This window comes from Allobosea minatitlanensis, from assembly GCF_964020775.1.
Genome location: NZ_OZ224509.1, coordinates 3,952,084 through 3,997,500, shown reverse-complemented (window position 1 = coordinate 3,997,500; position 45,417 = coordinate 3,952,084). Strand labels below are relative to the sequence as shown.

The following is a 45,417-nucleotide window of genomic DNA, read 5'->3' as shown; positions in this document are numbered from 1 at the left end:
TTCCTGCTCCCGGTTCGGCAAGGACGACAACGACTTTATGGCGGGCCAGCAGATCTTCCTCGGAGATCAAACCTTCGCCATGATCAAGCAAACGGGGGATGTAGTCAGACTGCATGGAAAGAATATATGCCTAGTGAACAGGCCGATCCAATGCGATTTGCGGCATACTTGCTTCTCCACGCGGAAGATTTAGGCCGTGCGGTCTTTAGTCCATCTTCGGTCAAGGCGATGCGTCGGTGCCGTCTCGCTCCTTCCGCTTGGTACGTAAGGCGCTGGTCAATACGCGATGCCTTGGATGGCCGGAAAAGCTCATTACAGCTTTTGACGGTATGGCCATCAAACCGGCCATCTGGCTATAATTTTTAGGATATGATTTTCTCTATCACTATGATATCATATAGGAATTGAAGATATTAAAGCGGCCAGTAAAGCGGCCACAGAAGCGGTATATATGCCTGTTAGGGATGATGGTGAAGGGACTGGGCTTTTCGAGCCGTTGATGGTGGGCGACGGTAGTCCCCTGCGCGGACAGCTGGGCGACCTTGCTCTTACCCTTGCGGAGCGCTCGGCGGCCTTCCGCAGCAGCCTGCCAGCCTCGATCGCCAGCGCGCTTGCTGACCTCGTCCGCTCCATGAATTGCTACTATAGCAATCTCATCGAGGGGCATAATACCCATCCCGTCGATATCGAGCGCGCGCTTGCCGGCGACTATAGCGACAATCCGCAAAAGCGCGATCTACAGCTCGAAGCCAGGGCGCATATCGCTGTCCAGAAATGGATCGATGAGGGCGGCATTGCGGGCAGCGCGACCGAGCCCGCAGTGATCTGCGAAATCCACAAGCGCTTTTGCGAGCTGCTACCGGCCGAGCTCCTATTTGCCGAAGATCCGGTAACGCACGAGAAAATCGAAATCGTTCCGGGCGAGCTGCGCGAACGCGATGTGCAAGTCGGGCGGCTCGTCGCGGTCAGCCCCGGCGCCGTGCCGCGCTTTCTGGATCGCATGCATCAGGCCTATGGACGGCTTGGGCGAACCGAGGCGATCCTTTCGGCTGCCTGCGCGCATCATCGCCTCCTGTGGGTCCATCCGTTCATCGACGGAAATGGCCGTGTCGCGAGATTGATGTCTTATGCCATCCTTTTGAAGGCGCTCGACACGCGGGGGCTTTGGTCAATCGCACGGGGACTGGCGCGCAAGGAGGCTGCCTACAAGGGGCATCTGGCCGCCTGCGATCTGAAGCGCCGCAACGACCTCGACGGGCGTGGTACTCTCAGCGAGGAAGAGCTCGCGAAGTTCACGCGTTTCTTCCTCGAATGCTGCATCGACCAGGTGGAGTTCATGGAAGGGCTGATGAAGCCCGAGCGCCTGCGCGATCGCATCATGATCTGGACCGAAGAGCAGATGCGCGCAGACCTCCTGCCGCCAAAATCCGACGTTGTTCTGAAAGCACTGCTTTATCAGGGCTCGCTTGAGCGCGGCGAGGTTGCAGAGCTCTTGAATGCGAGCGATCGAACGGCGCGGCGCATTACCTCCGCGCTGCTTGAAGCCGGCGTAATCAGTTCCGAGACGACGCGCAGCCCATTGTTTCTTGCGTTTCCGGCGAAATATGCGGACCGCTGGATGCCGGGGCTGTTCCCGCCTGAAGACTGACCGCGGCTAGAACGGAAGCGCTCCGGTCGCGAAACCAAACGCCAGTGACAAGTCAGGTACGAGCACGACATCGACACCGGCGATTGGCGGAAGCCCCGGCGAAGCTCTCAGCACGATTTTGTCGATGCCCATGCCGACAAGCGCGCCGAGATCGAAATGCCATTCCATCCCGCTCCTGCGCTCCCAGGTATCGAATGCCTGTTCGGCATGTTCGTCGGTCTGCTCGAACGACCAACCATTCACATAGCAAAGCTGCTCCAAGGCTTGTTTGTAGCGGCCGTCGATCTGCGCTTTCCCGAGGTGCTTGATGGTGTGGCAGGTTGGGCAAAGGGCTGCCAAGCGTAGCAGCTTTTGAACACCGATGCCGGGCGTGGCCGGATCTTCGAGATATTGCCATTGCTCGTTGCATTCGACCGGCCAGTCGGGTCCTCTCCCGCCGCATACCTGACAGCGATGACCAGCTTGCTGCGAGCACTCTCTACGCAGCGCCTCCCAAACCTCGGCAGGCAACAACGATCGCAGATTGACGCCCCAGCACGGCGCCGGGACCATTTCGGAAACGATATAGGGCGGTCTGGCGTCCGGCTGAAACATTCGCGGCAGCCACCGCTCGAATTTCGCGCGCGGCGTCTCCGTGGAAATACGCCAGCCGCGTCCTTCCATATCCCAAAAGGCCCCAGCTCGCTTTGCCGCATCTTTGTCCGCGAACGGCACATTCAGAAAAATATAGGACTGTTCTCGCTCCATCCCTGATAAATACATCAAATCATTGTGCTTTTGCAAAAAGGCTGGAGTCCAGCTCAAGGGGATAGCTCGCGACGGCGCCGGGGGCGCCGCTGTCTCGTCGCGGCCTGTATCTCTAATTCCGGCGCAGGCTGGGACGTTACATAGCCCGGTCGAGTTCGAAAAGAAGATCGGATTAGCTTAACCGACTGTCCACGAAACCGGGAGCAGGCCAAATAGCCGAAATTTGCCCCGCAATCGACGAAACCGAAAACCTGGCCGCGAATCGTCTGAAAGAGCGCGAGCATTTCCGGTTCGTAGATCACCTCCGGTGCCAACAGGCGTCACCGAATGGAAACCTGAATAAACTGTCGGCACCGAGCTTCAGGACGATGTTGCGCTGCGGTGCCACCTTGCGAAGCTGGGATGCGATCCTCCCATAGCCTTTGAAGTGGCTTTGGCTGCAGGATCTGCGACGACCGGCGCAAGCCGGACAGTGTCAGCCGCTCGGTCAACGAAATGCCCCCTGACACGATATCCGACATCGGTCACCTTCAGAGCGCCAGGATGCGTCACGTATTGATTGGAATATAGAGACCGGCGAGCCAGGAAAGTCTCGTGGCGGAACGGTTGTTGTCGGATCAGACCATTTGAAGGCGATCGTAGAAATCGAGATGGGCAAGGGCGGCCTCGGCCCAGAGCCCGGCGAGGTCGACGCCGATCGCCTCCGCCTTGCGGGCCTGGGCGGCGAGCACGGCCTCGGCGAAGCGCTCGGGAGTGGCATCGACCGGGCACAGGATCGTCGACGGATTGTCGATCTTCGCCTTCAGTGTTGGGGCGAGCGCGAATTCGTCCTGCCTCTCGGCTTCAGTCGAAACCAGCGGGATCGCGAGCTGGCTGACCGCCTGGAAGCTGCCGCGCCGCGTACTGATCCCGTCGGTGAACGGCAGCAGGAAGACGTCAGCGGCCGAAAGTGTCGCCATCAGATCGCCTTCATCATCGATCCGGCCGCGGAAATCTAGCCACGCGGCGACGCCGAGCTCATGCGCCAATGCCATGAAAGCCTCGCGATCCTTGGGCTTATCCCAGAGGAAGTCGCCGCAGATCAGCAGGCGCGCCTTGACGCCACGCTTATGTAGTGCCTGCACCGTCTGCAGCAGGACATCGGGCCGCTTGCTCGCATAAAGCACGCCGAAATAGCCGATCACGACATCGGCTTCGCTTGCGCCGCGGCCGCGCAGCTTTACCCGTTCCGCCGCGACCCGTTCGGGATCGATCTGCGCCGGCATGATGTTGGGGCCGATCGGGATGACCGGCGCTGCCTGCTTCTTAGCCGCGCCGACCAACGGCGTCGCCAGGAAACTCTCCCGCTGCTGCGGCGAGACAAAAACGAAGCCGTCGCAGGCCAGGATATCCGGCACCATGGAGAGATAGCGCAAGCGATTGAGCGAGGCCCATTCGTGCAAGGTGATAGCGATGCGGCCCTTGCGGGTCATCAATCGGGCTGCCAAAAGCGCCGAGCCCGGCACGACGCTGTTGCCCCAGCCCTCGATCGGCATCTGGAAGTGCACGATGCGGTTGCGCTCCAGTTCCTCGGCGATGGCGCCGATGAAAGCGGTCGGGCGTTCCGGCTCGATCGTCCGGACCGCGACGAAGCCTGGGCGCAACGCATTGACGGCGTCGGCGAGGCGATGGGCATAGTCCATCACTGCGCAGGTAACGGGCCTTGCCGAGCCGAAGATGACGACCGATGTGGCGGGGGAGGAGGGGTGCATGCGCCTGCGGTTGTGCGGTGGGCGAGCGCCTCCTGTGGCACAACTTTCCTAAGCTTGCGTTGAGGCGGCATCATGATCGTTTCTTCACCGCATCGTAGGCGTTCTTCCGAGAACTTAATCGAGCGACAGGATGCGCCGCGGATCGATGCGCCCGCGTGCCAGGTCCCAGAGCGCGAGCAGATTGCCCTTGAGCCGCCCGCGTCGATCAATCAGGCCTCGGGGCAGCAGGCTGCATACTATGTTGGCTACGAAGGGTGCAGCGGACAGGCGTAAGGCACGTGCCCGGCGCATCGTGCCCTTGCGCGCCAGATACACCGTATTGGCGATTTGCGAATAGCCGAAACGCACCCCGGAGGTGCGGCCGGACTTGACGGCGCGATGAACGCCGCGCAGCACTGTGGCGTGTACGATCCGACCCTCGGCTGCGAGCAGGCTGCAGAAATCGACGTCTTCCTGCCAGCCATAGAGTGGTAGATTCTCGTCGAAGCGCGCTCCTGTGCGGCGAATCGCTGCCATGCGGAATATCATGTTGCAGCCATACGTGTTCTCTACCGGCCAGATATCGCCATCTTGCGGCGGCTGGTCGCCGGCCAGAACCGCCAGCGCCTCATGCAATCCGATTCCCGGACCGTGAACGCTGTCGGCAAGAACATGACCGGTTGCTGCGACGACATCCGGATTTTGCCCGAACAACCGCTCGGCCTCGAGGATGAAGCGATCCGCCGGCAGGTAATCGTCATCGAGGAATACGATCAGATCCGCATCGCCGGCCGCCTCGAGGATGGCATTGCGCTGAGCGGTCAACCCCCGAGGGCCTTTGATGCGTTCTGCCGCGATCGTCAGGCTTGCCGCATGATCCCAATCGACGTCATCGTCGGCGGAGGGGCAGATCAGGATACGCTGCGGGCGCAATGCCTGCCGATCGAGCTGGATGAGCGTGTCCCGCAAAACCTCGCGGCGGCCGGATGTGGCGATGCCGACGACGATGGCGGTCGGTCGGCTTGGCAACGTGTCAACCATGGTACCTCAACGTGCGATCCAGCGTAGGAAGGTTAAAGAGGGTGCCGCGCCGAAGAGGAGCGCGGCTGCAAGTGCCACGCTCGTCGCCAGCAGCAGGTCGCTGGCGAACAAATCCGTGCTCAGCCAGGCCAGTATCAGGGCCGCCACAGATGCCAGCACCGGCCACCAAGTCATGATGAAGGGTTGTCGGCGCAGCATGACCACCCCAAGGGCCGCTGCCGTTGCCGCTCCGCCGGCGGAGCCGGCGGCTATGGCTGTGCCGGCGCCGGGATGGAACGCCGCAGTCACCCAGGCTCCGGCGCAGGTCAGAATGCAGTCGAGCCCCGCCAGTCCGAGGATGGCGGGCAAACGGCGTTGCAGGTGCGCGGGTGTGGACAGCAAAGTGTGGGTGAGGGCTCGCAGCAAAGCCACGAGCATGATGAGCGGCGCTGTTCGCGTAAAGGAAGCCTGCAGGGCAAGCGGGACGAGGGCCAAGGTCGCGGCGCCGAGCAGCGCGATCAGCCCGGCGGCGCCGAGCAGGGCGGAGCCTGTCAGCAGGGCATAGTAGCGGCCGAGCTCGATCCGGAGGCCTTCGGAGCTGCCTTCGCGATCGAAGCGCGCCACCAGTTCGGGGTAACGCACCGCCTGGAGCGAGGTGATGATCATGCCGAACGGCCGCTGGAGCAAATCGAGTGCAAGCAGCGGCCCCGCCGCTGCGGCCGAACCGAGTTGGCTCGCGAAGATCGTCTTGAGCCCGAGCGGTGCGAGCACCCCGGCGACCGAAGCGCCGGCCGACACACCGCCATAGGCCAAATGGCGCCTGACGAGCTTGCCGTCCCATATGTGTGACCAGGGCAGACTGCGGCGCGACAGGATGCAGGCCGCCAAGCAGTAGACGAGATTTCCCGCCAGGACACCGGCTACAACATGGCCAAGTTCCCCGCCGAGCGCCGCGCCGGCGAGTGTCGTGGCGGCTAGGATCGTCGCGCGAGCGCCCTGGAGCCAGGAGAATAACCTAAACTCCTGCCGGAAGCGCAGCATGGTCAAATGCAATTCACCGCCGCCTTGCAGGATCGCCACAGCGGCGCCGATCAACCCGAGCCAGAGAGAAATGTCGAACAGTGCCGCAGCGACTACTCCCAAAAAGCATAGGGCAGAGCTGGCGATGAACTCGGCGATGATCACGCCACGTTCCGCCCGCTCACTTTCTTCGTCAGGGCCGGGGTAGAATTGGCTGCATGCGGAGCGGAGCCATTGAAAGCAGGCGATGTCGGCGAACTGGACGATTGAAACGAACAGCGAATAGGCGACATAGTTCGGTGCCGTCAGCAGATTGGAAACTGCGATCAGGAGGCCTAAGGCGAGAGCTGACTGATAGAGGTAAGACCCCAGCGCGACGATCTTGGCCATGGCCGCCTCAGGCCATCCGCCTCTGCGCCGCTGCGCCGAAATCGTCGACAATAACCAAGCACATTAGAACCTCCAGGCGGGCTCTCTTACCACTCAAAAGTTGAGGAAGCGCTGACGGCGGCTCAGCCTGACGATGCTCGTGCTCCACCAGGCCAATAACCCTGATGGTCGGTTCGCTCTCGAATGTGACGATACCGTAGAGTATCAACTCTATGGTGACGGATTCTCCTTATGGCCCGCATCGTATATGCCCGTGTCAGCACAACGGACCAGGATTTCGACATCCGGCTTGCCCGGTTGAAGGCGGCAGATTGTGAAACCATCGTTCTGAAACAGGATCGGGTGCATCGCGAAAGGGGCACACGGAACTGGAGACGATCGTGCAGTCCATACAAGTCGAAGATGAACTTGTCGTCTTGCGTCTCGATCGGCTTGGCCGTTCCACATCGCGAAGGAGCCTCGCTGCGGGTATTTGAGCCAGAGGTTCCGACCGCCGGCGACATTGGGCGGATGGTGATCACTATCCTCGGCATGGTTGCCAACATGGAACTGAAGTTCGTCAAGGATCGTCAGCGCGCCGGGGCTGCGCGAGCCGAGGGGTCCATAACGGCCGGAAGAAAAACACTGGCGGCGACGAAATCCGACGCCGCATTGCCACCGGTGCCAGCAAGGCCAGTGCGGCGCGCGATCTCGACGTTTCAAGGATGACAGTTTACAGAGCAGTGGTGAACGTTGACAGCCAATCAGACGTGTAGAGCGGTCAATGTTCCATCTTCGTTCTTTGGTTGGCCAAAATCGCAGCTTCGAGCTGGCGGAGCCTTCATCGGTTCGGATACCGTTTACCATCGGTTAAGCTTAGCGTTGCGGTGCCGCGATCCCACGGGCAATTTTGCGGCAAAAACCGAAGGCAGGCTCTCGAGGCGGAGGCGATCATGTCCATGGCGAGCCTTGCGACCGGAGGCCCTGATGCCGGCCGGCGCCCGATGACGCAGGCGTCAGGCTCGCTCGCGAGCTTCTTCGACGGGCTCCGGCCCGACTGGCATTCACGATGGGCCTGGGATCAATATGAAGCGACCATCCTGGGGCTGGCGCATCAGTTCGGCCTGCGCAGTGTCTGCGAGATTGGCGGCGGCCGTGATCCGCTGTTCACGCAGGAGGAGGCCGCCCGCAACGGCATAGAGCTGATTGTCAACGACATCGATCCCGGCGAGCTCGCCCTGACCGGACGCGGGCTCAAGACCGTGCGCTTCGACATCGCCGGCGATCTGTCCGAGCCGGACGTCGTGCGCGGCGGCTACGACATGATGGTCTCGCGCATGGTCTTCGAGCATGTCGACGGCGTCGAGCGCGCCTGGGCCAACATTCATGAATTGCTGACACCCGGCGGTGTGGCGCTGGCTTTCTTCCCGACGCTGTGGGCCCCGATCTTCGCGCTGAACCACGTCCTGCCCGCAAGGCTGTCGCGCGCCATCGTCCACGCCCTGTACCCAGCGCGGCGCGACGGCGGCGACGATCCGATCTTCCCTGCCTTCTACGATTGGTGCCGCGGCGATCCCGCAGTGCTCGCGCCGATGCTCAAGCGGGTGGGCTTCGCCGAGGTCCATGTCCAGCGCTTCTGGGGGCATGAGTATTTCGAGCGCATGCCCGGGCTGAAGCAGCTTGACCACGCCTTCAACGCGGCGGCGGCGCGGCTCGGCTGGAGTCTGGTCACGACCCATGCCTATGTTGTCGTCCGCAAGGGCGGGGGATGAGCCGGCGCGCCTGCGTCTTTCTCCTCCGGGTCTAGTGCGGCCAGCCCCCAGACGAGGCCCATCATCAGATAGAGATGGCGCCAATGGTCGGTATCGATCTGGAGGCCCTGGAAGATGGTGACGAAGAGCACCGACCAGATCGCGATGGCGTGCAGCTGGGTCGCGCCGCGTCGGAAGACCAGCCGCCAGCCGACATAGATGGTCACGACCGTCAGGGCGAACCAGCACAGCCCGCCGAGCCAGCCATAGGAGGCGAAGGCGTTGATGTAGACGTTATGCGGATCGGCCTGGTTGAAGTGCCAGCGGAAGCGCAGCGGCCCGAAGCCGTTGGGAGCGTCCAGCAGCATCGGGATGGCGCGCAGCTGGTTGCCGAAGCGGCCGGTGACGCCTTGGTCGTAATCCTGGTCCAGGCTGGCGCGGATCTCGAAGACGGCGCGCACCTCCTCAAACGACAGGGCGACCAGGAGCGCTGCGATCATGGCGATGAGCGCCGCCGCCGACATTCCCACGATCCGCGCCCGCGCGGCCGTATTCGGCGCTGCCAGGAAAGTCAGCGCGATCATCAGCGCGGCCGAGCCGGCGAACACACCCCAGGCGCCGCGCGAGAAGGTGAAGAACAGCGCGACGAGCGGGATGCTGAGAGCCGCCAGGCCGCGAATCATCCCGGTCTGCCCGGTCAGGATGCGTTGCAGCATGTAGACGAGCGGCAAGGCGAGATAGGAACCAAGCACGTTGGGGTCCTTGAAGGTGCCCGCAGCGCGGTTGTAGAGCGTGAAGACCTCGCCCAGCCCGGCGATGTCGAAATAACCGAGAATCCCCGCGATTCCCGCGATCCAGGCGGCGAACAGCCAGCCCCGGCGCAGGGTCTCCAGCCGCCCGGCCGCATCCTGCGACATGATGCCCGCGACAAAGACCGAGGTGATCATCAGATAGACCGAGACTGCGGTGAAGCGTACCGAGGCGCCGTCGGCCATCCAGGGGATGAGCGAGAAGATCCCGCCGATATTGTAGCCGAGCAGCAAGAGCGCGAAGGGCAGGAGCTTCTGCGAGAAGCGGATGCCGGTGAGCGCGAAGACGAACAGCACCAGGAGGAAGACGATCTCGTAGGGCGAGGGCTCGATCAGGGCGATCCCGCTCGATACGGCGAGCAGCCATAGCGCACCGCGCTTCAGCGCGGCATAGGAGATTGCCAGCCGCCGGTTAGGCGCCTCCTGTCGCGGGGTTTCAGCAAACGCGCTCAATAGGCGTTCTCGTTCTTGGTCAGGAGGGAGAACGGCGTCTTCAGCAGGATGTAGAGGTCGAGCAGGACCGACCAGTTCTCGATATAGTAGAGGTCGTGCTCGACGCGCCGCTGGATCTTCTCCTCGGTGTCGGTCTCGCCGCGCCAGCCATGGATCTGCGCCCAGCCGGTGATGCCCGGCTTGACCTTGTGGCGGGCGAAATAGCCGTCGACCACCTGCTCATAGGCGCGGTTCGCGGTGTGCGCGTGGATGGCGTGCGGCCGCGGGCCGACCAGCGAGAGGTCGCCCTTGAACACGACGTTGATGAGCTGCGGCAACTCGTCGATCGAGGTCTTGCGGATGAAGCGGCCGACGCGGGTGACGCGCGGGTCGTCGCGGGTGACCTGCCTGGCCGCGGCCTTGTCGGCCATGTCGTGGCGCAGCGAGCGGAACTTCAGCACCTCGACGGTCTCGTTGTTGAAGCCGTAGCGCTTCTGCCGGAAGAGCACCGGCCCCCTGCTGTCGAGCTTGACCGCGATGGCGGTCGCCAGCATCACCGGCGAGAGCGCGATCAGCGCGAGCGTGCCGACGATCTTGTCGAACAGCCATTTGACGACGACGTCCCAATCGGCGATCGGCCGGTCGAAAACGTCGAGGACGGGCACGGCGCCGAGATAGGAATAGGAGCGCGGGCGGAAGCGCAGCTTCGACATATGGGCCGAGAGCCGGATGTCGATCGGCAGCACCCAGAGCTTGCGCAGCATGGTCAGCAGCCGTGCCTCGGCCGAGATCGGCAGGGTGAAGATCACCAGGTCGAGCCGGGTGCGCCGGGCGAATTCGACGAGGTCGTCGATGGTGCCGAGCTTGGGATAGCCGGCGACGAGGTCGGGCGAGCGCGCATCGTTGCGGTCGTCGAAGACGCCGCAGATGCGCAGGCCGGTATCGGGCTGCGCCTCGAGCGCCTCGATCAGCGCGGCGCCGGCCTCGCCGCCGCCGACGATGGCGGTGCGCCGCTCGAGCCGGCCGGAGCGCGTCAGGCGGCGGATGGTGACAGCCGCGGCGAAGCGCCCGGCGATCAGCGCCGCGCCGCCGCCGAGATAGAAGCCGACCAGCCAGCCGCGCGAGATCTGGCTGCCGATCTTCAGCATGAAGATGATCGCGAGCGCGATCAGGAACAGCATGGTCCAGCCGCCGAGCAGGCGCACCGCCGAGCCGGCGAAATGGCGCAGCGCTCCGATCGGATAGAGCCGCAGCATCTGGAAGGTGACGAGCGTGCCGCCGGCGAAGGCCGGGATCGCGATCTGGTAGATGATCGCGGACGCGACGCTGCCCGCCACGTAGAGCCGGTAGACCAGCGTCCCCATGACCAGGACGATCGCGATGTCGAGCAGGCGCGCCAGCCCCTCGATCAGCACCGGCGACAGCGTCGGCTTGACCGGCATGGCCGCGATCCGCTCGGCGAGCGGATGGAAGCGGCGCGTCTGCCCGTTTCCTGATTGCGCGCCCGATGTCGCAGAGGCCGCGCCGGCGGCGTCCGCCTTCATCATGTCGCGGACATCGAAAGCACCCATGTACGTCAGTACCTTTGAACTAGGGGCGCAGCACGGCGGTGGAGTACTCCCAATTCGGCTCTATCCGAAATTGCTCTCGGAACGTTTAACTGGTCAGCGCGCTGCTTAGGCGGCTCGGCGAACCCGGAACCTGCTAGCTTGATGCGTAACCACACCGGGTGCCTAGGAGGTGTGGACGGATTGCCGCATGTCACTCAGCGAGGCTTCCTCTGTGATCAATGAGTCCTGAGCCTAGGCGGTAGTGACGAATTAACTATCTGAGCCAGCTAGGGATAGCGGCGAGTTTGACGAAGCTCATGAGGTGAGGAGTTTGTCGTATCGTGTTGCGACCCTTCGGAACTGCTTGAGCCTGTCGAAGAAGCGCTCGATCCGATTTCGCTCCTTGTAGAGTTCGATGTCATCGGTCCGTTGGACCTTTCGGTTGCGCTTGGGCGGGATCACAACCTCGGCGCCGGCTTGGGCGATCCTGTTTGCGAGGTGATCGGCATCGTATCCCTTGCAGGCGAAGTCTATCCAACGCTGGCGACCGTTCGGAATGGAACTCCCGCCGGAATGGGCTGCCTCTGCGCAGCCCGACCCGCGAAGTCACCGGGGGCGTCGGCCTTGGCGTGCCGGCCAGCGGCTCGACGCACTGGAAGAGGGGAGGGAGCGTGCGGAGCGGATCGCAAGGCGCCAGAACGCACGCGAACTGACGCGCCCTTGGATGTCGGTCTCGCCGGATTTGGCAGCGCGCCGGCGCGAGGCAGGAGCGAGGGCCAACGTCCGGCGAGTGCTTGATCGGGCCGGTTCGCCCGCCGTCAATCGTTGACGATCGCCCGCAGGAAACGACGGGTGCGCTTTTGGGCCGGATTGGCGAAGAAGGCGCGGGCCGGCGCCTCCTCGACGATTTCGCCGGCGTCGAGCAGCATCGCCCGGCTGGCGACGCTCTTGGCGAAGCCGATCTCATGCGTGACCACGACCATGGTCATGCCGTGGTCGTGATGGACCTGGCGGATCACCTGCAGCACTTCCTCGCGCATCTCGGGATCAAGCGCCGAAGTTGGCTCGTCGAACAGCATCACTGTCGGTTTCATCGCCAGGGCGCGCGCAATCGCGACACGCTGACGCTGGCCACCCGAGAGTTGGAACGGATAGGAATCGGCCTTGTCGGCCATCCCCACGCGCTCCAGCAGCCGGCGCCCCTCATCCCTGGCCTCGCGCGTCGAATGGCCGAGGATCTTCATCGGTGCGATCGCGATGTTCTGCAGCGCCGTCATGTGCGGGAACAGGTTGAAGTTCTGGAAAACGAAACCGGTCGAGAGCCGGATCGACTGCAATTCCCCCGGTGTGGCGGTTCCGACATTGCGACCGCCGACCGTGATGGCGCCAGAATTGATCGTCTCCAGACCGTTGATGCAGCGCAGCAGCGTGCTCTTGCCGCAGCCGCTCGGCCCGCACAGCACCAGCACCTCGCCCTCCGCAACATCGAGCGAAATTCCGTTCAGAACCTTCACCGCACCGTAGGATTTGTGGACATCCTGGATGCGGATGAAATCCGGCGCCGCCGGCATGGCGGGGACCACCTTCAGATCGGTTGCCATTTCTGCAGCCTTTCGATCATCCGCATGAGGACGGTGTAGCCCCAGATCAGCGCCACATAGAGCAGTGCCGCGCCGGTATAGAATTCGAGCGGGCGGAAGAATTGGACCGTCAACTCCTGCGCACGGAACATCACCTCGGGCACCGCGATCAGGACCGTCACGGTCACGTTCTTGATCACGGTGATATGGACATTGGTCAGCGAGGGCAGGGTGGCGAAGAAGGCCTGCGGCAGGGTGATGTAGCGCATCACCTTCCAGCGCGAGAAACCGAGCGACTGTGCCGCCTGCGCCTGCGTCTGAGGGATCGCCTCGAGCCCGCCCCTGAAGGCCTCGCAGGCGAGGGCCGCGCCGTTCAGCGAGAGCGCGATGATCGAGCTCGCCGTCGGCGAGAACGAGGCGCCGGTCAGGATCGGCAGCACATAGTGGATCCAGATCAGCAGCACCACCACCGGCAGCGTGCGGAACAGGTCGACGAAGACGATGGAAACACCGCGCACCAGCCTGCGGCGCGACATGCTCATCGCGGCCAAGGCGACGCCGATGAGCGTCGAAAACAGGATGGCTGGAAAGCTCGTCCACCACGCATGCCAGAGTCCCCAGGCGAGATATGGCCCGTAATCCGCGAGAATGCCGAATTGAAAGGTGTAGTTCATGTCCTGACCCGACCGGAGATGCAGGCGGATAGGGCCGTGCCGGCGAGCACGACACGGCCCGGATTGGCGGGCGGTCAGCGCGGCCCGATAGCGAGCTCGGGCGGCAGCTTCCACTTGTCGGCGAGGCTGCGGTACCAGCCGCGCAGTTGCATCGCCCGGACATAGGTGTTGAGGAACACCATAAGGTCGAGATCGGCGTAGCGAACGGCATGGTTCATGGTCGTCCACTCGGTCTTGTCGGGGGCGAACCGGACATTGCGCAGCTCGGTCGGCCGTTCCTCTGCGCGCAGTGCGTTCGAGACGGAATCGCCGATATAGGCGGTCGAGCGCCCCTGCATCACCTCCAGCACTGCCGCGGCGGTGTCGGCGAGCGGCGTCACCTTGGCGTTTTTGAAGCGGCGCTGGGCGAATTGCTGGGCAGCGGTGCCGGTGACGACCGAGACGACATTGCCGGCCTTGTCGAGATCCTCGAAATTCTGCACCGGGCTGTCGGCGCGCACCATCGCGGTCGAGGACAGGTAGCCGATCGGGTCGGTGAAGGCGACGGCGGTGGCGCGCTCGGGCGTGGCGCCGAGGCCGCTCATCACGACGTCCCATTGCCCGGCCTGAAGGCCGGCGACCAGCCCGCTCCAGGTCGTGTTGACGAACTGGACCTTGATCCCGGTCATCTGCTCGAAATTGCGGATGTCGTCGGCGATGAAGCCCTCGTACTCCCCGGTCTTTGGATTGAGCAGGACGAAGCGGTTCCAGGGCGCGACGCCCACGACCATCTTCTTCTCCTTGATGATCCGGTCCAGCGTCGGCCCGGCCTTGGCGGCCGTCGCCGAGAGCGCCGCGGCTGCCGCGAGAGCGGCCGCCAAGGTCATGGCTGCGATCCGTTTCAACATGCTGTTTCCCCTCCTTGTTCGGGGCTGTCTCTCCGGCAGCCCTTCGATTCCTTACGAACGCGGCTTCAGTGGACGGCGTCGGCGGCGAGGATGCTCTCGAAGCCGATGATCGGCGCCGTCGCGTCGGGGTCGATCAGGACGTCGAGTACGTAAGGCCCCTTCGCCGCCTGGCCGCGTGCAAGGCCGGCGGCGATGCCGGCCGGGTCGGCGATGCGCTCGCCGTCGCATTTCAGCACGCGGCCGAGATCGGCGAAGTCGATGTCGAGGAAGTCGCATTCGAGATAGCGGCCCATCACCTTCTGTTCCCAGTGGCGCTGGAAACCGAGCGTGCCGTTGTTGAAGACGACGACGAGGACCTCGACGCCGTAACGCGCTGCGGTTTCGAGCTCGTTGAAGACGTAGCCGAAGGCACCGTCGCCGGTGACGCAGACGACCTTGAGCGAGGGATCGGCCGTCTTGGCGCCGATCGCGGCGGGCAGGCTCCAGCCGATGCCGCCGGTGCCGCGCGGCGAAAGGATGAAGCGGCCGGCCTTCGGCACGTCGATATGGCTCATCGCCCAGCCGGTGACGTAGCTCGCATCGGTGACGATCAGGGTCTTCTCATCCGTCCGCGCCGAGATCTCGGCGAGCAGCCGTTCCGGCCGGATCGGGGTCTGGTCGGATTCGGCGACGGGGGAGAATTCTTCGCGCCAGTCGCAGGTCAGGGCGTGGAGGCGCTCGCGGCTCGCCGCATCGGTGCGCGCGAGCCCGTGCTCGGCGCAATGGGCCAGCAGATCGCGCAGCGTGTCGCGGACATCGCCGACCATGGCGACATCGGTCGCGAAATTGCGGCCGATCTCGACCGGGTCGATGTCGAGATGGATCAGCTTGGTGCCGGGCTTCGGCAGCGACCAGTCGCTGTAGCAGATCTGTCCGGTGCGTGAGCCGAGCACGAAAACGACATCCGCCTCGGCGAACAGCGTGTTCGAGATGCGGCCGCGGCCGTAGCGCCCACCCGTCGTCGAGCCGAGGGGGCCAGCCGCCAGCGGATGCGAATCGGGGATGGCGCCGCGCCCGGTCATCGTCGTCGCGACTGGCATGTCGAACAGCTCCGCCAGGATGCGGATTTCCTCTGCGGCGCCCGAGATGATCGAGCCGCCGCCGGCGATCAATAGCGGTCGCTGCGCCGCCGCCAGCAATTGCGCGGCAGCGGCGATCGACTCCCGGTTCGCCCGGACCCGGTTGGCCGGGAAATGGGTATAGGCCGGATCCGCCCAGGTCTCGGCCTCGGCTTCCACCGCCATCACATCGCCCGGGCAGAGCAGCACGATCGGCCCGGGGCGCCCCGTCGTCGCGATCCGGAACGCCTTGCGCACCGCGTCACCCACCTGCTCGGCCATGTCGATGCGGATGACTTCCTTGACATAGGGGCCAAGCGCCGCCGCGTGATCGAGCGCGCTGCTGGCATGCTTGTTCTTCAGCCGCAGCGCATGGTCCTGCACCAGCGCGATCACCGGCACGGATGAGCGCTGCGCCTCCAGGAGGCCGGTGATCAGATTGGTCGCGCCGGGGCCGAAGGTCGCCGCGCAGACGCCGGGGCGCCCCGTCACCTGGGCATAGCCATGCGCCATGATCGCCGCATGCTTCTCGTCGCGAACCGTGACGATGCGGGTGAAGGATCGGTCGACCGCGTGGAAGACGTGAATCGGGTCCTCCATCCCGAACAGGCATGTCACCCCATGGCTCTTCAGGGTCGCATAGAGCAGCGCGCCGCCGGTTCCTCGCATCGTCTTCTCCCTTGATGTCTTGATTGTGTTGCGTATTATGCAACATGTTGTTAATTTATCGTGGCGCTGCTTGCGCACAACGTCAAGCCGTAATGCGAGGCGGGATGAAATCGATCGAGAAGGCCGTCAGCGCATTGCAGCTCATGGTTGAATCCGGCGGCGAGCTGCGGGTCGGCGACGTCAGCCGACACCTCAAGGTGAACCGCAGCACGGCGTCGCGCCTGCTGGCCTCTCTGGCGGGCGGCGGATTGATCGAGCAGGATCCGCTAACCCAGCGCTACGGCGCAGGAATTCTCGCCGTCCAGCTCGCCGCCGGCTTCCACCGCAAGTTCGACATCGTCGAGCAGGCGCAACGGGAAATGGAGGCGCTGGCGCGCGAGACACAGCACACGGCCTGGTTGGGGGTGCTCTCCGGCGCCGAGGTCGTTGTGCTCAAGACGGTGCGTGGCTCGCAGCCGATCCAGTTTGCCGTCGAGCCCGGGCACAGGCTGCCGGCCCATGCCGCGGCGATGGGCAAGGCGCTGCTCTCGCTCAAGCCCGATGCGGAGATTCCCGGCCTGTTCGAGGGGCCGCTGACGGCGGCAACGAAACAGACGCTGCATTCGCTCGACGACCTGCTGCGGGAGCTCTCTCTGACGCGCCTGCGCGGCTACGCCATTTCCGATCAGGAGCTCTTCGACGGGGTGAAGGCGATCTCGATCGCCCTCACCGAGCGCCACAAGGGCACATCGATCGCGATCAGCGTTTCCTATCCGCTGTTCGCTCTGGCCGATGGCAACGATCAGCCGATCGTCGACGCGCTCCTCGCCTTCGGTCGCCGTTTCGGTGCCCGCATCGGCGATGATCGCTGGACGCGCTGAGTTGTCGACTTGGAAAGAACCCTCACCGTTTCACGTGTCGGCATCTACACGTCGAGCATACTGCTCTCTTTCAGCGAGATACCGATTTCGGCATCGTGCTCCGTGACTGTTCCTCCCATGATGCTTGAGGCCGAGCGATCGGACCTCGTCATTCTGAGGGGCAGCCACCACCTTGGCTCATCGCGAAGCGCCGGTCGATTGCGGCATCCAGACTTATCGGCAATCTTTGTCGGTGCAAGCGCTTGCCGTCGAAGCCGGGGGGCTCTGGTGGTCGCAGGGCCCGCATCTCGCCGCGCAGGCGAGATGCGGGGGATCGGCAGCGAGGCTGCCGGCCATGGCGAGCCCGGCGGGCGAAAAGCAGGAGGGCATCGTCATGGCAAGGAACACGTCGCGCAGACGCCCTCATTCCGAAGCCTCCTGAAAACCGAAGCGGCGATCAGGCGCCCTTCAGCAGCTTCTCCAGCTTCGCAATATAGGCCGGCGGCAGCTTGTTGGCGCGGGCGCCCTTGAGCAGGGGCTCGACATAGTGCGCCGGCGCTCCCGCCGGCCCCGACGGGTTGGGCATGTCGTAGGTCGTCGAATTGACGACTTCGCCATTGGCCGTGTGAAGGATGATGGACTTGTGGGCCCAATGGCCCTTGTCCGTGCCAGCCGACCTGTCCATCGCCGCCATGTCGCTGTCGGAGAGCTCGTAATGGACGCCCCAGGTCTCGGCGCCCTTGGACGGGACCAGCCGTGCGCCGTCATAGGCGCCGTCCGTGGTCTTGCCGAAGGAGAGTTCGTAATCCTTCAGACAGGCGATGCTGAGCGCCTTGGCCGACGGCGCGACGCCGTGGATCAGGTCGATGTCCATCAGATTGGCATAGGCGAAGTAGTTCACGTCGGTCTCCTTGGCAGATTTGGATTGTAAAGGGTCAGTTCATCCCGGCCCCTCGCGCAGGGCGTCCCAGGTCTGCGGCAGGGCTGCGAGCGGGGCGAGTGCGTCGATCTCGGCGGCGCGGTGGCAGCGCGCCCGCCGCCCCGGTGCAACGGTGGCCAGTTGCGGCGGCTCGCTCCGGCAGAGCGGCAGGGCGAACGGGCAGCGCGCGGCGAAGCGGCAACCCGGGGGCGGATCGACGAGATCGGGCGGACCGCCGGGGATGGCGATCGGCTCGTCGCGGCTGCCGAGGCGCGGCAGGGCGTTCTTCAGGCCGAGTGTATAGGGGTGGGCCGGCCGGCGGATGACGTCGCGCGTCGGCCCGGTCTCGACGATCTGGCCGGCATACATCACCGCGACGCGCTCGCAGTTCTCAATGACCAGGGCGAGATCGTGCGTCACCAGCAGCAGCGAGAATCCGAGCCGCTGCTGCAGCTCGCGCAGGCTGCGGAAGATCTGGTCCTGCACGACGACGTCGAGCGCCGTCGTCGGCTCGTCGGCGAGGACGAGTGGCGGCTCCAGCGCCAGCGCCATGGCGATGATGGCGCGCTGGCGCATGCCGCCGGAGAACTGATGGGGATAGTCGCGCGCGCGTTCCGGCGCGACGCCGACCATGGCCAGTAGCTCTTGCGTGCGGCGCCAGGCCTCGGCGCGCGAGACCTGGCGATGGGCGAGGATCGCCTCGGCGATCTGGTCGCCGACGCGCAGGACGGGGTTGAGCGCGTTGAGGGCGCTCTGGGTCACCATCGAGATGCCGGCCCAGCGCACGGCGCGGCGCTGCTCGGGGCTGGCGGAGACGAGGTCGCGGCCCTGGAAGGCGATGTGGCCGGCGTCGATGCGGGCATTGCCGGGCATCACGCCCATCACGGTCTTGAGCAGCGTGCTCTTACCGCAGCCGGATTCGCCGATCAGGCCAAGATTCTCGCCCTTGCCGAGTTCGAGGTCGATCTGGGCAAGGGCGCTGGCTGGGCCGCGCGGCGTGCCGTAGCTCGCGCTGAGGCCGGCGATCGAGAGCAGAGGGCGGGTGTCGTTTGCTGGCATGGCGTCAGCCCGTTCTCAGGCGCGGATTGACGACCTGCTCATAGGCGCGACCGACGAAATAGACCGCCGAGACCAGCACCATGATCGCGATGCCGGGCGGCACCACCCACCAGGGCGCGCGATACATCATCTGCGAGGCATAGGCGTCGTAGACGATCGAGCCCCAGCTCACCACGGAGGGATCGCCGAAGCCGAGGAAGCCGATGCTGGCCTCGGTGATGATTGCCCAGGCGAGCGCGAAGGCGATGCTGACCAGCGCGATCGGCATGATGTTGGGCGCAATCTCGCGATAGATGATGGCAAGATCGCTGGCGCCGGTGATATGGGCGGCGGCGACGAACGGCATCTCGCGTAGCGACAGCACCTGGGCGCGCACGACCCGCGCCGTCGAACGCCACATCACGAGCGTCATCGCGATCACCATCGTCGTCAGGCTGCGGCCGGTGAGCGAGAGCACGATGATGATGAAGGGCAGAAAGGGCAGGCCGAGGAACATGTCGGTCAGCCGCATCAGGAAGGAGTCGATCCGGCCGCCGAAATAACCGGCGATCAGGCCGATATTGACGCCGATCACGACGGTGCCGAGCGCGGTCAATCCGCCGACGAGCAGGGCGGGGCGGGCGCCGACCAGCATCTGGCTGAGCACGTCCCGGCCGAGCAGCGTGGTTCCGAGCCAGTGCTGCCAGGAGGGCGGCGCGAGCCGCAGCAGCTTGCCGGCGGCGTCGTAGTTGCGGGCGACCGGGTCATAGGGCGCGATCGCCGGCCCGAAGATGGCGAGCGCGAGGCAAAGGCCGAGGATCACCAACCCGATGGGACCGAAGGGGCCGCGCCAGACCGCGCGGAAGAAGTCGAGGATGATGGTCGGCATGATCAGGCGTAGACGATGCGTGGATCGAGCAGACCGTAGAGCAGGTCGGCGATGAAGGTGCCGAGCACGGTCAGCACGGCGATGAGCAGGAAGGCGGCTTGCGCGACCGGGTAATCGGCACGGCTGATCGCCTCGATCATCAGCAGGCCGAGCCCCGGCCAGGAGAACACCGTCTCGATCACCACCGAGCCGGCCACGGCCCAGCCGAGGATCATCGGCAGCGTCGTCGCCAGCGGCAGCAACGCATTGCGGGCGGCATGGCCGAAGAGGACGCGGCGCTCGCTCAGCCCCTTCATGCGGGCGAGCTCGATATAGTCCTCCCCGATGGTCGAGAGCATGGTCGAACGCATCAGCAGCAGCGGGAAACAGAGCTGGTAGAGCGTGTTGACCAGGAAGGGCAGCGCCAGATGGTGCAGGAAGTCGGCGGAGAGATACATCCGCCAGTCCTGTTCCGGGAATGCTCCAGGCGTGACGATATGACCGATCGGGAAGAGGTCGAGCTTGATCGAGAACAGCAGGATCGCGAGCATGCCGAGCCAGAACAGCGGCGCCGATTGCAACGCCGTCGCCGTGAACACCAGGCCGACCTCGGTGGTACCGCCGCGCCTCCAGGCGGCGACCGCGCCGATGATGGCGCCGAGCAGATAGGCGGCGAGCATCGAGGGCAGGATCAGCAGGATCGTGTTGAGCAGGCGGCCCTGGATCATCTCGAAGACCGGCCGGTTGGTCTGGAAGGAGAAGCCGAAATCGAGGACGCAGAGATTGCGCAGATAGAGCAGATATTGCTCGAAGAGCGGCCGATCGAGCCCGAATTGCTGGCGCATCGCCTCCTGCGCCTTGGGATAGAGCGAGGGGCTGATCACGGTCGCTGTCGGGTCACCCGGCAGCAGCCGGAACAGGAAGAACATCAGCGTCGCCATGGCGAACAGCGTCAGGACCATGTGCCAGAAGCGATGCAGGAGATAGCCGACCATGGTTCAGACCGCCGCTTGCGCGAGCGCGGGCGGCGGGACGCGCACGATGTCGGGGTCGGCCGAGGGGATCGCCGCGATCAGCGTGCGCGTATAGGCATCGCTCGGCGCCGACAGCACCGCTTCGACCGGGCCGGTTTCGACGATGCGGCCGCGATACATGATGGCGAGCCGGTCGCAGACCGCGCCGACCGTGGCGAGGTCGTGGGTGATGTAGAGCATGGCGATGCCGCGATCGCGGGCGAGGCGCTTGAGCAGGCGCACGATGTCCCATTTGATCGAGACGTCGAGCATCGAGACCGGTTCGTCGGCGACGAGGAAGCGCGGCTCCAGGATGATGGCGCGGGCGATGCAGACGCGCTGGCGCTGGCCGCCGCTGAGCTGGTGCGGGTGCTTGTCGAGATGGCTCTCCGGCGGGTTGAGGCCGACCTCGGCGAGGACGGACCGGACGCTTGCCGCCACTTTGGCGCGGTCGCGGACGCCCTGGTAGAGCAGCGGTCGTCCGACGAGTTCCCCGACCGTGTGCTGCGGGTTGAGGGCGCCGTAAGGGTCCTGGAAGATCATCTGGACCTGACGGTGGAAGGCCCTCTTGTCGCGGGTGCGGGCGACGGTGCTGTCGGTGCCGTCGATCCGGATCGTGCCGGAACTCGGTGTCTCCAGCCCGACCAGCAGGCGCCCGGTGGTCGACTTGCCGCTGCCGGATTCCCCGACGAGGCCGAGCACCTCGCCGGCGCCGATGTCGAAGCTCACGCCTTCGACCGCCCGCGTGACCTGGCCGCGGCGGCCGGGCAGCAGCGAGCGCAGGCCCGCCGCCGCGGCATAGTGCTTGGTCAGGTCGCGGACGTCGATCATCGGCGGAGCGCTCGCAGGACCGGCGGCGATCACTTGGCCGGGAAGCGCAGGGCGCCGTCCGGGCCCCAGCTATAGCCGGCCGCCTTCAGGATCGCCCTGGCCTTGTCGATGTCGTAGGCCGGCAACGGGATCGAAGCATCGTGCCAGAAGGCGTTGACCGGCACGATCGGCGTCGCGCTGCGGCCGGCATCGCCGCCCAGGACCTCTTCGATGATCGCCTCGTAGGGGATCGCATGCGCCGTGGCCTGGCGCAAAGCCTTGCTGGCGAGCGCGGGGCGGGCCGTGTTGTAGCGCATCGACATATGGCCGTTGGAGCGCGCCTGGATCAGCTTGATGTTCTTCTCGGCGGCGAATTCCTTCACCACGGTCGGCACGATCGGCTGGAAGGAGACGTCGATGTCGCCCTTCTTGAGCGCGGCGCCGACGAGTTCGGCCGAACCGAAGACGACGATCAGCAGATCGGAGGCCGGCTTGGCGAAATGGTCCGCCCGGCGCTGCAGCGAGATCTCCTGACCCTCGCGCCAGTAGCGCAGCGTGTAGGGGCCGCTTCCGACGAGCGGCATGTTGCGGAAGTCCTGCGGCTTGGCGATGCCGGTCTTCTCGACGATGTCGCCCCAGACATGCTTGGGCAGGATGAGCACCTGGCCGAGCGTGTTGATGATGAAGGGTGCGTAAGGCTCGGTAAGCTTGAAGCGTACCGTCGCGGCGTCGACCACCTCGACCGAGGCGAGCTTCTCCAGGTATTTCTTGAAATAGGCGGCATCCCAGCGCTTCAGGTAGTCGAAGGAGAACTTGACGTCCTCGGCGGTGACCGGCTTGCCGTCGTTGAAGCTGTGGCCCTGGCGGAGCTTGACCACCACGGTGGTCGGGTCGACCACCTCCAGCCCTTCGGCGAGCCACATGCGCGGCGAGCCGTCGGGCCCGAGCTCGACCAGCTTGTCGTAGACCAGGCTCAGCGTGTTGAAGTCCTCGACGATCGTCGCCGCCAGCGGGTTGAAGGTGCCTTGGTCGATGGTGCGGCCGATCTTGACCGCCGTGCCGGCCTTGGAGGTCAGGCGCAGCATGTTCCAGAGCGAGCGCGGCCCGTCCGATGTATCCTCATAGCCAGGGATCTCGACCTTGGCGGTGTTCATCGCAAAGGTGTTGACGACATAGGCGAGCACGGTTTCCGGCTGCTCGTCGGCCAGGACGCGTTGCAGTTCATGGATCACCTTGCGGCGCTCCTGCGCGTCATAGAGCGTGAGTTGCCTGGCACCGAGCTCGTCGACCTTCGCGTTGGAGAAGGAGCCGACATTGGAATCGCCCGGCGCGCTGTTGCGCGAATTGAACTGGGCGTTGGTGAAGAAGTCCGGTTCCGAACGCTGCGGCGAGCCTGACAGCACCGACATCACCACGTCGAAATCGTGCTCCTTGAACCATTTCGACAGCATCGGATTGGGGAAGGGCTGCGGGTCGAGCGTGACCTTGAGACCGAGCTTGCGCCAGCCTTCGGCGACATAGTTCGAGGTCTCGAAATAGTGCTGGTACTTGGCGGCGGGCCAGGTCAGTACCTTGATCTCCGGAACCGGCTGCTGCGCCAGAGCCATGCCGGTGCCGAGCCCGATCAGCGCGCCTGCGAATGCCGTCGCCAGCCTCATCGTCCTCCCCTTTCTTGTTCTATCGGGCCGGCAAGTTGCCCCGCGCCGTCATGCGAGCGCAGGTGTCGCGCCTGCCTGCCGCGTTCCCTCGCATCGGAAGCTAGGGCCGGGCAGGCGGCTTGCCCATTGCTGATTTCCGATGCAGATCATTCCAGATTGGAATGAGGATGTTGGGAGCGAGCCCCATGCGCAGGACCTTGCCGCCGACCCGGGATCTCGCCTGTTTCGAAGCGGTCGCGCGCCATCGCAGCGTCACCCGCGCCGCGGCCGAGCTCAATCTGACCCAGAGCGCAGTCAGTCGCCGATTGGCTGCGCTGGAGGAGCTGCTTGGCCAGAATCTGTTCCTGCGCGACAAGCAGCGGCTCACCCCGACCGTTGCAGCCGAGGAATATGCCGAGGAACTGCGCAGCCTGCTGAACCGGGTCGAGGTCGCGACCACCCGGCTGCTCTCGCATGGCCGCAAGGGCGGCGTGCTGACCGTCGCCTGCCTGCCGACCTTCGGCTCGCGCTGGCTGGTGCCGCGGCTGGCGCGCTTCATCGCCGCGCATCCGACCATCGACATCAACCTGATCTCGAAAATCCGTCCGTTCAGCTTCGAGGAGGACAAGGCGCATGCCGCGATCCATTTCGGAAGCCCGACCTGGCCGGGCGCCCGCATCCACCACCTGATGGACGAGCATGTCATCCCGGTCTGCGCGCCCCAATTGGTCGGCGGCGAAGCGCTGGCCGCCCCTGACGGCTTTGCCCGTCTGCCATTGCTGCAGCATACGACGCGGCCCTATCTCTGGCGCGACTGGCTGGCCGATGCCGGCGCCAGCGGCGTCAACGGCATCGCCGGGCCAAAATTCGAGTACTACTCCCTCGTCATCCAGGCTGCGATTGCGGGCATCGGCGTCGCGATCCTTCCGGATTTTTTGGTCCGGGAGGAAATCCAGTCGGGCGCGCTGATGGTCGCCTGCTCGCACCGGATGCGCTGCGAGGACGCGTATTTCGTCGTCTACCCCAAGCGCTTCGACGAAAACGTCAACGTCCAGGCCTTCGTCGGCTGGCTGCGCGATGAAGCGCGACTTTACGTTGACGGCTCATCTTAGACACGCTGCACAGTTATCATCCAGGGTCTTAGTGTCCTCTCTTGATTGGGGTCGTTAAGGTGCTGACCCGGAGACGGCCCGCTTGGTCCGGACCTTGACGCCGAAGGTGGCGGAGAGGATGCAGACGGCACAGGCAGCAGCCTGGTTCTCGCGGAAGAGCAAGGCGAACCCGAACGGCTTTTCGCTGCATGAGCGCGCATCAGGCCGTGTTCCCACGACCATGGCCCGCGTCTTCAAGGTTTCGCCGTCCGGTTATTGCGCTTGGCGCGGCAGGCCCGCCTCGCGGGCCGCTTGAATCGCTCGCGCTGCCGAACCGGGTCTGGCCTATGAGCCGCTTTCCGCCGCCCCGTCCCTGATGGCGAACCTCGCGTCTCCGCTCACGCGGACATGGAGAATGTCGTCGAAGGCTTGAGAGGCCTGCGACCGCCATCGGCCGGCGGGCGGGGTGTCACCGTCGTCTGGGATGTCCAGCCGTTCTTCGCCACGGACTATGGCTGCCGCGAGCTGGAGAACCGCTGGCCGGTCGAGCCGAGCGCACGATGTTCCGGGCCGGCTCGGCGTCGAAGCTGTTCGCCCGGGCGGCGATGCAGCTTGTCGAGCAGGGGAACTCGATCTCGACGCCGATGTGAACAAACATCCGCTCGATTTCCGGATCCCGGCGACCTATGCGGCGCCAGTAACGCTTCGGAACCTGCCTGACGCCTCAGTTGCCGACGTCCAGCGGCGCCGTGCCGGTGGGCTTGCCGTCGGCGCCCAGCGTGATGCGCTCGATGCGGGCCTCCGCCTGCTTCAGCAGCGCGTCGCAGCGCGCCTTCAGCGCCTCGCCGCGGGTGTAGATGGCGATGGATTCCTCGAGCGGCACGTCGCCGCGCTCGAGCCGCGCCACGATGCCCTCAAGCTCCTTCAGCGCCACCTCGAAAGGCAGCTCCGCGACATCGGCATGGGGTCCAGCTTGGGTCTTGTCTTCGCTCACAGCCTGATTCCTCTTTGCCGCAAGCTTATCGACCGGAGCGCGCTCCGCCGCAACCCGCCGCGGCAGCGCCGGCCGGAAATTGCTGCAGCCGCTCCCCCTGGCGCCGGGCCGGGAAGCGCGCGCCGCCATTGGGATCGACCCGGGGAGATGGCGATGATCTAGACCGGGAGAGCGGAGGTCTTCTTGATCGTCCGCAGCGTCAGCGTCGACTGCACGCGCGTCACGCCGGGCAGTTGCGTGAGGATGTCGGTGTGGATCCGCTCGAAATCGGCGCTGTCGCGATAGATCACCCGCATCAGATAGTCGTGCGCGCCCGCCAGCAGATGGCATTCCAGGATCTCCGGCAGGTCCTGCACGGCCTGCTCGAAGCTCTCCAGCGAGGCGCGGCCCTGCTGGTCGAGGGTGACGAAGACGAAGGCCGTACCCGGAAACCCGGCCGTCTTGTCGTCGAGCATCATCGCATAGCCGCGGATCAGCCCGCTCTCCTCGAGCTGGCGCACGCGCCTGAGGCAAGCGGAGGGCGACAGATGCACCTTCTCGGCGAGGTCCGAATTGGTGATGCGCCCGTCCTGCTGGAGGATGCGCAGGATGGAGCGGTCGCGCGAGTCGAGTTCGATCGTCATGATGTCGGCTTGTCCTCCCGCGCGATCAATCGTCGCAAAATCCGGCGAAGGCAAGCGGGCGCGAAAGCCCGGCAGTATCCACGGCTGGACGCCGCAGGCCCGCAGGAAGTTGCGGCCGGGGCCGCGCCTCATTCCAGCGGCAGGAGGAAGGGCTTTCCCTCGAAGGCATCGGCGCCGCGGCCGATCCGCTCGATGGCGCGGATCATCCGTCCGCCGCGCCCGAGCGCCGCATCGGCGAGGGCGACGAGGCGGGCATTGGGCGTCGCCGAGGGGGAGGCGCGGCGCAGCGCATCGGCGGCGTCGCCCTCGTCGCGCCCCGGGGCGAGCGCGCAGGCCGTGATATAGGCCGCGGCGGTCGAGCGGCTGATGCCGGCCCAGCAATGGATCACGAGCGGCGCGGCCCGGTCCCAGGCCCTGACGAAGGCGAGCAGCCGCTCGACATGCTCCCGGCCCGCCAGAACATGGCCGTCCGTCGGCTCGCTGATGTCGGACATGCCGAGGAACAGATGCCGGCTTTCCGCGATGCCCGCCGGCCGCTCGACCCTGCCGGCGACGTTGATCAGCGAGACGAGATGGCTCGCGCCGCAGGCCGCCACGGTGGCGTCGAGCTTCGACAGGGGGGAAACATGCAGGGTCGGCAAACCGGGGCTCCGTCGCTGTGCCGTGGCGGCTTCGGACGATAGCATGATCGACAGCCATGCCGCCCGCATGACATGGAGGCGGCCGAACCGTTCCAGCGCAGCGAAAGGCCGCCATGAACCTCTGGTTCCGCCTCATCTGGCTTCTCGTCACCTCCCGGCAGCGTCCGCGGCTGGACCTGCCGGGGGAGGGCTCGCTCCTGCCGTTCCGCGTCTGGTTTCACGATCTCGACGCCAGCCTGCACATGAACAACGGCCGCTACTGGACGCTGATGGATCTCGGCCGCACCGACCTCGTGCTGCGCAGCGGGCTGTGGCGGGCGATCCTGCGGCATCGCTGGCTGCCGGTGGTCAATGCCGGCACCATCCGCTTCCGCCGCGAGATGCGGCTCTTCCGCGCCTTCAGGCTGGAGACGCGCATCCTGTGCTGGGGCGAGACCTGGCTGGTGATGCAGCACCGCATGCTGATGCGGGGGCGCGACGGCGGCGAGATCGTCGCGGCGGTCGCGCTGGTGCGGGCGGCGCTCTACGACCGCCGGGCGAAGGCCTATGTGCCGGTGGCGCGGCTGCTCGCGGAAATCGGCATCACCGCCGAGAGCCCGCCGGCAAGCCCCGAGGTCGCCGCCTTCCTGGCGTCGGAGGAGGCGATGCGCAGCGCCGCGGGCGGCGAGCGCTAGCCGTTCCGCCCGCGCTGCAACGACGCCCGACGGGGCAGGCGGGCGAGACGACGCCCAAGCCTGAGCATGCGTCAGGCGCAGGGGCGCCAGCGCCCAATCGCGCTCGCCAGAGCCTCGCGATTGCCGGATAGCCCTGTGTCGAGGCCGCCTGCGGAACCGGGCGCGGCGCGGCCCGGGGGAGGACATCCGCGGTGAAGCTTCCATTGTGGGGCAGCGCTCTGAGCGCGACGCTCCTGGTGCAGGTCGCCAGCTCCTTCGCTGCCGCGGCGATCCCGCTCCTCGGCCCGATCCTGACGCTGCGCTGGGGGCTGGCGCCCGAGAATATCGGCTACATCTCGGCGATGACCTCGGCGGGGATCTGCTGGTTCCTCGCCTGCGGCGGCCCGATGCTCGACCATTACGGCCCCGTCCGCACGCTTCAACTCGGCCTCGCCTGCGTCGCACTGGGGCTCGCCCTGCTGGCCCAGCCGGTCGCGGCGGTCGGGCTGGCCGGGGCGCTGCTGGTGGGGCTGGGGCTCGCCCCGAACACGCCCGCCGGCAGCCAGATCCTGATGCGGACCGCGCCGCCGCGCCACCGCACCCTCGTCTTTTCGATCAAGCAGGCCGGCGTGCCGCTCGGGGGCGCGATGGCGGGGCTCGCGGTCGCGCCGCTCGTCCTCGCCTGCGGCTTCTCCGGCACGGTCGCGGCGCTCATCGCCGTCGTGCTCGCCTGTGCCCTGCTGGCGCAGATCTTCCAGCGCCGTCTCGACAGGGAGAGCGGCACCGTCAGGAAGCGCTGGGCGCGCATGTTCCTCTCGCCGACCTCCTTCGGCCGCGCCGCGCGGATCGTCTCGGCGCATCCGTCCCTGCCGATGCTGACGGCGATCGGCGTGGCGTTCTCGATCACCCAGGCCTGCGTCACCGCGTTCACGGCGACCTTCATGGTGACGCAGCACGGCAGAAGCCTGACGGAGGCCGGCGCCTATATGGCGGTGCTGCTGACCGCGAGCACGATCGCCCGCATCTTCTTCGGCTGGGTCGCGGACCGGCTGGGCAGCGGCCAGTCGCTGCTCTGCGCCCTGGCGCTGGGGGCGAGCGCGGCGATCCTGCTCCTGGTCTGGCTCGCCGCGGGCCACCCGCTGCTGATCTATGGCTGCATGATCCTGGTCGGGGTCACGACCATGGGCTGGAACGGCGTCCATATGGCGGAGCTCGCCCGGCTTTCGCCACCGGAGCTGATCGGCGACGTCACCGCGGGCGCCAGCCTGTTCGGCTTCGTCGGCTCGGTCTGCGGCCCGCTGGTCTTCGCCTTTCTGGCGAGCCGGACCGAGAGCTTCGCCTGGTCGTACCTGCTCGTCGCGGGCCAGCTCGGCGCCTTCGGGCTCTTCGCGCTCTGGTCCCGGCTGAGGGCGTCCGCCGGATAGGGGCGGGCGAAGCGCTTCAGCCGGCGGCGGCCAGCGCCGCCTCGATCGCCCGCCCGACGGCGAGGATGCGCCGGTCCTGCCCGCCGGCACCGGCGACCATCAGCCCGACCGGAGCCTCGCCATCGCGATGGCAGGGCAGGCTCGCGGCGCAGCCGTCGAGGAAGTTGATCAGGCTGGAATTGCGGAGGATCAGCAGATTCGTCGCGCCATAGGCCGCCTCGTCCGCCAGGTCGGCGATGCGCGGCGCGACCACGGGCACCGTCGGCATCAGCAGCGCATCGAAGCCGGCGAGCCGTGCCTCGACCGCTCCGATCCAGCCTTTGCGCGCCGCCACGAGGTCGAGATAATCCGCCAGCGCCATCTCGGCGCCGCGCCGGATGCGGACCAGCACGCGCGGATCGTAGCGCTCGCCCGCCTCGGCGATCAGCGCGCGGTGCCAGTGCCAGGCCTCGGCGGCGGCGAAGCTGCCCTTGGCCTGGAGGCCGGCGAGCCCCGCGAATTCCGGCACGGCGATCTCGATGATGCGGGCACCCGCGCGCGCGAGCGTGTCGAGGGCGCGCCGGAAGGCGGCGGCGACGGTCGCGTCCATGCCGTCGAGTGCGAGCGTGGTCGGCACGGCAAGCCGCAGGCCGGCCATCTCGGCCGGCGCCGGAACGGCCTCGCCGGAGCCCGACAGCACCGCGTCGAGCAGGGCGCAGCAGGCCAGGCTCGGCGCCAGCGGGCCGATCGAGTCGAGGCTGGTCGAGAGCGGCAGGCAGCCCGCGCGCGGCACGCGCCGCGCCGTCGGCTTGAAGCCGGCGATGCCGCACAGCGCGGCGGGAATGCGCACCGAGCCGCCGGTATCGGTGCCGATGGCGGCCGCCGCCATGCCGTCGGTCACCGAGACGGCCGCGCCGGAGGAGGAGCCGCCGGGAATGCGCCCGCCCGCCCGGTCGAACGGGTTGAGCGGCGTGCCGTAATGCGGGTTGATGCCGAGGCCGGAGAAGGCGAATTCGGTCATGTTGGTGCGGCCGACCAGCACCGCGCCGGCGGCCAGAAGCCGGTCGACGATCGCGGCGTTCGCGGTGGCGGCCGGGGCGCCGTCAAGAGCGATGCTGCCGGCCCTGGTCGTCTCGCCGGCGACGTCGAACAGGTCCTTAATCGAGATCGGCAGGCCTTCCAGCGGGGAACGCACGAAGCCCGCCTGGCGCATCAGGTCCGAGGCGCGCGCCGCCGCGAGGGCACGCTCGCCATAGAGGCTGGTGAAGGCGCGCGGGCCTTCGCCGGTGCCGGCGCGGGCCAGCGCCGCTTCCGTCAGGGCCTGCGAGGTGGCGCGGCCCGCGGCGAGCGCATCCTGCAAGGCGGAAAGGGTCTCGATCATCGTCAGCTCGCGGTGGTCGCCGGCCCGACCGGCTCAAGGCCCCGAGGCCTAGCAGAGTCCCGCCGGGCGGGCGATTGATTTCCGCCGCGAACATGGTTTCCTGCGGCGCAGGACGAATGCGGGGGCCTCGATGAATCATCCAGAACCGGTCGCGGCGGTGCCGGGCCGGCCGATCGCCGGCATGCGGCCCGCTCTGATCGGCTTCGGCGGCGCCCCGCTCGGCGATCTCTACCAGCATCTCGACGAGGACGTGGCGCAGGAGACGGTCGCGGCCGCGCTCGCCGCCGGGATCAATCTCGTCGACACCTCGCCGCTCTACGGCCACGGCCTCTCCGAGCATCGCATCGGCGCGGCGCTGCGGCGCGTCCCGCGCGACGGCGTCATCGTCTCGACCAAGGTCGGGCGCTGGATGAAGCCCGGCGCGCCGAAGACCGACGGCTCCGGCTATCGCGGCGGCCTGCCGCACCCCGCGGTGATCGACTATTCCTATGACGGCGCGATGCGCTCGCTGGAGCAGTCGCTGCTCCGGCTCGGCACCGACCATGTCGACATTCTGCTGATCCACGACGTCGACGTCTGGACCCATGGCGAGCAGATGGAGCAGCGCTTCGCCGAGGCGATGGACGGCGCCTATCGCGCGCTGGAGGTGCTGCGCGCCTCCGGCGCGGTCAGGGCGATCGGCGTCGGCGTCAACGAGGCGCAGATGTGCGAGCGCTTCGCCCGGGCCGGCGATTTCGACGTGATGATGCTGGCCGGGCGCTATTCCCTGCTGGAGCAGGGCGCGCTCGACGGCTTCCTGCCGCTGGCGTTGGAGAAGAACATCGCGGTCATGCTGGCCGGCGTCTTCAATTCCGGCATCCTCGCCACCGGCGCCCGGCCCGGCGCCTATTACAACTACCGGCCGGCTCCGCCCGAGATCCTCGCCAGGGTCGCGCGGATCGAGGCGGTCTGCGCCGCCCATGGCGTGGCTCTGCCGCAGGCGGCGCTCGCCTTCGCCGCCGCCCATCCGGCGGTCGCGACCGTCGTCCTCGGCGCCGTCACGCCGGAGGAGGTCGCGCGCAATCTCGACCTCGTCGCCCGCCCGGTGCCCGCCGCGCTCTGGGACGATCTCAGGGCCGAAAGGCTCATTCCCGACCACGCTCCGGTGCCGGCATGCTGAAGACCATCGACCCGCTCCTCGGCCCGGACCTGCTCTGGCTGCTCGCCGCGATGGGCCATGGCGACGACCTTGCCGTCGTCGACGCCAACCATCCGGCCGAGACGATCGCCCGGGCGACCATTTCGGGCCGCATCGTCCGCCTGCCGGGGCTCGCCATGGCCGAGGTCGTGCGCGCCATCCTGACCGTGCTGCCGATCGACGATTTCGAGCCCGATCCGATCCGCCGCATGCTGGTGGTCGGCGATGCGGCGGCCGTGCCCGCGGTGCAGAAGGAGGTCGAGGCCGCGGTGGCCGCGGCGCGGGCCGCCCCCGTGCCGCTGCCGGGCCTCGAGCGCTTCGCCTTCTACACGGCGGCGCGCAGGGCCTTCGGCGTGGTGCAGGTCGGCGACGCCCGGCCCTATGGCTGCTTCCTGCTCCGGAAGGGCGTGATCGCCGGCTGAGCCGGCGACCGGCCCGCTTGCGTCAGATCGAGCGGGTGACGCCGCCGTCGACGCGGATGTTCTGGCCGGTGATGTAGCCGGCATCGGCCGAGAGCAGGAAGGCGACCGTGCCGGCGATCTCGTCGGCGCTGCCATAGCGCTGCATCGGCACGCTGGCGCGGCGCGCCTCCGTCGCCGGCAGGCTGTCGATCCAGCCCGGCTGCACGTTGTTGATGCGGATGTTGTCGGCGGCGTATTGGTCCGCATAGATCTTGGTGAAGGTGGCGAGCCCGGCGCGCGCCATCGCCGATGTCGGGAACATCTCGCTCGGCTCGAAGGCCCAGGCGGTGGAGATGTTGACGATCGCGCCGGATTTCTGCCGCTGCATCACCGGCGTGACCAGGCGGATCGGCCTGACCGCGCTGAGGAAATAGACGTCGAGGCCCTTGTGCCAGTCCGCGTCGGTGATGTCGACGATCGGCGCGCGCGGACCGTGGCCGGCGCTGTTGACCAGCGCGTCGATCCGCCCCCAGCGCTCCAGCGTCGCGTCGACCAGCCGCTTCACGTCGTCGCTGGACTGGTTCGAGCCGGTGACGCCGAGGCCGCCGAGCTCGGCGGCCAGAGCCTCGCCCTTGCCCGAGGAGGACAGGATCGCGACCTTGTAGCCGTCCTTCGCCAGCCGCCGCGCCGTGCTCGCCCCCATGCCGCTGCCGCCGGCGGTGACGATCGCTACCTTGTCCATGTCCTGCTCCCGCAAATCGCTGCGCATAGGCGGCCATTCTTGAACCGCCGCCGCCTGCGATGCCACAGCAAAGCCGCATGAGCCGGGCCGTGCTTCCGCATGGCGGACATGAATGAGCAACCGGAGCCGGGATCGGCGCCGAGGCTCAGACGCCCTCGCCGAGGTTGCGGATCGCGATCCGGTCGATGAAGGGCGCATCCGCCCCCTCCTGATGGATCTCGATCTCGCCGTCGCGCACCCGGACGCGGATCAGCGTTCCGCCCGCGCCGCGCCAGTCGACGGTCTCGCCGTCATCCTCGTAGAGCTCGCCGGTCGCGCCTTCGACGAGGCCGCAGACCAGGATCTCGCGCAGGTCGCCGATGCCGGCCGGATCGCCGAGCGGGATCAGCGCGCCGGCGCGGACGAAAACCGGCAGGCGGCCGAGCGGCGCCGGCACGGTCGCGACCGCGCCGCCGGCGAAATGCCGGCCCGTATGCCAGTCGTGCCAGCCGCCCTCGTGCCGCGGCAGGTAGACGCTGCGCTCCCGCGCGCCTTCCTCCAGCACCGGCGCGACCAGCAGGTCGGGGCCGAGCATGAAGGCGTCGTCGGTCCTCACGGCTTCGGCGTCCTGCGGGAAGTCCCAGAGCAGCGGGCGCACCGCCGGGGTACCGTCGCGGCTGGCCCGCCACATCAGCGTGTAGAGATAGGGCATCAGCCGGTAGCGCAGGGAAATCGCCTCGCGCACCTGCGGCACCATCTCCGGATACATCCAGGGCAGGGTGACGACGCCGTCCTCGTTCCAGGAGTTCATCACCATGCGCGGCCAGAGCGAGCAGAACTCGTTGAAGCGCACGAACAGCTCCGGCCCCGGCGTCGGGCCGTGGAAGCCGCCGACATCGTGGCCGATGCTGAACATTCCCGACAGGCTCATGTTGAGGCCCTGGGTCAGGTTGTAGCGCAGCGTCTTCCAGGCGGTCTCGTTGTCGCCCGACCAGGTCTGGGCATAGCGCGAGATGCCGGCGCAGCCGCCGCGCGTCACCGCATATTGGCGCTTTCCGGGCTGGCGGGCGCCCTGCGCCTCGTAGGAGAGCTTGGTCATCAGCAGCGGCTGCGCCGGGCGCGCCAGCGCCTGCCGGAAGGGGCGGCCGTCGCCGTCGCAGACGGCATCCTCGTCCCAGATCTCGTATTCGTTGTTGTCGTTCCAGACCGTGGCGAAGCCGTAGTCGAGCAGCGCCGTCTCGATGCCGTCGCGCCACCAGACCCGGCCCTGCGGATGGGTGAAGTCGAGATGGAAGCCGAGCCCGTCCCAGAACTGCGCGACGGCCGGCTGGGCCGTCTGGCCGTCCTTGACGAGGAAGCCGCCATCCAGCGTCTCCTTCAGCCGCGGATGGTCGTCGAGCAGGCAGGGCTTGAGGTTCGCGACGGTGAAGATGCCGGCGTCGTTCAGCCGCCGCATCGTCGCCCTGGGGTCCGGGAACTTGTCGCGGTTCCAGTTGAAGGCGTAGCGGCGATGGCCGATCTGCGTGTAGCCCGAGCCGAAATGGAACGAGTCGCAGGGGATGCGATGCGCTTCCAGCTTGCCGATGAAGTCGCTGATGCGGGCATCGGCGTCGGGCGCGTCGGCGATCGCCATCGAGGTGACGCCGAAGCCGAGGGACCAGAGCGGGGCGAAGGCCTGCCCGCCGGTCAGCCAGGAGAAGCGCCGGACCACGTCCGGCACGGTCGGGCCGGCCAGGACATAGTAGTCGAGGTCGCCGTCATCGCCTTTCCAGGAGCGGAACAGGCCGTGGTAGTTGTCGAGCGTGCAGCCGAAATCGACGCTGCCGGTCGAGAGGTTGTCGTAATAGACGCCATGCGCGCCGGCCGGCCCGTCGACGATGAAGAAGGGCAGCATCTTGTAGAGCGGGTCGGAGAGTTCCGCGTCGAAGCCGCAGGGGTCGACCGCATCGATGGCGAAGCGGCGGCCGGTCCGGTCGAGGGGGCCGGCCTTGTCGCCCAGCCCGTAATGGCGCTCGCGCTCGTCGCGCGCCATGTAATGCGCCAGCGCGCCGGTGCGCGGGGACACCAGATAGGCCTGCGTCGCGCGGTCCTGCAGGAAGGGCCGGTCCTCGCCCTCGCGATGCCAGGCGATGCCGAAGGGCGCGAGCGTGACCACGGCCGAAAGGCCGGCGCCTTCGATCACGACCTTGTCGTCGTCGGCCGTGATCTCCGTCCTGGGGCAGGAGAAGCCGGAGTGATCGTCGCGCCGACGGCCCTCATAGGGCGGCTCCAGCCCGCCGGGGGCGATCGACCAGCCGCGGTCGAGCCGGTAGCCGTCCTGCGGCTTCAGCGTCACCCGGCCGATATCGCTCTCGAGGATGCGGACGGCCAGCGTGTCGCCGCGCCCGAGATCGAACAGGGCGGCTTCGCCGTCGCGGCCGAGATAGCGGCCTTGCGTCAGGGCTTTCATGGGATGGTCTCCGAACCTCGAAATCTCACTCGCCGTCTTTCCGCGGCTTCGCGGAGCGAAGAGCCCGGAACCCGGAGCCGATGCCGTTGTCGATAGAATCGGACGGCTCAGCCTCTCTCGAGAGCGCATCGGCTCCGGGTTCCGGGCTCAGGCCTGAGGCCTGCCCCGGAATGACGGCGCACATGTTCAAATCCTGACCGACTGGCCCGCCTCGTCGAACAGATGCAGGCTCTGCTGCGGGAAGGCGAGCGCGACCGTGCTGCCGCGTTCGTGCCCGCTCTGGCCGTCGAGCCGCAGCGTGATCTGCGGCAGGCCGGCGCTGCGGCCGTAGAGATAGCTCTCGCCGCCGAGCCGCTCGACCAGCTCGATCGCGAGCGGCAGCCCCCGGCCCTCGGGAGCCAGGGCCAGATGCTCGGGCCTGATGCCCAGCGTCACCGCCGCTCCGCTCGCCAGCAGGCCGGTCTCGCAGGCGACCTCATGCCCCGCCTCGCCCAGCGCGACCTTGCCGGGCTCCGTCACGCGGCCGGGCAGCAGGTTCATGCGCGGCGAGCCGATGAAGCCGGCGACGAAGAGATTGTCCGGGCGGTTGTAGAGGTCGAGCGGCGTCCCGACCTGCTCGATGCGGCCGCCCTGCAGCACGACGATGCGGTCGGCCAGCGTCATCGCCTCGACCTGGTCGTGGGTGACGTAGATCATCGTGCCGCCGATCTCGCCATGCAGCGCGGCGAGCTCCTTGCGCGTCGCGACGCGCAGCTCCGCGTCGAGATTCGAGAGCGGCTCGTCGAACAGGAAGATCTTCGGGTCGCGCACGATGGCCCGGCCGATGGCGACGCGCTGGCGCTGGCCGCCGGAGAGCGCCTTGGGCTTGCGGTCGAGATAGTCGGTGAGCCGCAGCATCCCGGCGGCGCGCTGCACGCGCCTGTCGATCTCCGCGCGTTGCAAGCCCATGTTCTCCAGCGCGAAGGCCATGTTCGCATAGACGCTCATATGCGGATAGAGCGCATAGGACTGGAACACCATGGCGAGCCCGCGCTCGGAGGCCGGCAGATGGGTCGCGTCGACCCCGTCGATCGCGATGGTGCCGCCGGTGATCTCCTCCAGCCCGGCGATCGAGCGCAGCAGGGTCGACTTGCCGCAGCCCGACGGGCCGACGAAGACGACGAACTCGCCGTCGGCGACCTCGAGGTCGATGCCGTGCAGCACCGTCGTCGCGCCATAGGCCTTGCGGACGCCGGAGAGCTTCAGTTCGGCCATGCGGAGCTCACTTCCCTCATTTCATGCCCGTATTGGCGATGCCCGTGGTGATGAAGCGCTGCAGGAAGACGAAGACCAGCGCCACCGGCAGCAGCGTCACCACCGTCATCGCCAGCAGGTAGTGCCACTGCGTCTGCAACTCGCCCTGGAAGGCGTTGAGGCCGATCTGGAGGGTGTAGGATTCGGTCTTGGTCAGCACGGCCAGCGGCCAGAGGAACTCGTTCCAGCGCCACATGATTGAGAAGATCGCCAGCACCGCCAGCGCCGGCATGGCGAGCGGCATGACGATGCGCCAGTAGATCTGCCATTCCGAGGCCTTGTCCATGCGCGCGGCCTCGATCAGGTCGCGCGGCAGGGTCAGCATGTACTGGCGCAGCAGGAAGACGCCGGTCGGCGTCGCCGCGCCGGGCAGGATCACCGCCCAGAGCGAGTTCACGAGGCCGAGCTTGGTGATCACCAGATAGACCGGCACCAGGATGATGGTGATCGGGATCATCAGCGTGCCGATCACCATCAGCATCACCGCCGTCTTGCCCTTGAACTCGTAGATCGAGAGGGCATAGGCCGCCATCGAGTTGATGATCAGCGTGATGATGGTCGCGACCAGCGTGACGAAGACCGAGTTCCACAGGAAGCGCGTGAAGGCGAAGCGCTCCAGCGGCTCGGTGTAGTTCTCGGTCGCAAGCTTGAATTCGCGCACGGGGCTGCGCTTGTCGATCGGCACGCGGATGACCTCGCCTGGATTGGCGGGATCGACCATCTGCGCCTGGATGCCGACGCGCCGGATCTGCGCCAGCACGCGCTTGCTGCCGTCCGGCATCTCGACCTCGAAGAGCGGCAGCTTCTGGGCCTGGCCGGGCACCGCCACCTCCTTCTGCGACATTGGCAGCAGCGAGGGCGGGAATTCGAGCAGCCCGGCCTGGGTCTTGAAGGAGGACAGGCCGAGCCAGAGCACCGGGCCGAACATCAGCACGACGCCGAGCGCCAGATAGGCATAGGCCGCGATATCGGTCCAATGCCAGCGGCCGGGCTTGCGCCGGGCGGCCATCATGCGGGTCAGCTTGTTGCCGCCGGACCGGCTCATGCGGCCCCCTTGCGGCGGCTCGCCGCGAGCTGGGCCAGCGTCAGCGCGAAGAGCACCACGCCGAGCACGACGGAGGCCGCGGCCGCCAGGCCGAAATTCTGGACCTGGTTGGCGAAGGCGGTCTCGTAGATGTAGTGCACGATCATCAGCGTCGCGGTGCCCGGCCCGCCGCCGGTCAGCACGAAGACCTCGTCGAAGGTCTGCACGCCGCGGATCAGCGCCAGCACGATCACCACGATCATGTTCGGCCAGAGCAGCGGCAGGGTGATGCGCCAGAACACGCGCCAGCGCGGCGTCGCGTCCATCTCGGCGGCTTCATAGAGATCGGCGGGGATGGCCTGGAGGCCCGCGAGCAGGATCAGCGTGTAGAAGCCCATATGGGCCCAGATCGAGACGAAGACGATCCAGAACATCGCCCAGCCCGGATCGACCAGGAAGAGGATGCGCTCGCCCCCGAGCGAGGTGATCGCGGCGTTGAGCAGGCCGTCGCGCTGCAGGATCCATTTCCAGGTCAGCGCCACCACCACCGGCGAGAGCAGCACCGGGAAGAAATAGACCGCGCGGAAGAAGCCGCGCGCCCGGATCTTCATGTTCAGCACCACCGCCGTCAGCAGCGAGAGCAGCACCATCGCCGTGACCTGGAAGATTGTGAAGCGGGCGGTGTTGGCGACGCCGCGCCAGAAATGGTCCTCGCGGCAGGAGGAGGGGTCGAGGAAGGAGCCGCAATCGAAGAGATAGCCGTATTGCTGCGCCCCGACGAAAGGACGCTCGCTCGGGAACAGCCCCGCCCCGCCCGTGACCGAGAAGACGAAGTTGATGAGCAGCGGCAGGAAGACGAAGAGCGAGAAGAAGGCGAGGTTGGGCAGGATGAAGACATAGGCCATCCGCCGCTCGCCGATCAGGCGCTGGAGCGCCCGCATCGGCCAGTCGACGAGCCGCATGAGCAGCGCAAGCGGCGCGGCGAGGCTGCCGGCGCCGCCCGCGCCGTCCCGGCGCGGCTTTGTCTCCGCGGCGGCCATGGCTCTTACTTCTTGCGCTCGGCGATCTGCTGGGCGACGTCGGATTCGATGCGCTTATAGGCCTCGTCGAGCGTGCCCTCGCCGGAGATCGCCTGGCCGAGGCGGCTGATCACCGCGTTGAAGATGACGCGGTTGTTGACATAGCCCTGCAGCTTGTAGGCGACCGGCGAGAGCTGCGCGACCTGGTCCGAGAAGACCTTGAGCGCGGCCTTGGCCTGGGGGCTTGCATCCTTGTAGTCGAGGCCCTTGGCGGCGATGCCGAGATGGCCCGGCACGAACAGCGAGCGGGCATAGAACTCGCTCAGCACCGGCTCGCTCGCCAGATAGTCCATCACCTTGGCGACGGCTTCCGGATTCTTGGTCGTCTTGATCGCGACGAGGCCGGCGCCGCCCGGCATGCCCGAGCAGTTGCCCGCGCCGCAGGGCGAGGGGACCGCGACCCAGTCGAAGGCGTCGCCGACCGTCTTGTCGAACTGCGCGATCTGCCAGGAGCCGGAATGGTAGAGCACCACCTGGGCGTTCTTGAACTCATCATTGGCGCCGCGATAGGCGGTGCCGGAGACCGAGCCCCAGAGCTCCTTCTTCATCACGCCGCTGTTGTGCCAGTCATAGACCAGCTTGGCGGCGCGCTTGAAGCCGTCGTCGATCACGGCCGGCTCGCCCTTGTCGTCGAAGACCTTGGCGCCTTCCGCGACCGCGACCGAGAAGAAGCGATGGCCGGACCGGTCCATGGCGAGCGGGAACGGCGCCTGCACCTTGTCGGCCACCGCCTTGACCGCCTTGCCCCAATCCTCCCAGCTCGCCTTGGCGCCGGGCAGGGCGATGCCCGCCTGCTCGAACAGCGTCTTGTTGACGAAGGGGCCGGTGACGGTGAGCTGCGTCATGAAGCCGGTGATCGCGCTGGAATCGCCTTCCGGGCGCATCCAGGGCAGGAACGGCCCGAAATTCTTCTCCCAGTAGGAAGCATCCTTGAGATAGGGCCGCAGGTCGAGCGCGTAGCGGGCGACACCGCCGAGGTCGACCACGCGGGCGATATCCGGCCCCTGGCCGGAGGCGAGCTGCACGGGCAGGTTCTCGGTGATCGCCTTGTAGGGCACCTGGTCGAGCGCGACCTTGATGTCCTTGTTCTGTGCCTCGAAGCGCTTCAGCAGGTCGGAGACGACCTCGCCCTCATTGCCGTCGGAATACCAGGCGATGCGCACCGTGGTCTGGGCGAAGGCGGTCGTGGCCATCAGGCCGATCGCGAGGCCGGCCGTCGCGGCGAAGGCGGAAATCCGGTGTGTCCTCTGCATGGGCTTCATCCCCTGAGCAAATGCGACGCCTCGTCGAGCGTCTTGACATCCACTAAGGCAAACGTTTGCCTAGCTTGTCAACGGGCAGCCCTGCCGGCATGGCTGTCTTAGCCGGCTTCGCACCGGCCGATGGCGGCGGAAGATGGGAGGTCGGCGGCAGGATGGCGCCCGGAACGACGGCTAAGGCGGGAAAGCTCCGGCAGGAGGCCGTCTCGCTCGCCACGGTGGCGCGGGAGACCGGGGTCTCGATGTCGACCGTCTCGCGCATCGTCAACGGCAAGAGCGGGCGCGCCTCGGCCGCGACGGTGGCGCGCGTCGCCGAAGCGATCGAGCGGCTGGGCTACCGCCCCAACCCGGTCGGGCGCGCGCTGCGCCGGCGGGCGAGCCGGGTGGTGGCGATGCTCGCGCCCAATCTCGACAACCCCGCCATGGCCGCCATCGCCGTCTCGACCGAGGCGGCTTTGCGCGCCGCCGGCTATGTGATGATCCTGTGCGACACCCATGACCGCCCGGAATTGCAGGACGACTACCTCCAGGCGATGCGCGACCAGTTCGTCGCCGGCTACGTCATGGTCAGCGCGGTGCGCAGCCGCGGCCTCGAGCAGGCCCTCGGGCGCGGCGATCCGGTCGTCTTCGTGGCGCGGCGCAACCCGCTCGGCGGCGGCGCCTATGTCGGGATCGACAACCGCGCCGCCGGCGCCGACGCTGCCGATTTCATGCTGGCGCAGGGCATCGACCGGCCGGCCGTGCTGATGGCGGCGCAGAACATCTCGAGCACCGCCGAACGCGCCGCCGGCTTCGTCGAGCGGCTGGTCGCGCGCGGCGTGCCCGAAAGCGAGATCCGGCGGGCGAGCGCGCCGGGCCTGTCGCATATCGAGATCGGCTATGCCGCGGCGCGGATATTGGTGGGCGCGGGCGGCTGGCCGCGCGGCCTCCTCTGCGTCAGCGACCTGATCGCCTATGGCGCCTATCGCCTCGCGGTCGAATCGCGTCTGGAGATCCCGCGCGACTGCAGGCTGGTCGGCGTCGACGGCAACGCCCTCAACCGCTGGATCGCGCCCTGGCTGAGCTCGATCCGCATTCCCTATGAGAGCTTCGGCGGGCATGTCCTCGAACAGTTGCGCCTGCTCTGGAGCGGTGCGGCCACCGCGGAGATCCATGTGCCGCACGAGGCGCTGCCCTGAACGCCGGCCGCCGGCCGGGTACCGCCCCGGCCGGCGCGCCGCCCCGGCCGGCGGCCAGAGGTCGGGAAGACCATCGGCGTCGCGGTGAGGCATTCCGCTGCTCGTTGCGCCTGTCCTGCGCCGCGCTGCGGGAGGACGCCGCCGCGCTCAGCCTGCCGGAGCGGCTGGGGACGATCGAGGCCAATCCGATCCGCGAGGCGCTGGAGGCCCATCGCCGGGACGTGAAGGCGATGCTGGAGGCGCTGCGCATCCCGCGCAAGACCTTCCACGACAAGCTCGCGCGCTACGGCATCACCCGCGCCGCCTACGAAGCCGGGTGAGGGGCGGGCGGGGTGCCCGACGGGTCGCCCGCGCCGTTTACCGTCCGCCGTCGCGCTGCCTTCCGCGCCTTTCGGACGACTATCCCGGCCTCGCGACTTTCAATAAGCTGTCGGCAAGGCGGCCCGGGGGTTTCCGCCCGCGGAGCTTCCGATGCAACGGAGCCGTAACCGCCGGAGACGGCGCAGAGGGGTCAAGGAGAGTCCATATGAAAAAACTGTTGCTGGCGACGCTGTCGGCGTCCGCCCTGATGGCCGCGCAGCCGCTCGCGGCCAAGACCCTGGTCTACTGCTCGGAAGGCAGCCCGGAGAATTTCGCGCCGAGCGTCAACACCACCGGCACCTCCTTCGACGCCGGCGCCCAGATCTACGACACCATCGTCCAGTTCGAGCGCGGCGGCACCAAGGTCCTGCCCTCGCTCGCCGAGAAATGGGACATCTCGGCCGACGGGCTGACCTACACCTTCCACCTGCGCAAGAACGTCAAGTGGCAGTCCAACAAGAGCTTCAAGCCGACGCGCGACTTCAATGCCGACGACGTGATGTTCATGATCGAGCGGCAGTGGAAGGAGGACAACCCCTATTACAAGGTCACCAGCTCGAACCATTCCTACTTCAACGACATGGGCATGCCGAAGCTGCTCAAATCGGTCGAGAAGGTCGACGACTACACCGTCAGGATCACGCTGAACCAGCCCGAGGCGCCGTTCCTCGCCGATCTCGCCATGCAATATGCCGGCGTGCAGTCGAAGGAATACGCCGACGCCATGCTCAAGGCCGGCACGCCCGAGAAGCTCGACCAGGACCCGGTCGGCACCGGCCCGTTCTACCTCGTCCAGTACCAGAAGGACGCGATCATCCGCTACAAGGCCTTCCCCGACTACTGGGCCGGCAAGGCCAAGATCGACGACCTCGTCTTCGCGATCACGCCGGACGCCTCGGTGCGCTGGGCCAAGCTCCAGAAGGGCGAATGCCATGTCATGCCCTATCCGAACCCGGCCGATCTCGACGCGATGCGCAAGGACGCCAACGTCCAGATCCTCGAGCAGCCCGGCCTGAACATTGGCTATCTCGCCTACAACACCACCAAGAAGCCGTTCGACGACGTGCGCGTGCGCCACGCCATCAACAAGGCGATCAACAAGAAGGCGATCATCGACGCGGTCTACCTGTCGAGCGGCATTCCGGCGATCAACCCGATCCCGCCCTCGATGTGGTCCTATAACGAGACGGTCAAGGACGATCCCTACGATCCGGAGGCGGCCAAGAAGGAGCTCGCCGCGGCGGGCTATCCGAACGGGCTGGAGATCGATCTCTGGGCCATGCCGGTGCAGCGCCCCTACAACCCCAACGCCAAGCGCATCGCCGAACTGATGCAGGCCGACCTCGCAAAGGTCGGCGTCAAGGCCGAGATCAAGACCTATGAATGGGGCGAGTATCGCAAGCGCCTGCAGGCGGGCGAGCACCAGACCGGCATGTTCGGCTGGACCGGCGACAACGGCGATCCGGACAACTTCCTGCACACGCTGCTCGGCTGCGACGCGGCCCAGAACAACGGCGGCAACGTCGCGAAGTTCTGCTACAAGCCCTTCGACGACCTCGTCGTGAAGGCCAAGAGGATCACCGACCAGGCCGAGCGCGAGAAGCTCTATCGGCAGGCGCAGGTGATCTTCAAGGAGCAGTCGCCCTGGTTCACCATCGCCCATGCGATCCAGCTCAAGCCGATCCGCAAGGAGGTGAAGGACTTCAAGCTCTCGCCCTTCGGCCGCCACACCTTCTACGGCGTCGATATCGCCAAGTGAGCTGGCCAAGTGAGCTGGCCAAGTGAGGCTGGCCCAGTGGCCAGGCCGGGCCGAATGAGCTGGCGCGGCTGATGCATTGCCGACGGATGCGGCCCGCGGGCCGCATCCTTTCGGGCGGAAGGCGAGGGGCAGCCGGCCCTGCGCCGGATTCCGTCCTGCCACCATCGAAAGAAACCGCCATGGTCGTTCGCGCCTGTACCGCCGCCATCGCCCTGGGGCTGAGCGTCCTGCTGCTGCCCGCCGCCGCCGGGGCGCAGACGCTCGTCGTCTGCTCCGAGGCGAGCCCAGACTTCATGAACCCGCAGTTCAGCAGCCAGAACACCGCCTATGACGTGGCGGCGCAGGTCTATGAGCGGCTGACGGCGACGCAGCGCGGCGGCTCCCAGATCGTCCCCAGCCTCGCCGAATCCTGGACCATCTCGGATGACGGGCTGAGCTACACCTTCAAGCTGCGCAAGGGCGTGAAGTGGCACGCCAACAAGGCCTTCACGCCGACCCGCGACTTCAATGCCGACGACGTGGTGTTCTCCTTCAGCCGGATGTCCGACGAGGCGAATCCCTACAACAAGGTCGGCAGCGGCAACTACCAGTTCTTCACCGAGATCGTGAAGCCGAGCTTCAAGTCGATCGAGAAGCTCGACGACTACACGGTGCGCCTGACGCTCTCCAAGCCGAACGCGCCGCTGCTCTCGGCGCTCTCGGTCGAGCCGATGTCCATTCTTTCGGCGGAATATGCCGCGGCGATGAGCAAGGCCGGCACGCCGGAGCAGGTCGACCTCGTGCCGATCGGCACCGGCCCGTTCTCGCTCGTCGCCTATCAGAAGGATGCGATGATCCGCTTCAAGGCGGTGCCGGACCACTGGACCAAGGCCGTCGGCGACCGCGACCGCATGGCGCTGGTCAACGACCTGATTTTCGTCATCACGCCGGACGCCGCGGTGCGCTTCGCCAAGGTCCGCTCCGGCGAATGCCAGATCGCGCGCTATCCCAATCCGGGCGACCTCGCGGCGATGAAGGCGGATGCCAATCTCAACGTCCTCCAGGGCAGCATCGCCGACCAGAGCTTCCTCGCCTTCAACGAGCGCAAGAAGCCCTTCGACGACAGGCGCGTGCGCGAGGCGCTGGCCTATGCCACCAACATCCCCGCCATCATCGACGCGGTCTATCAGGGCACCGGCAAGGCCACGGCGGCGGCGGTCCCTCCGGCCTTGTGGTCGCATGACGAGGCGCTGAAGCCGCGCCCCTACGATCCCGAGAAGGCCAAGGCGCTGCTCAAGGAGGCCGGCCTGCCGGACGGCTTCGAGACGACGCTCTGGGCCATTCCGGTGGTGCGCGCCTATATGCCGAACGGCCGCCGCGCCGCCGAGCTGATCCAGGCCGACTGGGCCAAGATCGGCGTCAAGGCGACGATCCAGACCTTCGAATGGGGCGAGTATCTCAAGCGCGGCCGGGCCGGCGAGCATCAGGTCGGCATGTTCGGCTATACCTGGGACTATCCCGATCCGAGCCAGATCCTGCTCTCGGGCTGGACCTGCGAGGGCGTCAAGACCGGCGCCAACCGCGCCGGCTGGTGCAACCAGGAGGCCTCGGACGCGCTCGCCAAGGCCAATACGATCACCGACCAGGCCGAGCGGGCCAAGCTTTACACGCGCTTCCAGGAGCTGTTCCACCAGGACGTGGCGGGCCTGCTCTTCGCCAATGCGCAGGCCTTCACGCCGGTGCGCAAGGAGGTGAAGGACTACAAGATCCACTTCTTCGGCGGGCAGCCCTTCTTCGGCGTTTCGCTCGCGAAGTGAGGTTTCTCACCGTTTTGTGGTGAAAGACGCGCGAAAGCGCCGGCTTTGCGATCATTGCGATGCCGGCGCGGTCCCGGGTCACGATGTTGCGCCGCGGCGGAGCGGATCTTTGCGGGCCTGCCGTTCCGGCCCTCGCGGCGCGGTGCCGGGATGCCGGAACGGCGGCGATTCGCCTCTCCGATCGCCTTGATATTTGGCCGGATCTGGTGTTTGCGCTGCGCCGGATTTCGCTTTTGAATAAAACGAGAAGACAAAAACGCCGCGCGCGATGCCCCGTGCCGGCCGATGAGACTGGCAAAACCATGCTCCGCTTCATCCTGACACGGGTCAGCCTCGTGATACCGACCTTCATCGGCATCACCCTGCTCGCCTTCTTCCTCGTCCGGCTGGTGCCCGGCGACCCGATCGAGACCATGGCGGGCGAGCGCGGCATCGATCCGGCCCGCCACGCCCAGCTCGTCAAGGAATACGGCTTCGACAAGCCGCTGCTGACCCAGTACGGCGTCTATATCGAGCGGGTGGTGCAGGGCGATCTCGGCAAGTCGATCGTGACGCGCGAAAACGTCCTCTCCGAGTTCGGCCAGCTCTTCCCGGCCACCATCGAGCTCGCGCTCTGCGCCATCCTGATCGCGCTCATCGTCGGGCTGCCGGCCGGCATCATCGCCGCGGTGAAGCGGAACTCGATCTTCGACCATGGCGTGATGGGCATTTCGCTCACCGGCTATTCGATGCCGATCTTCTGGTGGGGGCTGCTGCTGATCCTGCTGTTTTCGGTGCAGCTCGGCATCACGCCGGTCTCGGGCCGCATCGCGGTGCAGTACTTCATCGAGCCGGTCACCGGCTTCCTCACCATCGACAGCCTGCTCGCCGGCGACATCGACGCCTTCTGGTCGGCGCTGTCGCATCTCGTCCTGCCGGCGATCGTGCTCGGCACGGTGCCGCTCGCCGTCATCGCCCGCATGACCCGCTCGGCCATGCTGGAGGTGCTGGGCGAGGACTATATCCGCACCGCCCGCGCCAAGGGCATG

Annotated in this window: 41 protein-coding genes and 1 pseudogene (2 of these 42 cut by a window edge); 14 read left to right on the top strand and 28 right to left on the bottom strand. The window is 66.8% G+C overall.

Features of this window, described 5'->3' with window-relative positions; genetic code table 11:
* On the bottom strand, positions 1–115 hold the 5' end (the start) of the coding sequence (locus tag ACWH43_RS19650; RefSeq protein WP_260349768.1) for a hypothetical protein. It extends 287 nt beyond the left edge of the window; the window shows 115 of its 402 coding nt (coding positions 1–115); it begins with the start codon at positions 113–115; its stop codon lies beyond the left edge, outside the window.
* 384 nt (positions 116–499) lie between these two features.
* Here ACWH43_RS19650 and ACWH43_RS19645 point away from each other — a divergent pair, with 384 nt between their 5' ends.
* A complete protein-coding gene (locus ACWH43_RS19645; RefSeq protein WP_260349769.1) occupies positions 500–1,648 on the top strand; it encodes a Fic family protein in 1,149 nt (382 codons plus the stop codon).
* Between the two features lie 6 nt (positions 1,649–1,654).
* Here the strand turns inward: ACWH43_RS19645 and ACWH43_RS19640 are convergent, their stop codons facing one another.
* The 4 genes from ACWH43_RS19640 to ACWH43_RS19625 form a co-directional block, all read right to left on the bottom strand.
* Entirely contained in the window at positions 1,655–2,452 is a 798-nt protein-coding gene (locus tag ACWH43_RS19640; protein WP_260349770.1) for a DUF5710 domain-containing protein, read from the bottom strand.
* Between the two features lie 560 nt (positions 2,453–3,012).
* Positions 3,013–3,930, bottom strand: coding sequence for a glycosyltransferase (locus ACWH43_RS19635; protein WP_377785503.1), 918 nt, complete (start codon positions 3,928–3,930; stop codon positions 3,013–3,015).
* Positions 3,931–4,260: 330 nt separating this feature from the next.
* Entirely contained in the window at positions 4,261–5,166 is a 906-nt protein-coding gene (locus ACWH43_RS19630) for a glycosyltransferase family 2 protein (protein WP_260349775.1), read from the bottom strand.
* Between the two features lie 6 nt (positions 5,167–5,172).
* Positions 5,173–6,555 carry a hypothetical protein gene (locus ACWH43_RS19625; protein WP_448153594.1) on the bottom strand — a complete coding sequence of 461 codons (1,383 nt, stop codon included), beginning with the start codon at positions 6,553–6,555 and terminating at the stop codon, positions 5,173–5,175.
* Between the two features lie 638 nt (positions 6,556–7,193).
* On the opposite strand from ACWH43_RS19625, the gene ACWH43_RS19620 reads away from it, so the two are divergent.
* Together ACWH43_RS19620 and ACWH43_RS19615 are read left to right on the top strand one after the other, a co-directional pair.
* On the top strand, positions 7,194–7,310 hold the full coding sequence (locus tag ACWH43_RS19620) for a hypothetical protein (protein ID WP_448153667.1): 117 nt from the start codon (positions 7,194–7,196) through the stop codon (positions 7,308–7,310).
* A 30-nt stretch (positions 7,311–7,340) separates the two neighbouring features.
* Positions 7,341–8,306 carry a class I SAM-dependent methyltransferase gene (locus tag ACWH43_RS19615; protein ID WP_158446864.1) on the top strand — a complete coding sequence of 322 codons (966 nt, stop codon included), beginning with the start codon at positions 7,341–7,343 and terminating at the stop codon, positions 8,304–8,306.
* Here ACWH43_RS19615 and ACWH43_RS19610 read toward each other — a convergent pair.
* The 7 genes and pseudogenes from ACWH43_RS19610 to ACWH43_RS19580 form a co-directional block, all read right to left on the bottom strand.
* Positions 8,276–9,547 (bottom strand): O-antigen ligase family protein, encoded by a 1,272-nt coding sequence (locus tag ACWH43_RS19610; protein WP_158446863.1) that lies wholly within the window; start codon positions 9,545–9,547, stop codon positions 8,276–8,278. The genes ACWH43_RS19615 and ACWH43_RS19610 overlap by 31 nt on opposite strands.
* Positions 9,544–11,097, bottom strand: coding sequence for an undecaprenyl-phosphate glucose phosphotransferase (locus ACWH43_RS19605; protein WP_448153517.1), 1,554 nt, complete (start codon positions 11,095–11,097; stop codon positions 9,544–9,546). Before ACWH43_RS19605 ends, ACWH43_RS19610 begins: the two co-directional genes overlap by 4 nt.
* Positions 11,098–11,350: 253 nt before the next feature.
* Positions 11,351–11,601: pseudogene (locus ACWH43_RS19600) on the bottom strand (transposase); the annotation flags it as partial.
* Between the two features lie 293 nt (positions 11,602–11,894).
* A complete protein-coding gene (locus ACWH43_RS19595; RefSeq protein ID WP_311734886.1) occupies positions 11,895–12,677 on the bottom strand; it encodes an amino acid ABC transporter ATP-binding protein in 783 nt (260 codons plus the stop codon).
* Positions 12,662–13,330, bottom strand: a complete 669-nt coding sequence (locus ACWH43_RS19590) for an amino acid ABC transporter permease (protein WP_158446290.1) — start codon at positions 13,328–13,330, stop codon at positions 12,662–12,664. The genes ACWH43_RS19595 and ACWH43_RS19590 overlap by 16 nt, the downstream gene beginning before the upstream one ends.
* A 74-nt stretch (positions 13,331–13,404) precedes the next feature.
* Complete coding sequence (locus tag ACWH43_RS19585) at positions 13,405–14,196, bottom strand: transporter substrate-binding domain-containing protein (protein WP_260349656.1); 792 nt, start codon at positions 14,194–14,196, stop codon at positions 13,405–13,407.
* Positions 14,197–14,282: 86 nt separating this feature from the next.
* Positions 14,283–15,983 (bottom strand): thiamine pyrophosphate-binding protein, encoded by a 1,701-nt coding sequence (locus ACWH43_RS19580; RefSeq protein WP_158446288.1) that lies wholly within the window; start codon positions 15,981–15,983, stop codon positions 14,283–14,285.
* 44 nt (positions 15,984–16,027) lie between these two features.
* On the opposite strand from ACWH43_RS19580, the gene ACWH43_RS19575 reads away from it, so the two are divergent.
* Positions 16,028–16,843: an IclR family transcriptional regulator gene (locus ACWH43_RS19575; protein ID WP_158446287.1), complete on the top strand. Its 816-nt coding sequence runs from the start codon at positions 16,028–16,030 to the stop codon at positions 16,841–16,843.
* Positions 16,844–17,279: 436 nt separating this feature from the next.
* Here ACWH43_RS19575 and ACWH43_RS19570 read toward each other — a convergent pair whose 3' ends face one another.
* The 6 genes from ACWH43_RS19570 to ACWH43_RS19545 are packed head-to-tail and all read right to left on the bottom strand — an operon-like array spanning position 17,280 to position 23,128.
* A complete protein-coding gene (locus tag ACWH43_RS19570) occupies positions 17,280–17,723 on the bottom strand; it encodes a gamma-glutamylcyclotransferase family protein (RefSeq protein WP_158446286.1) in 444 nt (147 codons plus the stop codon).
* Between the two features lie 39 nt (positions 17,724–17,762).
* Positions 17,763–18,800, bottom strand: coding sequence for an ABC transporter ATP-binding protein (locus ACWH43_RS19565; protein ID WP_158446285.1), 1,038 nt, complete (start codon positions 18,798–18,800; stop codon positions 17,763–17,765).
* Between the two features lie 4 nt (positions 18,801–18,804).
* Positions 18,805–19,668 (bottom strand): ABC transporter permease, encoded by an 864-nt coding sequence (locus ACWH43_RS19560; protein WP_158446284.1) that lies wholly within the window; start codon positions 19,666–19,668, stop codon positions 18,805–18,807.
* A 2-nt stretch (positions 19,669–19,670) separates the two neighbouring features.
* Positions 19,671–20,642 (bottom strand): ABC transporter permease, encoded by a 972-nt coding sequence (locus ACWH43_RS19555; protein ID WP_158446283.1) that lies wholly within the window; start codon positions 20,640–20,642, stop codon positions 19,671–19,673.
* A 3-nt stretch (positions 20,643–20,645) separates the two neighbouring features.
* Positions 20,646–21,491, bottom strand: coding sequence for an ATP-binding cassette domain-containing protein (locus tag ACWH43_RS19550; protein ID WP_158446282.1), 846 nt, complete (start codon positions 21,489–21,491; stop codon positions 20,646–20,648).
* Between the two features lie 29 nt (positions 21,492–21,520).
* Entirely contained in the window at positions 21,521–23,128 is a 1,608-nt protein-coding gene (locus ACWH43_RS19545) for an ABC transporter substrate-binding protein (protein ID WP_260349654.1), read from the bottom strand.
* Positions 23,129–23,313: 185 nt separating this feature from the next.
* On the opposite strand from ACWH43_RS19545, the gene ACWH43_RS19540 reads away from it, so the two are divergent.
* Positions 23,314–24,219, top strand: coding sequence for a LysR family transcriptional regulator (locus tag ACWH43_RS19540; RefSeq protein ID WP_158446280.1), 906 nt, complete (start codon positions 23,314–23,316; stop codon positions 24,217–24,219).
* A gap of 703 nt (positions 24,220–24,922) precedes the next feature.
* Here ACWH43_RS19540 and ACWH43_RS19535 read toward each other — a convergent pair.
* From ACWH43_RS19535 to ACWH43_RS19525, 3 genes are all read right to left on the bottom strand, one after another.
* Positions 24,923–25,192, bottom strand: a complete 270-nt coding sequence (locus ACWH43_RS19535; protein ID WP_260349651.1) for an exodeoxyribonuclease VII small subunit — start codon at positions 25,190–25,192, stop codon at positions 24,923–24,925.
* Between the two features lie 158 nt (positions 25,193–25,350).
* Positions 25,351–25,815, bottom strand: a complete 465-nt coding sequence (locus ACWH43_RS19530; protein ID WP_260349650.1) for an Lrp/AsnC family transcriptional regulator — start codon at positions 25,813–25,815, stop codon at positions 25,351–25,353.
* 128 nt (positions 25,816–25,943) lie between these two features.
* Positions 25,944–26,456 (bottom strand): tyrosine phosphatase family protein, encoded by a 513-nt coding sequence (locus ACWH43_RS19525; RefSeq protein WP_158448403.1) that lies wholly within the window; start codon positions 26,454–26,456, stop codon positions 25,944–25,946.
* A gap of 113 nt (positions 26,457–26,569) precedes the next feature.
* Here ACWH43_RS19525 and ACWH43_RS19520 point away from each other — a divergent pair, with 113 nt between their 5' ends.
* Both ACWH43_RS19520 and ACWH43_RS19515 read left to right on the top strand, forming a co-directional pair.
* Positions 26,570–27,130, top strand: coding sequence for an acyl-CoA thioesterase (locus tag ACWH43_RS19520; RefSeq protein ID WP_158448402.1), 561 nt, complete (start codon positions 26,570–26,572; stop codon positions 27,128–27,130).
* Positions 27,131–27,321: 191 nt separating this feature from the next.
* Complete coding sequence (locus ACWH43_RS19515) at positions 27,322–28,533, top strand: MFS transporter (protein WP_158448401.1); 1,212 nt, start codon at positions 27,322–27,324, stop codon at positions 28,531–28,533.
* Positions 28,534–28,549: 16 nt separating this feature from the next.
* Here the strand turns inward: ACWH43_RS19515 and ACWH43_RS19510 are convergent, their stop codons facing one another.
* Complete coding sequence (locus ACWH43_RS19510) at positions 28,550–29,893, bottom strand: amidase (protein ID WP_158448400.1); 1,344 nt, start codon at positions 29,891–29,893, stop codon at positions 28,550–28,552.
* 130 nt (positions 29,894–30,023) lie between these two features.
* Between ACWH43_RS19510 and ACWH43_RS19505 the strand changes: the two genes are divergently transcribed.
* Positions 30,024–31,052, top strand: coding sequence for an aldo/keto reductase (locus ACWH43_RS19505; RefSeq protein ID WP_260349648.1), 1,029 nt, complete (start codon positions 30,024–30,026; stop codon positions 31,050–31,052).
* Positions 31,046–31,492: an RbsD/FucU family protein gene (locus ACWH43_RS19500; protein WP_158446961.1), complete on the top strand. Its 447-nt coding sequence runs from the start codon at positions 31,046–31,048 to the stop codon at positions 31,490–31,492. The genes ACWH43_RS19505 and ACWH43_RS19500 overlap by 7 nt, the downstream gene beginning before the upstream one ends.
* A gap of 22 nt (positions 31,493–31,514) precedes the next feature.
* Here ACWH43_RS19500 and ACWH43_RS19495 read toward each other — a convergent pair whose 3' ends face one another.
* From ACWH43_RS19495 to ACWH43_RS19470, 6 genes are all read right to left on the bottom strand, one after another.
* Positions 31,515–32,213: an SDR family oxidoreductase gene (locus ACWH43_RS19495; protein WP_158446960.1), complete on the bottom strand. Its 699-nt coding sequence runs from the start codon at positions 32,211–32,213 to the stop codon at positions 31,515–31,517.
* Positions 32,214–32,358: 145 nt separating this feature from the next.
* Positions 32,359–34,641: a glycoside hydrolase family 31 protein gene (locus tag ACWH43_RS19490; RefSeq protein ID WP_158446959.1), complete on the bottom strand. Its 2,283-nt coding sequence runs from the start codon at positions 34,639–34,641 to the stop codon at positions 32,359–32,361.
* 186 nt (positions 34,642–34,827) lie between these two features.
* Positions 34,828–35,895: an ABC transporter ATP-binding protein gene (locus tag ACWH43_RS19485; RefSeq protein ID WP_158445224.1), complete on the bottom strand. Its 1,068-nt coding sequence runs from the start codon at positions 35,893–35,895 to the stop codon at positions 34,828–34,830.
* A gap of 16 nt (positions 35,896–35,911) precedes the next feature.
* A complete protein-coding gene (locus ACWH43_RS19480) occupies positions 35,912–36,979 on the bottom strand; it encodes a carbohydrate ABC transporter permease (protein ID WP_260349647.1) in 1,068 nt (355 codons plus the stop codon).
* Complete coding sequence (locus ACWH43_RS19475; protein WP_158445225.1) at positions 36,976–37,998, bottom strand: carbohydrate ABC transporter permease; 1,023 nt, start codon at positions 37,996–37,998, stop codon at positions 36,976–36,978. The genes ACWH43_RS19480 and ACWH43_RS19475 overlap by 4 nt, the downstream gene beginning before the upstream one ends.
* 5 nt (positions 37,999–38,003) lie before the next feature.
* Positions 38,004–39,290, bottom strand: coding sequence for an ABC transporter substrate-binding protein (locus ACWH43_RS19470; protein WP_158445226.1), 1,287 nt, complete (start codon positions 39,288–39,290; stop codon positions 38,004–38,006).
* A 98-nt stretch (positions 39,291–39,388) separates the two neighbouring features.
* On the opposite strand from ACWH43_RS19470, the gene ACWH43_RS19465 reads away from it, so the two are divergent.
* The 5 genes from ACWH43_RS19465 to ACWH43_RS19445 form a co-directional block, all read left to right on the top strand.
* Positions 39,389–40,474 carry a LacI family DNA-binding transcriptional regulator gene (locus ACWH43_RS19465; RefSeq protein ID WP_260349645.1) on the top strand — a complete coding sequence of 362 codons (1,086 nt, stop codon included), beginning with the start codon at positions 39,389–39,391 and terminating at the stop codon, positions 40,472–40,474.
* A gap of 104 nt (positions 40,475–40,578) precedes the next feature.
* Positions 40,579–40,794, top strand: coding sequence for a hypothetical protein (locus tag ACWH43_RS19460; protein ID WP_158471826.1), 216 nt, complete (start codon positions 40,579–40,581; stop codon positions 40,792–40,794).
* A gap of 206 nt (positions 40,795–41,000) precedes the next feature.
* A complete protein-coding gene (locus ACWH43_RS19455) occupies positions 41,001–42,593 on the top strand; it encodes an ABC transporter substrate-binding protein (protein WP_158446394.1) in 1,593 nt (530 codons plus the stop codon).
* Between the two features lie 179 nt (positions 42,594–42,772).
* Complete coding sequence (locus tag ACWH43_RS19450) at positions 42,773–44,389, top strand: ABC transporter substrate-binding protein (protein ID WP_158446395.1); 1,617 nt, start codon at positions 42,773–42,775, stop codon at positions 44,387–44,389.
* Between the two features lie 302 nt (positions 44,390–44,691).
* Positions 44,692–45,417 carry the 5' portion of an ABC transporter permease subunit gene (locus ACWH43_RS19445; RefSeq protein WP_158446396.1) on the top strand. 285 nt of this gene lie beyond the right edge of the window, so 726 of the gene's 1,011 nt are visible here — the first part of the coding sequence; it begins with the start codon at positions 44,692–44,694; the stop codon falls past the right edge of the window.

What these genes read in the sequence shown, in the direction of transcription:
- ACWH43_RS19565 (WP_158446285.1), bottom strand. Translation starts at nt 18,800, where the DNA reads ATGCCAGCAAACGACACCCGCCCTCTGCTCTCGATCGCCGGCCTCAGC.
- ACWH43_RS19590 (WP_158446290.1), bottom strand. Translation starts at nt 13,330, where the DNA reads ATGAACTACACCTTTCAATTCGGCATTCTCGCGGATTACGGGCCATAT.
- ACWH43_RS19635 (WP_377785503.1), bottom strand. Translation starts at nt 3,930, where the DNA reads ATGCCGATCGAGGGCTGGGGCAACAGCGTCGTGCCGGGCTCGGCGCTT.
- ACWH43_RS19465 (WP_260349645.1), top strand. Translation starts at nt 39,389, where the DNA reads ATGGCTGTCTTAGCCGGCTTCGCACCGGCCGATGGCGGCGGAAGATGG.
- ACWH43_RS19455 (WP_158446394.1), top strand. Translation starts at nt 41,001, where the DNA reads ATGAAAAAACTGTTGCTGGCGACGCTGTCGGCGTCCGCCCTGATGGCC.
- ACWH43_RS19630 (WP_260349775.1), bottom strand. Translation starts at nt 5,166, where the DNA reads ATGGTTGACACGTTGCCAAGCCGACCGACCGCCATCGTCGTCGGCATC.
- ACWH43_RS19530 (WP_260349650.1), bottom strand. Translation starts at nt 25,815, where the DNA reads ATGACGATCGAACTCGACTCGCGCGACCGCTCCATCCTGCGCATCCTC.
- ACWH43_RS19550 (WP_158446282.1), bottom strand. Translation starts at nt 21,491, where the DNA reads ATGATCGACGTCCGCGACCTGACCAAGCACTATGCCGCGGCGGCGGGC.
- ACWH43_RS19495 (WP_158446960.1), bottom strand. Translation starts at nt 32,213, where the DNA reads ATGGACAAGGTAGCGATCGTCACCGCCGGCGGCAGCGGCATGGGGGCG.
- ACWH43_RS19480 (WP_260349647.1), bottom strand. Translation starts at nt 36,979, where the DNA reads ATGAGCCGGTCCGGCGGCAACAAGCTGACCCGCATGATGGCCGCCCGG.
- ACWH43_RS19490 (WP_158446959.1), bottom strand. Translation starts at nt 34,641, where the DNA reads ATGAAAGCCCTGACGCAAGGCCGCTATCTCGGCCGCGACGGCGAAGCC.
- ACWH43_RS19545 (WP_260349654.1), bottom strand. Translation starts at nt 23,128, where the DNA reads ATGAGGCTGGCGACGGCATTCGCAGGCGCGCTGATCGGGCTCGGCACC.
- ACWH43_RS19510 (WP_158448400.1), bottom strand. Translation starts at nt 29,893, where the DNA reads ATGATCGAGACCCTTTCCGCCTTGCAGGATGCGCTCGCCGCGGGCCGC.
- ACWH43_RS19585 (WP_260349656.1), bottom strand. Translation starts at nt 14,196, where the DNA reads ATGACCTTGGCGGCCGCTCTCGCGGCAGCCGCGGCGCTCTCGGCGACG.
- ACWH43_RS19555 (WP_158446283.1), bottom strand. Translation starts at nt 20,642, where the DNA reads ATGGTCGGCTATCTCCTGCATCGCTTCTGGCACATGGTCCTGACGCTG.
- ACWH43_RS19575 (WP_158446287.1), top strand. Translation starts at nt 16,028, where the DNA reads ATGTTGTTAATTTATCGTGGCGCTGCTTGCGCACAACGTCAAGCCGTA.
- ACWH43_RS19580 (WP_158446288.1), bottom strand. Translation starts at nt 15,983, where the DNA reads ATGCGAGGAACCGGCGGCGCGCTGCTCTATGCGACCCTGAAGAGCCAT.
- ACWH43_RS19540 (WP_158446280.1), top strand. Translation starts at nt 23,314, where the DNA reads ATGCGCAGGACCTTGCCGCCGACCCGGGATCTCGCCTGTTTCGAAGCG.
- ACWH43_RS19485 (WP_158445224.1), bottom strand. Translation starts at nt 35,895, where the DNA reads ATGGCCGAACTGAAGCTCTCCGGCGTCCGCAAGGCCTATGGCGCGACG.
- ACWH43_RS19475 (WP_158445225.1), bottom strand. Translation starts at nt 37,998, where the DNA reads ATGGCCGCCGCGGAGACAAAGCCGCGCCGGGACGGCGCGGGCGGCGCC.
- ACWH43_RS19500 (WP_158446961.1), top strand. Translation starts at nt 31,046, where the DNA reads ATGCTGAAGACCATCGACCCGCTCCTCGGCCCGGACCTGCTCTGGCTG.
- ACWH43_RS19470 (WP_158445226.1), bottom strand. Translation starts at nt 39,290, where the DNA reads ATGCAGAGGACACACCGGATTTCCGCCTTCGCCGCGACGGCCGGCCTC.
- ACWH43_RS19625 (WP_448153594.1), bottom strand. Translation starts at nt 6,555, where the DNA reads ATGGCCAAGATCGTCGCGCTGGGGTCTTACCTCTATCAGTCAGCTCTC.
- ACWH43_RS19450 (WP_158446395.1), top strand. Translation starts at nt 42,773, where the DNA reads ATGGTCGTTCGCGCCTGTACCGCCGCCATCGCCCTGGGGCTGAGCGTC.
- ACWH43_RS19520 (WP_158448402.1), top strand. Translation starts at nt 26,570, where the DNA reads ATGAACCTCTGGTTCCGCCTCATCTGGCTTCTCGTCACCTCCCGGCAG.
- ACWH43_RS19505 (WP_260349648.1), top strand. Translation starts at nt 30,024, where the DNA reads ATGAATCATCCAGAACCGGTCGCGGCGGTGCCGGGCCGGCCGATCGCC.
- ACWH43_RS19645 (WP_260349769.1), top strand. Translation starts at nt 500, where the DNA reads ATGGTGGGCGACGGTAGTCCCCTGCGCGGACAGCTGGGCGACCTTGCT.
- ACWH43_RS19605 (WP_448153517.1), bottom strand. Translation starts at nt 11,097, where the DNA reads ATGGGTGCTTTCGATGTCCGCGACATGATGAAGGCGGACGCCGCCGGC.
- ACWH43_RS19595 (WP_311734886.1), bottom strand. Translation starts at nt 12,677, where the DNA reads ATGGCAACCGATCTGAAGGTGGTCCCCGCCATGCCGGCGGCGCCGGAT.
- ACWH43_RS19560 (WP_158446284.1), bottom strand. Translation starts at nt 19,668, where the DNA reads ATGCCGACCATCATCCTCGACTTCTTCCGCGCGGTCTGGCGCGGCCCC.